Below are 57016 nucleotides of genomic sequence, written 5' to 3'. Positions count from 1 at the left end.
CCGCTCACCTTCTGGGCGATGATGATGGGTACGCTGGCGATCACCGGCGTCGGCATCCCGGCTCTGTTCGGCAATCCGATGGCGTTCGGCTTCGCGGGCTTCCACTCTAAGGACGCGATTATCGAAGTCGCCTATGCGGGTGGTTCGGGCTTCGCCTTCTGGGCGGGCGTGATCGCTGCGCTGCTGACCAGCTTCTATTCATGGCGTCTGATGTTCCTGACCTTCTGGGGCAAGCCGCGCTGGACCGGGTCGGAGCATATTCAGCACGCGCTGCATGACGCGCATGGCCATGGCCATGGCCATGGCCATGACGATCATGCTCATGCTCATGCTCATGACGCCCATCATCATGACGAGGCGCATCACAATGTCGCCCATGCCGAGGACGCCGGTGACGAACCGCATGTCCATGGCGCGGCTCATACCGATGTGCCGGAAGGCACCGGTGGCTATCATCCGCATGAGAGCCCCCTGGTCATGCTGGTCCCGCTGATCATCCTGTCGATCGGCGCGATCGCCGCAGGCTTCGTCTTCCATGGCTGGTTTATCGAGCCGGAATCGGGCGAGAGCTATTGGAAGGGCGCGATCGCTTTCAACGAGCACCTGATGCATTCGATGCACGGCGTGCCGGTGTGGGTGAAGCTCTCGGCGACGGTGGTGATGCTGCTCGGTCTGCTGACCGCGTATCTGACCTATATCCGTGCGCCGGAATTCCCGGCCAAGTTCGCGGACCAGTTCCGCATCCTGTACCGCTTCCTCCTCAACAAATGGTATTTCGACGAGATCTACCATTTCCTCTTCGTGCGCCCCGCCTTCGCGATCGGCCGGTTCCTGTGGCACCGTGGCGACGAGAAGACGATCGACCGCTTCGGCCCCAATGGTGTCGCCTGGCTCGTCCAGCTCGGCAGCAAGGGTGCGGCGCGCTTCCAGACGGGATACCTCTACAGCTATGCCTTCGTCATGTTGATCGGCCTGACCGCGGCCGTCACCTGGGCCATTTTGGGTTGATCGCGTGATGCAGGGCTTCCCGATCCTCTCCGTCATGCTGGCGGTCCCGGCCATTGCCGCGATCGCCTGCCTTTTCCTCAACGCGAACGGCGCGCGCATGTTGGCGCTCGCCGCCACGCTGGTCGATTTCGTGCTGGGCATCCTGCTCTGGACGAATTTCGACATTGGCGGCGCGCAGTGGCAGTTCGTCGAACATGCGCCGGGCGTCTTCGGCCCGTTCGGCTGGTCGCTCGGCATCGACGGCTTCGCGCTGCTGCTCATCATGCTCAGCGTGTTCCTGATGCCGATCTGCATCGGTGCGAGCTGGCGCGCGATCGACAAGCGGGTCCCGGAATATATGGGGCTGTTCCTGCTGACCGAAACGCTGATGATCGGCACCTTCGCGGCGCAGGACCTGTTCCTATTCTACGTCTTCTTCGAAGCCGGCCTGATCCCGATGTATCTGATCATCGGCATCTGGGGTGGGGCGAACCGCATCTATGCGTCGTACAAATTCTTCCTGTACACGCTGCTCGGCTCGCTCCTGATGTTCATCGCCATGTTGTACATGGCGCGCACGGCGGGCACGACCTCGATCCCGGCGCTGCTCGCCTATGACTTCCCGGCCTCGGTCCAGACCTGGTTGTGGATCGCGTTCTTCGCCTCGTTCGCGGTCAAGATGCCGATGTGGCCGGTCCACACCTGGCTCCCCGACGCCCACGTTCAGGCACCAACCGCGGGTTCGGTCATCCTGGCGGGCGTGCTGCTGAAGCTTGGTGGTTACGGCTTCCTGCGCTTCCTGCTGCCGATGTTCCCGGAGGCGAGCGGTCAGCTGACCTGGTTGATCTTCGCGCTGTCGGCGGTGGCCGTGATCTACGCCTCGCTGGTCGCGCTGGTGCAGTCCGACATGAAGAAGCTGATCGCTTATTCGTCGGTCGCGCACATGGCGATCGTGACCATCGGCCTCTATGCCTTCAACCAGCAGGGCATCGAAGGCGCGATGATCATGATGCTCAGCCACGGTCTGGTGTCGGGCGCGCTCTTCCTGTGCGTCGGCGTCATTTATGACCGGCTGCACACCCGCGAGATCGCGCGCTACGGCGGGCTGTCGATCAACATGCCGAAGTACGCGGTGCTGTTCCTGTTCTTCACCATGGCGTCGATCGGTCTGCCGGGCACCAGCGGTTTCGTCGCCGAGTTCCTGTCGCTGATGGGCACCTATCAGGTGTCGACCTGGACGGCTTTGCTCTGCACCACCGGCATCATCCTGGGTGCGGCGTACATGCTCTATCTCTACCGGCGGGTCGCCTATGGCGAGATCAAGTCGGATGAAGTGGCGGCGATGCCCGACCTGTCGAGCCGCGAGCTGTGGCTGCTGGCGCCGATCGCGGCGGTGACGCTGTGGATGGGCGTGTACCCGGAGAGCTTCCTCGCGCCGATGCGCAAGGACGTGACGATCCTGCTGCAGCGTGTCGACCGGGCGAACCCCGGTTCGGACAGCCGCCCGACAGCCGGGAATCCCGCGCTCGCCACCACCCATGCCCCTGAGCACCAAGCTGCGCACGGGGAGGCGCACTGATGAGCTATTCGTTTAACCTTTTGATGGTCCTGCCCGAGCTGGTGCTGACCCTCGGCGCGATCGCGCTGATGCTCGTCGCCGCCTGGGGCGGGACGGCATCGACCCGCGGTATTTCGATCGCGGCGGTGTTCGTGCTGGCGGGCGCGACGGTCGCGCTGGCCGGGCCGTCTACGACCGGCGGTGTCGCTTTTGGTGGCCTTTACCGGGCGGACGCCTTTTCGGGCTTCGCCAAGGTCGTGATCTATCTGGCGACCGCGGTGGCGATCATCATGGCGCCGCGCTTCTTCGATCGTTCGCCGGGTGAGGATCTGCGTCCGGAATATCCGATCCTCATGCTGCTGTCGTCGGTCGGCATGGGCATGATGGTGTCGGCGGGCGACCTGCTGACCCTCTATGTCGGTCTCGAGCTGCAAAGCCTCTCGGCCTATGTGCTGGCGAGCTTCATGCGGCGCGACAGCCGCTCGGCGGAAGCGGGGCTGAAGTATTTCGTCCTCGGCGCGTTGGCCTCGGGCATCCTGCTGTATGGCATCTCGCTGGTCTATGGCTTTTCGGGCTCCACCGATTTTGCGCAGATCGCGGGCGCTTACGGGCGAGACGCCGCGACGGGCACGCGGTCGCTGGGCCTGATGTTCGGTCTGGTCTTCGTCTTTGCAGGGCTCGCGTTCAAGATGTCGGCCGTGCCGTTCCACATGTGGACCCCGGACGTCTATGAAGGCGCACCGACCCCGGTGACCGCTTTCTTCGCTTCGGCCCCCAAGGTCGCGGCGATGGCGCTGGCGGCCCGCGTTGCGGTCGAGGCGATGGGCTCGGCGGTGCAGCAGTGGCAGCAGGTCGTGACCTTCGCCGCGCTGGCGTCGATCATCCTGGGCGCCGTGGCGGCCATCGGTCAGACCAACATCAAGCGACTGCTTGCCTATTCGTCGATCAACAATGTCGGTTTTGCGCTGATCGGTCTGGCGGCCGGTACGGCGGAGGGCGTGGCAGCCGTTCTGACATATCTCACCATCTACGTCGTCATGACGTTGGGCGCGTTCCTGATCGTCATCCGGATGCGCGATGAGCACGACAATCCGATGGAGTCCATCGCGAGCCTGTCGGGCCTGTCGCGCACCCGTCCCGGCTTGGCCGTGGCGATGGCGTTCTTCATGTTCTCGGTCGCGGGCATTCCGCCGCTGCTGGGCTTCTATGCCAAGTTTGCGGTGTTCAATGCGGCGGTCGCGGCGGGGCTGTTCCCGCTGGCGGTCATCGGCGTCGTCGCGTCGGTGATCGGTGCCTATTATTACCTGCGCATCATCAAGACGATGTTCTTCGATGAGCCGGCGGAGATATGGGCGAATGCCGAAGCGCAGCCGGTCGAGAATGGCCTGATCGCATTGTCGGCGCTGTTCGTCTCGCCGGTTGGCTATCTGGCGATCCCGCTGCTCGGCGCATGGTCGCTGGCCGCAGCACGGGCGCTGTTCTGAGCCGATTGCTGCACGTCCCGGAAACGGGATCGACCAACGCCGATCTTCGCCAGCTTGCCGACGCGGGCGGCGAAGACGGCCTTTGGCTCCGCGCCGACCGCCAGACGGCGGGGCGCGGACGCCAGGGGCGGGAATGGTCCTCGCCTTCGGGCAATTTCTACGGCTCGACGCTGGTCCGTTTGCGGCCGAACGACCCGATGGCCGCCACGCTGGCGCTGGTGGCGGCAGTGGCGATCGAAGAAGCGGTTTCCATTTGCCTTTCAACGTCCGCGATCCGGCCGATGCTCAAATGGCCCAATGATCTGCTGATCGACGGTGCCAAGCTGTCGGGTATCCTGATGGAGCGGAGCGGTGACGCAGTCATCATCGGCATGGGGATCAACCTGGCATCGTCCCCACAACTGCCCGACCGCGCCACGACATCGCTGCGCGATCATGGCATCGATGTCGGACCTGCGATGATGCAGGGATTGCTGGCGGATGCCATGACCCGTTGGGTTGCGGTCTGGCGGGAGCAAGGGCTGGGCGCCATCGTCGAACGCTGGGAGGCGCGCGCACATTCGCGTGGCACCCCGCTGACGGCACGCTTGCCCGATGGGCAGGTGCTGAACGGCACGTTTCAGGGGCTCGCGGGCGATGGGGCGCTGCGGCTCGGCTTGGCGGATGGCGCTACCCATGTCATCCATGCCGGCGATATCTTCCTGGTCTGAGGGACTGTCATGCTGCTTGCGATCGATGCCGGGAACACGAACGTGGTCTTCGCGCTGCTCGAAGGGCGGACGATCAAAGGCCGCTGGCGGATCGCCACCGATCCGCGCCGGACGGGCGATGAGTATGCGGTGTGGCTCAGCCAGCTTCTCGCGCTGGAAGGTTATGCGCGCGAGGACGTGACCGGCGTCATCATCGCCACGGTCGTTCCGCGCGCGCTCCACAATCTCCAAGTGCTCGCGCAGAAATATTTCAAGGTTGATCCGCTGATCGCCGGTCGTGCGCCGGTGGAGTGGGGGATCGCGATCGATGTCGACGAGCCCGCCTCGCTGGGCGCGGACCGGGCAGTCAACACCATCGCCGCGCATGCGTTGTTTCCCGGCGACCTGATCACCATCGATTTCGGCACGGCGACGACCTTCGACATCAGCGACTATCAGGGCGCCTATAAGGGCGGCATCATCGCTCCGGGCATCAACCTGTCGCTCGACGCGTTGGTGACGGCCGCCGCCAAGCTGCCCCGCATCGCCATCGAGGCGCCGGAAAGCCGCAGCGTCATCGGGCGCAATACGGTCGACCAGATGCATATCGGCATCTTCTGGGGCTATGTCGCGATGATCGAAGGACTGGTTGCGCGACTGAAGGCGCAGGTCGGTCGTCCGGTCAAGGTACTGGCGACCGGCGGCCTGGCGGCACTTTTGAGCCCCCACACCGATGTTTTCGATCATATCGAACCCGACCTGACCATTCAGGGGCTGGCGATCCTGTGGGAACGCGCCCATATTGGCGGCTGAAGTTTCGGATCGAACAGCCCGCGAAGACCCGCAGGGCGTCCGCATCCGCGAAGGAATGACCGCGCCCTGACCGGCGCAAACCCTAATGCCCCTTGGCCCCGCTTGCAGCGGGGAGGGGCTTCTATTGTCAGGAAGTGAATGACTCCCAAGAAAGAATTGCTGTTCTGCGCGCTCGGTGGATCGGGCGAAATCGGCATGAACGTGAACCTGTACGGCACCGAAGGTAAGTGGGTGATGGTCGATTGCGGCATCACCTTTGCCGATCCGGCCTATCCGGGCATCGATGTGATCCTGCCCGATCTGAGTTTCATCGAGGACCGGCTGGACGACCTGGTCGGCATCGTGCTGACCCATGGGCATGAGGACCATATCGGCGCGCTACCCTATCTGGCCGAAGACCTTGGCGTGCCCATTTATGCTACCGCCTTCACCGCCGGGCTGGTCCGCGGCAAGCTGGAGGAAGAGGGCAGCGCCAACCGCGTCAAGCTGCGGGTGATCGACCAGAACACGCCGTTCCAGGTCGGGCCGTTCGGCTTTACCTTCGTTCCTCTGTCGCATTCGATCCCCGAAGCCAATGCGCTGCTGATTGAAACCGCGCTCGGCCGCGTCTTCCACACCGGCGACTGGAAGCTCGACCCGACCCCCGTCATCGGCAAGCCCGCCAGTCCGGCGCAACTGTCGTCGATCGGCGACAAGGGCGTCGACATTCTGGTGTGCGATTCGACCAATGCCTTCAATACCGAGGCGTCGGGCTCGGAAGCCAGCGTCCGCCCCGGCATCGCCGAGACCGTCGCCAAGGCCAAGGGGCGGGTGGTCGTCACGACCTTCGCCTCCAACGCCGCGCGTCTGGTGACGCTGGGCGAGGTCGCTAGGGAGACAGGACGCAAGCTGTGCGTCACCGGCCGTTCGCTCGACCGGATTTTGAAGGTCGGTAAGGCCTGTGGCTACTTCAGGGGCTTTCCCGAGACGGTCGATCCCGAAACCGCGATGCGCTTGCCCAAGGACCGGGTGCTGATCGTCGCGACGGGCGGGCAGGGTGAACCGCGCGCCGCGCTGTCGCGCATCGCCGAGGGAAGCCATACGATCCGGCTCGACACCGGCGACACGGTGATCTTCTCGGCACGCCAGATCCCGGGCAACGAGACGGCGGTCGGCCGTATCCAGAACATCCTGGCAGGCAAGGGCGTCCGTATGGTTACCGAGCGTCAGGCGCATGTCCACGTCTCGGGCCACCCCGGCCAGCCCGAACTGGCGCAGATGTACAAGTGGCTGCGCCCGCGCACGCTGATGCCCGTACATGGCGAGATGCGCCACATGATGGAACATGCGCGCTTCGCCACGACGCAGGGCGTGCCGCAGACCATCGTTCAGTCGGACGGCGACGTCGTCAGACTGTTGCCGGGCCATGCGACCAAGATCGGCCAGGCGCCCGTCGGGCGGTTGGTGCTGGACGGCGACGTCATCCTGCCGTCGGACGGCTCGACGATGAACGAGCGGCGCAAGCTGGCGATCAACGGCCAGATTTCGGTCGGCGTCGCGGTCGCCAAGGGCCGTCTGGTCGGCAGCCCGCAAATCCGCGTGCAGGGCGTGCCGGTCGAAGACGAACGCGATGCCTTCATCGCCGAGGCCGTGGCGGCCGCCGCCAAGGCCGTCGACGGCCCGCGCCGCGCGACGGACAAGCTGCGCGAGGATATCCGCCTGTCGGTCCGCAAGGTCGCGACGCGCTGGACCGGCAAGAAGCCGATCGTCGATGTCCTGCTGATCGAGGGATAAGACCATGCACTGGACGTCGGCCCTCGCGATCTACGTCCTGTTCTGGTTTCTCGCCGTGTTCCTGGTCCTGCCCTTCGGGGTCAGGACCACGCACGAGGCGGGGGGAGAGCATATTCCCGGCACCGCCGAGAGCGCGCCGCATGTCTTTCTGATCGGGCGCTTCTTCATCCGCACGACGATCGTCGCCACGATGCTGTTCGGGCTGTTCTACCTGAACTATGTGTCGGGCTGGATCACCGCCGACATGCTTGATTGGAGCGGGGTGAGCCGCGGCGCCTGACAGGGCTCGCGCTGCCGCCTCCCGCCTCCGCCTATCTGATCTGCTCGGCCGTGACGGCGGTTTTACGGCTGCAAGGCATCTGGCCGAGCAGCTGGGCATATCGCTACGCACGCTATCGAGGGTGAAGCGGGGCAGGGCTATCGCTTAAGCTCCGGCCTTTTGTCATCGCCAAGTTCGGCCGCGCGAATGTCGTGCTCGGCTGGTGCGAGGTGCGCCGGGCTTACCGGACGTTCCGTATCGACCGGATCGTCGTGGCGCGGGCCGTGACCGGCATCGACGCACCAGCGAGATAGGCTTAGCGCAGCCGCTCAATGGCCTGGGCGAGTGCGACGTAGAGCTTGCCCATGTCCGACGACAGCAACGTCACGCCCAGCGGCGATCCGTCGCGCTGCGCCAGCACCCCGCGCAACATCGCCTCGAAATCATGAATATAGCGGTTCACATGATCGCGGAACTTGGGATCCTCGTCATAGAGATCGGCAATACCCCGTGCCTGATGCGAGTCGAGAATGCGGACCGCGCGCCGGGTGAAGACGCCGCGATCGCCCTTGAGATAGGCGGCCCAGGCGCTGTCGGTCACTTCGGGCGCATAGATTTTGGTGATGTCGATCGAGGCGGAATTGAGCGATTCGACGAGCAGCGACGCCCGGCGCGCAAAATTGTCGCGGTCGGCTTCCTCGCGTTCGCTTCTCGCTTCTTCGATACGGGATTCGACGATGGTCGTCTTTTCGATGATTAGGTCGGCCTGACGCGCCAGCCGCTCGGTCGCGCGGGTGGCGGCCTCGACCGCGTTCTGGGTGGCGTCGACGATCGCATGAACCTGCCGCTCGACGGTATCGCCGGTCGCCCGCCGCATCGCCTCGGCGCTCGCGAGTTCTAGGGCACTGGCCGCCTGGGGGATGACCTCGGCCAGCGTCTCGCGCGCCCGTTCGGCGGCGGTGGCGGCGGTTTCCCGGACGCGCAGCAACGCGTCGACCAGCTTCGGGGCGGCTTCGTCCGCGAATTGGTGGGATCGCTCGATCGTTTCCTCAACCATCATGCCCAGCGCATCGGCCTTGGCGCGCCCGGTCGACAGCGTTTCGATCAGCGAACCCGACAGCGTTTCCAGCGTGTGGCGCTGCTCGGCGATCACCTCGGCGATGGCCTCGATCGCCTCATGCGTGCTTTCGGCCGCGGCCACCAGCGCGAGCAGTTCGGGCTTGGTCTCGACCACCACCTCATGGCTGGCCTGCATCCGCTGGTCCAGGCGGCTCAGCGCTTCCGGCAGCGTCTCGTCGATCTCTCGCGCGGCGGCGTCCAGCGCGATCAGCAGTGTCTCGGTCGTGCCGATGACCCGGTTGGCCATCGTCTCGCCTGCTTCGAGCGCGCCGGTCATCGCGTCCGCCGAACCGCCCAGCGCGCTGATCGAGGCGGCGAGCATCTGCGACTTTTCGGTGCCCTGGCTATGGAGTACCGCGATCCGCGTCTCGACCCGTTCCAACTCGGTGTCGAGCGTGTCGATCATCGTCTCACCCGCGATCCGTTGCGCCTCCAGTTCGGCGGCCAGGCGAGCGACTGCGCCGTCAACCGTGGTCAGGCGTTCGGCCAGCGCCTCGGCACTGTCGCGCGCGGCGCTGTCGAGCGCAGCCTGATTCGCCGCGACCATCGCCAGCATCGCCTCACCCTGTGCGGCAAGGCCCTTGCGCGACTGGTCGATCGCCTCTGCGGTTCGGTCGAGCATCGCATCGATCGTGGTCGCGACATTGGCGGTCACGCTTTCGAGATGCTCGCTGGCGGTGCGGCTGGTCGCCTCCATCTGTTCGATATGGGTGGCGAGGCGAAGCGCCGCGCCGCTCGCGATGGTGTCGGCGTCCTGCCCGCGCCGCCCCAAGGCGACAAGCTGGGCGTCGAGGGAGGCCGCATGGCTCTCCGCCGATCGTGCCGCCTCCGCCATCCTGTCGCTCGCTTCGCCGACCTCCTCGGCCGCGAGAGGAAGGGCATGGAGCAACTTGGTCATGCTCGCCTGGCTGGTCCCCGCGATGTCGGCGAGTGTTCGACCATGCGCCTCGACCATCTGGATATCATCGGCAAGATCGCGGGCGATGGCGTTGAAGCGGGTCTCGGCGGCCTGCGCCATTTCGGACAGTGCGATCGCCTGCGCCGACAATTCGGAACGATTGGCGGCCAGCGCCTGTCCGATCGCGGCGACCGCGCGTTCCAGCGCCGCTGCCTCGTTGCGCATGTCGCGCGCGGTCAGGGCGAAGCGGCGCTGCTCCGCACGGCTGCTGCGCTGCCCGACCAGCCACAGGATCGCAACCAGCATCGGCCCGGCCAGCGCCAGCGTCACCAGCGGGGCCAGCGTCGCGGGCGAGTGTGGTGCGCTCGCCATGATGCCCCACGCCAGGACGACCCCGACCCACAGGACCGAAACCAGGATCGCAAGGATCAGCGGCCAGCGTGAAAGGGGGGCTTCCTCGATCGGCGCGCCATTCTCCTCCAGCCAGGGGCTGAGCGAAGGCGGAACGGCGGCCGGCGTCTCGTCCGCCGGGGTCACGGGCGCATAGTCCAGCATGTCCTCCTCTGCGTTCGGCATGTCCGACCTGTCCTGACGCTCCGCGCGCATATCGACGATCATCTGAGCCCCCGTGTCACAATGGGCCGGTTTATCACGTTTGCCGACGGCAGAAAGCGAATTGCGCTATTCCGTGTGGCCCTGCTTCGGGTTTAAGTAGCGACAATGACTTACGAGCACGGAACGATCGATTCTACCCTGGCGGCGATGGCCGGTGACGAACCGGCCGTGATCCAGGATCTCCGCCGTGCCTTTGTCGATGGGATGACCCGTGCGATGGAGGCCATGCATATGGCGGATGACGCACGCGAGTGGCGTGAGGCGGCGCTGCGGATGAAGGGGCTGGCGGCCAGTGTCAACGCGCTGCCGCTGATGACCCTTGCCGCCCAGGCGGCCGAGCGGGAAGGCTCGGACGCGCAATTGCTCGACCGGATCGGGGACCAGGTCGCTCGTCTTTGAGCACGGGCGGGGACGGGGCTGGCATGGCGCGCGCCAAGCGCCTAACAGCACGCGATGCTCTCCGGTCTTCTCTTTGCGATTGACGATGCCGACGACCGCCCCGGGCGGTTGACGGCCACCTTGCCGTTCGCGGGCGTCACCCTGATCGAATATCAGGCGCGCCTGCTGATCGCGGCGGGGGCCGCGCAAGTTATCATCGTGGTCGCGCGGCTGACCCCCGAATTGCTCGGCGCGATCGCCCGAATCGCGCAGCGGGGGGTGGTGGTCGACACGGTGCGCAGCGCCGTAGAGGCGTCGGAAAAGCTCCACCCCCTGTCGCGGCTGCTCGTTCTGGCCGATGGCCTCATTACCACGGAGGACACGATCGCCCTCGTCCTGCGTGATGCCGGGCATGACGCACTGGTCGTGTTGCCCGAGGCCGAAGCCGAAGCGGGGCTGGAACGCGTCGGGGGGCAGATGGCCTGGGCCGGCGTCGCGCGGCTCGATCCGCGCCGGGTCGCCGAGGTAGCGGCGCTGCCCCGTGATTATGACCTGCAATCGACGCTGCTCCGTCTCGCGGCGCAAGCGCGGGCGGCGCATATCCTGCTGCCCGCCGATGCGAAAAAGGCGGGCCATGGCATCGTGCACCGGGCCGAGGCGCTGGATGCGCGGGGGCGGGCAGTGGTCGCGCGGCTCGTATCGGGGCGGCGCAGCTGGTTCGATCGCTATATCCTCGCACCGCTGGCGCGCTTTGCCTTGCCGCGCCTGGTCGAGCGTTCGGTGTCCGCGCATGTCGCGGGCGGGGTCGGCGCCGGACTGGGGGTGCTGGGATTGGTGCTGATCGTGTCGGGTCTACCCAGCTTTGGCCTGTTGATCGCAATCGCGGGAACGCTGGGGCTTGGTCTGGGCGAGACGCTGGCCGGGCTGCGCGACGAGCAGGCGGTGGCGCGGGCGGGATCGGCGGCTATCGCTGCGTTGGCCGGGCTCGCCGTTGCGGCGCTGGGGTGGCAGGATTACCGGCTGTCGGGCGAGGATATCGCGCCGGTCCTGGCCTTGATGCTGATAATCCTGGGTATCCTGGCCGAGCGGGCCGGGCTTTATCGCTTTCGGCGGCGCTGGTGGGCCAGCCCGCCTGCCTATCTCTTGGTTCTGTTCCCGGCCACGCTGATCGGTATCGCGCCCTGGGGGCTGGCGCTCGCCAGCGTCTACGCCATCGTCACTTTGGCGTCCGCAATCGAGACATTGCGCGCTCAAGTTTAGTGTCGCTTTAACATCAAAGGGGTTAGCGGTGACGCATGGCGGTCGGACCGGACCCAATTCATGCCTCCGAGTGGCAAGTCGCGCGGCTGTACGACCGCGTGGCGGCGGCGCGCGCGCGCGCGGTGGCGCGGCGTCGGGGAGCAATGCTCGATCTGCGGTTGGACGCTGATTCGCGACTGACCGACCAGATTCGGTTCGAGGTAGCCGCGAGGCTCACTTTATTGGTGGAGACGATCGCCCGCGATGTGCTGCGACAGGCCGAGCGGGTGATGCCGGAGGGAGGGCCGCATTCCGAGTTCGATCCGGTCGTCCAGCGGCTGCACCGTACCGATGCACTGGTCGATCCGGCGCTGGCCGAGGAACTGGTCGCACAGGTCCGGCAGGGGCTGATCTCGCGAGCGTTGCCGATCGAAACCATGGCGGGCGATGCGCCAAGCCTGCTCGTTCGATTGAGCGAGGCTCCAGACCGGATCGTTGCCGCCGCCGCCCGCGCGGTGCTGGTGGCTGAAGGCCATGCGCGGGAAGCGGAAGAGCCGGTCCGCCTGTCGAGGCGGCAGTATGACCGGCTTGTCTGGATCGCGGCGGCGGCTTTGCGGGGCGGAGAGGATCCCGCATGGGACCGGGCGCTGGCCCAGGCAGCGGAGCGGGTGCTGGCTGCGCAGAGCGATGCGGATCGGCCGGGTGCGGCGGCGATGCGGCTGGCGGCGGCGATCGACGCGCGGCCGGGGGAACTGCCCGACCTGCTGCTTGAAAGCCTGTCCGATCGGCAATTGGGATTGTTCGTTGCATTGCTCTCCCATGCGCTGGGCGTCGAATATGACATGGTGCGCGAGATCGTGTTGGAGCCGGAGGGCGACCGGCTATGGCTGGCGCTCAGGGCGCTGGACCAGGAGCGGGCAACGATCGCGCGGATCGGCCTGTCGCTATGCGAGGCGGACGGGCGGCGTGATGTCGACAGCTTCGCCGAAGCACTGGATTCGATCATGGCCATTGCGCCCGAAGAAGCGCGGCGGGCGATGGCATCGCTGAGCCTGCCCGCGTCGTTTCGCGAGGCCATCGACCGGTTGGAAGGCGCGGAACGTCGATGACATCGATGGACAGCCCCGGCGAATCGATGGTCGCCCGCGCCATTCTGGACGCGGGCGATCACATCCTGTCGGCGGACCCGCCGATCGAGCTGCTTCACATGCGTGCGGGCGGTGGTGTCAGCGATCGTCTGGCGATTGCCCCCATCGCGCGGGTTGCGCGGCTCGCCCGGCGGCTGGGCATCGCGGTGTCGCGGCAGGTGGTGGTCGCCGATGACGAGGGGGATCTCGACCTCTGGATACAGGCGCGACCGGAAACCGGGCAGATCCGCCTGAGCGTCAGCGGCTGGCGTGACCGTGCTGCCTGGAAGCCCGCCGCGACCCCGCCCGATCATACGGGAATGGGGGCCGATTTTCGCTGGGAAGCCGATGCGGCGCTCCGCCTGACCTTCGTGTCGCCGGGCGCGGGGCTGCGCCATGGGTTCGATGCGCAGGCGATGCTGGGGCGCCCCCTGAATGCGCTGTTCGTCTTCGACTCCGGCACTGCGCCGCTGGGCGATGGCGCGCCTCTCGATGGACGGGGCGCGCGACTGCGACCGACCGACGCGCCGGTGCGGCTGTCGGCGGCGATCCGGCATGACGGGATGGGCGGTATCGCGGGGTTGGTTGGCGCAGCCTATCTGATCGACGAGCCCGTCGAGGACGACGAGGACCTGGCGCTGCATCCCGGAAGCGCGCCGCTGACCGAGAGTTTTACCGCCGGGCTCGACCGGGCCTTGCGCACGCCGCTCGCGCGGATCGTCGCCAATGCCGACAGCATCGCGGCGCGCAGCGACGGGCCGATCGCCGCGGAATATGCCGATTATGCCAATGATATCGCCGATGCCGGGCGACATCTGATCGGGCTGGTCGACAATCTGGTTGAGTTGCAGGCGATCGAGCAGCCCGATTTCCGCCTGGCCGCCACCCCGATCGATCTCGCCGATGTCGCGCGCCGCGCCGCAGGGCTGCTGGGCGTGCGTGCCGATGCCGCCGGCGTGACGATCTGCCGCCCCGGCATGGGCGAGGGAATGCCCGCCATCGGCGATTTCGGGCGCTGCCTTCAGATTCTCATCAACTTGATCGGCAATGCGATCCGCTATTCCCCGCGGGGTGAGGAAGTGGTCGTCACCGTCGAACGCGACGGGGAATGGGCGTTGGTCGGCGTCACCGATCGGGGAAAGGGCATCGCGCCGGAAGACCAGACGCGCATTTTCGAGAAATTCGAGCGGGTCGACCCCAGCGAGCCTGGCGGCAACGGCCTGGGCCTCTATATCGCCCGCCGTCTGGCGCGGGCGATGGGCGGCGACCTGGGTGTCGAAAGCGTGCCGGGTGAGGGCGCTACCTTCCTCTTCCGTTTGCGGTCTCGATCATAAAAAAGGGCTCCCGAAGGAGCCCTTTTCCATTTCTGTCCTGACGAGCCGCTCAGCGCCGCCGGGGCAGCCGCCGCGCGACCAGGATCAGCGCCAATCCCGCCACCGCGACGAACGCGCCGCGATCGGCCCATTCGCCCCGGCCGAGCATGAAGCTCTCCTGTGGCCAGCGAATATAGCCCAAGCCCTGACCGATCCATAATCCCCCCGTCAGCGCCAGCATGACGCCGATGGCGATCAGGATCGGCCGGACCCGGTTCATGACTTAGCGCTTTTCGACCGGAACATAGGCACGCTGCGTCGGGCCGGTATAGAGCTGACGCGGGCGGCCGATCTTCTGGTCGGGATCGGTGATCATCTCGTTCCACTGCGCAACCCAACCGACGGTGCGGGCGAGCGCGAAGAGCACGGTGAACATCTCGGTCGGGAAGCCGATCGCCGACAGGATCACGCCCGAATAGAAGTCGACGTTCGGGAACAGCTTCTTCTCGACGAAATACTCGTCGTTCAGCGCGATCTCTTCGAGGCGCAGCGCCGTCTCGAACAGCGGATCGTTTACCTTCAGCGCATCGAACACTTCGCGCACGGTCTTCTGCATCACGGTCGCGCGGGGGTCGTAGTTCTTGTAGACGCGGTGACCAAAGCCCATCAGGCGGAACGGATCGTTCTTGTCCTTGGCGCGCGCGATGAACTCGGGGATGCGATCGGGCGTGCCGATCTCGCGCAGCATGTTGAGTGCGGCCTCGTTCGCGCCGCCATGCGCCGGACCCCAGAGGCAGGCGATGCCCGCCGCGATGCAGGCGAACGGGTTGGCACCCGACGAACCCGCAAGGCGCACCGTCGAGGTCGAGGCGTTCTGCTCATGATCGGCGTGCAGGATGAAGATGCGGTCCATCGCCTTTTCGACCGCTGGGTTCACCTCATAGGCCTCGGCGGGGACGCCGAAGGTCATGCGCAGGAAGTTGCCGGTGTAGGACAGCGAGTTGTCCGGGTACAGGAAGGGCTGGCCGACCGAGTATTTATACGCCATCGCCGCGATCGTCGGGATCTTGGCGATCAGGCGGTGCGAGGCGATAGTGCGCTGCACCGGATCATGAATGTCGGTCGAATCGTGATAGAAGGCCGAAAGCGCGCCGACGACGCCGCACATGATCGCCATCGGATGCGCATCGCGACGGAAGCCACGGAAGAACGCCGCCAGCTGCTCATGCACCATGGTGTGGCGTGTGATCGTGTTGGTGAAGCCCGACAGCTCGTCCTGGTTCGGCAGCTCGCCGTTCAGCAGGAGATAGGCGACCTCCATGAAACTGCTATTCTCGGCCAGATCACCGATCGCATAGCCGCGGTGCAGCAGGACACCTTCGTCGCCGTCGATATAGGTCAGCTTCGACTGACACGATGCGGTCGAGGTGAAGCCGGGATCATAGGTGAAGGCACCCGTCTGCGCATACAGCTTGCGGATGTCGACCACGTCCGGGCCGATCGACCCCGACATGACGGGATAGTCAAAGCCCTTGCCGCCGATGTCGAATTTCGCGGTGTCGCTCATACTCAATGATCCTTCCTATCTGCGGTCAACTGGTCCGCGATCCGACCCAGGCTTTCCTCGCGGCCCAGCAAAGCGAGCACGTCGAAGATTCCCGGGGACGTCTTGCGTCCGGTCAAGACGGCGCGGAGCGGCTGGGCGACCTGACCGAGCTTCACGCCCTCGGCTTCGGCCACTTTGCGTACCGCGTCTTCCAAAAGCTCCGTATCCCAGTTGTGCACCGCGTCAAGCGCGGCGTGAACGGAAAGGAGAATGCCCCGTGCCTTTTCATCGAGCAGGCCGGTGGCGGCGTCGTCCAGGCTCAACGGACGGGTGGCGAAAAGGAACCGCGCGCCGTCGGCCAGTTCGTTCAGATTCGCCGCGCGCGGCTTCAGCGACGGCATGGCGGCGGTCAGCAGCGCGACGTTCTCGACTCCCATCCGCTGGGCCACCAGATCGGCGAGGCGTGCATCATCGGCCTCGCGGATATAATGGCCGTTGAGGTTTTCCAGCTTCTTGAGATCGAAGCGCGACGGCGCCTTGCCCACGGCGGCGAGGTCGAACCATTGGACCGCATCCTCGCGCGAAATGATCTCGGCATCGCCATGCCCCCAGCCGAGGCGGAGGAGATAATTGTCGAGCGCCTCCGGCAGGATGCCCATCTCGTCGCGATACGCCTCGATCCCGACCGCGCCGTGCCGCTTGGACAGCTTGGCGCCGTCCGATCCATGGATCAACGGGATGTGTGCGTAGATCGGCTCGGCCCAGCCCATCGCCTTGTAGATGGGCAACTGGCGGAAAGCGTTGTTGAGGTGATCGTCGCCGCGGATCACATGGGTCACACCCATGTCATGATCGTCGACGACCACCGCCAGCATATAGGTCGGCGTGCCATCCGAACGCAGCAGGACCAGATCGTCCAGCTCGGCATTCTGCACGGTCACGCTGCCCTGCACCCGGTCCTCGATCGTGACCGAACCCTCGCGCGGTGCGCGCAGACGGACGACGAAGGGCTGACCCTCCGGCGCGGTCGCGGGATCGGCGTCGCGCCAGGGCGACCGGATACGCAAGGGCTGCTTGGCGGCCTGGGCGGCTTCGCGCTGGGCGGCGATCTCGTCCTGCGTCATGTAGCAGCGATAGGCGTGGCCGCGCGTCATCATCTCCTGCGCGACCGCGGCATGGCGGTCGGCCCGCGCGAACTGGAACACGGCGTCACCGTCCCAGTCCAGGCCCAGCCAGCGCATCCCGTCCAGGATCGCGTCGATCGCGGGCTGGGTCGAGCGGGCGCGGTCGGTATCCTCGATGCGCAGCAGGAACTTGCCGCCATTCGCGCGCGCGAACAGCCAGTTGAACAGCGCCGTGCGTGCGCCGCCGATGTGAAGGAATCCGGTCGGCGAGGGCGCGAAACGGGTCACGACTCCGCTCATGGTCGATCCGGTGGCGATATCATCTGTTGCGCTCAACCGCGCATACTCCCAGCATAAGATTCGATGGCCCAGTCAGCCGCCGCAGCCCCTAGCATCAAGCGCCCGCGCCGCCAAATGCCGCGCCTAGGTCCGCTGGAGCAATGGGCGGAGGCTGAGCGGAACCAGGTCGCGCTTTGGACGCCGGTCATGCTGGGCTCGGGCATCGCGGCCTGGTTCATGCTGCCCGATCCGCGAGCCTGGGGTGCGGTGATGCTGGCGGCCGGGGCGGTCGGTCTGGCGGCGGCCACCCTGGCCGATGGCGGACGGGTGATGCGGTCGATCGGCGTGGCGGCGCTACTGGTGGTCGCGGGAATGCTGCTGGCTTGGGCGCGAGCCGAGTCGATGCGCGCGCGCATCCTGTCACGGCCGGTGATGGCGGACATGGTAGCCACGGTCGATGCGGAGGAACAACTGGCGGCACGGCAGATCGTCCGGTTGACGCTGCGGCCGGTCGTGGCGCGAGACGGGCGTGGGCGGAGCCTGAGCCTGCCGCCACGTATCCGGGTATCGCTGGCGCAGGAGGACGCCCCTGCCGGTCTAGGACGGCGCGCGCGGATCCGGCTGCGGGCGCGGATGATGCCGCCCGCCGGGCCGGTAGCCCCTGGAGGCTATGATTTCGCGCGAGCGGCGTGGTTTCAGGGGATCGGCGCCACGGGACGCGGTTTCTCTCCCGTGCAGGTGCTGCATCCGGCCGACCAAGGCCCGGGACTGCGCGAGAGCCTGTCCCGGCGGATCATGAGCCATGTTCCGGGCAGCGCGGGGGGGATCGCGGCGGCATTGGCGACCGGTGATGTCGGCGGGATCGGTCAATCCGATGCGGAGGCGATGCGCCGTGCCGGGCTGGCGCATCTGCTATCGGTGAGCGGTCTTCATATCTCCGCGGTCGTCGGCATCGTCATGGTGTTGACGATCCGGCTGTTGGCGCTCTGGCCCTGGCTGGCGCTGCGTGTTCGGCTTCCGCTGCTGGGGGCGGCGACGGGGGCGGTCGCGGCGATCGGATATACATGGCTGACCGGCGCGGAGGTTCCGACGATACGCTCCTGCGTCGCGGCGATGCTGGTCCTGACGGCGCTGGCGATGGGGCGGGAGGCGATGACCTTGCGGCTGGTGTCGGCGGGGGCTCTGATCGTTCTGATCCTTCGTCCCGAGGCGTTGATGGGGGCCAGCTTTCAACTCTCCTTTGCCGCGATCACCGCCATCGTGGCGTTGCACGAACATCACGCGATTCGCCGGTGGCTGGGGCCGCATCCCGACTGGCGCCGGGCAGGGTTGCGACAGCTCGCGGCGCTGTTGCTGACCGGATTGGTGGTGGAAGCGGCGCTGATGCCGATCGCGGTCTATCATTTCCACAAGGCGGGGCTCTATGGGGCGCTCGCCAATATCCTCGCCATTCCCTGGACGACCTTTGTCGCCATGCCTCTGGAAATGATCGCGCTGCTGCTCGATCCCTTGGGGCTGGGCGAGCCCTTCTGGTGGTTGTTGGGCCACGCCCTGCAGCTGCTGCTGAGGCTCGCCCATGCGGTATCGGCCATACCCGGGTCGGTGATCGCGCTATCCGTCGCGCCGGGATGGGCATTCGGCCTGGCGGTCGTCGGCGGACTTTGGATCGCGCTGTTGCGGACGCGGTGGCGGTGGCTCGGCATACCACCCCTCGCGGTGGGCGTCCTCGTCATGGTGGCGGCTCCGGCGCCCGATCTGATCGTTACCGGCGATGGCCGCCATGCGGCTATCGCGACGGGGCAGGGGGTGGCGTTACTTCGCGACCGGGCGGGAGATTATATGCGGACCACTTTGTCCGAACTGAGCGGCGCCGATGCCGAGCCCGTTGCACTGGCCGAGCAACCGGCAGCGCATTGCGGACAGGATATGTGCGTCACCGCGCTGCGGCGGGGTGGACGTCGATGGCGAATTGCCGCGACGCGCAGTGGCTATCCGGTTCCCTGGACGGACCTGATCGCGCTTTGCCGGCAGGTCGATATCGTGATCGCCGATCGCCGCCTGCCCGATGCCTGCCAGCCGCACTGGCTGAAGCTGGATAGTCCGGCCCTGAGGCGCACGGGCGGCGTTTCGATCCGTCTCGATCCGCCGACGGTGCGAACGGTACGACAGCCAGGGGACCGCCACCCCTGGTCGTCAGCGTCGTAGGGCAGCGAGCGCCAACGCCAGGCCCGCCTCATTCGTAGCGGCGCAAAATCCCCGAAAGCTTGCCCTGCACCCGCACCTGCGCAGGCGCGTAACGCTGCGGGTCGTAAGCCCGGTTCGCGGGGTCGAGGCGGACCATCGAACCCTCGCGCCGGAAATATTTCAGCGTCGCCTCGCTATCGTCGATCAGCGCGACCACGATCTGCCCGTCGCGTGCCACATCGGTGCGGCGGATCAGCGCATAGTCGCCGTCGAGGATACCCGCCTCGACCATCGAATCGCCCGACACTTCCAGCGCATAATGCTCGCCCGAACCCAGCAGCGCGGCGGGGACGGCCAGCATCGAACTGCCCTCGAACGCTTCGATGGGCACGCCGGCGGCGATCCGGCCATGCAGCGGAATTTCGACCACGTCATTGGCCGGTTCGACCAGCGGACGCGCGGCGGGAGGACGCACATTGCCGGGCGCCGGTTCGGTTGCGGCAGGCTTTTCCGGGCGATCCGGCATACGCAGCACCTCCAGCGCGCGGGCGCGGTTGGGCAGGCGGCGGATGAAGTGGCGTTCTTCCAACGCGGAGATCAGGCGGTGGACACCCGATTTGGACTTGAGGTCCAGCGCCTCCTTCATCTCCTCGAAGGACGGCGAGACGCCCGTTTCCTTCAAACGGTCATTGATGAAGCAGACAAGCTCATGCTGCTTTGCGGTGAGCATCGCGATCCTCCGTCCAGAACAGACGTGGAACTTATATGGAACGTTTCGGCTTGCGTCAAGCGAGCATCAGGATTTCCGCCGAGTCGCCGATCGCCGCGGCGGGGGCGTGCGGCGGGCGTATGATAAGGCAGGTCGAACGCGCCAGGGTCAGCAGCATCGAGCTGTCCTGAATGGCCGCGGCATGGACCCGCCCGTCGAGCATGGCCGCACGCAGATAATCGATGCGCGGGCCGTTGGCGGGCAGATCCTCGCCCAATATCGCGGGGATAGGGGTCGGCAGCGGCTCGGCCGCGCCCGCCAGATGGGCGATCAGTGGACGGACGAACAGCGTGGCGGTGACGAAAGCCGAGACGGGGTTGCCGGGCAGGCTCAGCACCACCGTCTCGCCCAGCCGCCCCGCCATCATCGGTTTGCCGGGGCGAAGCGCGATCCGCCAGAAATCCACGCTGCCCCCGGCTGCCTTGAGCGCGGGCTGGACCAGGTCATGATCCCCGACCGAGGCACCGCCGGTCGTGACCAACAGGTCCGCCTCGACCGCGGCAAAGGCATTGCGCAGATGGTGTAGGTTGTCGGGCAGGATGCCCAGGTCGATGATCTCTACCGGCAGATCGGCGAGCATCGCGGCCAGCATGACGCCGTTCGACTCGGGTAGCGCAGCGGGATCACTGCTGCCCGGTGGAACCAGTTCATCGCCCGTCGCCGCGATGGCAACGCGGACGGGCGGGCGGGCGGGCAGGGTGGCATGTCCGCCGGTCGCAGCGACGGCGATCCGCGCCGGCGTCAGCCGCTGCCCGGCGGCGATGAGCGTCGTCCCTTCCAGGAAATCCAGTCCGCGCCGCCGCACATTACGGCCCTTATGCGCGGGACCTTCGCCCGCCAGCATCAGGATCGCACCGTCACGCGCCGCTTCCTCCTGAACCAGGACCGTATCGGCGCCGTCCGGAAGCGCTGCGCCCGTGAAGATGCGAGCCGCCTGCCCGCCATCGACTCGGCCGTCAAAAGGCCGCCCCGCCGCGCTCTCGCCGATGACGGTCCACGGCCCGGGCATGTCGTCGAAGCGGATGGCATAGCCGTCCATCGCGGACAGATGCTGCGCAGGCTGCGTTCGGCGCGCGGCGACGTCGCGTCCGGCCCAGCGTCCGGCGGCCTCACGCAGGGGTACGTCCACGACGGGGCGTTCGCTGGCCAGCGCCAGCAGGCGTGCTTGCGCTTCGGGGACGGGTAAGAGAATGACGTTCACTCCTATTGGCCCAAAGACGCACGGCGCCCGCTCGCGCGCTGCCGGGATTGTGCGTCAGGCCCGCCAGTCGCCTAATTTTCCACCGGTCTTGGAAAGCAGGCGAATATCACTAACGTCCATGCGCTTATCGAGCGCCTTGGCCATGTCATACACGGTCAGCAGGGTTACGGATACGGCGGTCAGCGCCTCCATCTCCACTCCCGTCTGACCCGCCGTCGCGACGGTGGCGGTAGCGGTCACGCCCTCTTCGTCCAGCGCCAGGTCGATTTCGACCTTGCTGAGCGGCAGGGGGTGGCACAGCGGAATGAGGTCGCTTGTCTTCTTGGCGGCCATGATCCCCGCTACCCGCGCCACCGCCAGCACATCGCCCTTCTGGACGCTGCCCGCGCGGATCGCCGCGGCGGCTTCGCGCGCCATGGTGATGCGACCTTGCGCCACGGCCTGCCGTGTGGTGGTCGGCTTGGTCCCGACATCGACCATGCGGGCCGATCCCTCCTCATCGAGATGGGTAAGGCCGCTCATCCGATCAGCGCGCGGGTCGCGGCTTCGACATCCTGCTGGCGCATCAACGCTTCGCCGACCAGGAAACAGTGGATGCCGTGCTCGGCCATCGCGTCCAGATCCTCCCGGCTCGTCAGACCGCTTTCGGCGACGAACGTACATCCTGCGGGAGCATGCGCGACGAGCTCATAGGTTCGCTGAAAATCGACGGTGAAGTCCCTGAGATCGCGGTTATTCACGCCGATCAGCCGCGACTTCAACCGGGCGGCGCGTTCCATCTCGGCGGCGTCGTGCACCTCGATAAGGGCATCCATGCCACATTCGACCGCGGCCGCTTCGATCTCCTGCATCTGCGTATCGTCGAGCGCGGCGACGATGATCAGGATCGCATCGGCCCCAAGCGCGCGCGATTCATGCACCTGCCAGGGATCGACCATGAAATCCTTGCGCAGCACCGGGATCGACACCGCCTCGCGTGCCTGTTCCAGGAAGATATCGGCGCCCTGGAACCAGCGCTCGTCGGTCAGCACCGACAGGCACGCCGCGCCCCCGTTCTCGTAAGCGTGGGCGTGGGCGGGGGGATCGAAATCCGCGCGGATCAGTCCTTTGGACGGACTCGCCTTCTTGACCTCGGCAATCAGCGCGTGGCCGGTCTTGGCGTCGAGCGCGGCGCGAAAGCCGCGTGGGGCGGACTTGGTCGCGATCCTGGCATCCAGATCGGCGTGGGACATGGTCGCCTTGCGCGCGGCAACATCGGCGCGCTTGGTTTCCAGGATGCGGTCCAGCATCGTCATCGGTAAGCAATCCATCGATCGAGAAGCGCCGCGGCTTCGCCGGTGTCGATCGCACGGGCGGCGGCGACCGCCCCCTGCGCCAGATCGGCGCTATGCCCGGCGACCAGAAGTGCGGCGGCGGCATTGAGAAGAACCGCGTCGCGATAGGCGCCCGGTTCCCCGGCGAGAAGACGGCGAAGCGCCTCGGCATTGTGGCGCGCGTCGCCGCCACGAATGGCGGAAATGGGATGGCGGGGCAGTCCCGCATCCTCGGGGGTGATGGTGGCAGGCGCGACTATGTCGCCCACCGATACCGCGATGCTGGCACCGGCGCCGGACAGCTCGTCCAGCCCTTCCTCGCCCGACACGACCAGCGCGGCCTCGGCCCCCAACTGCTCCAAAGCCTCGGCATAGACCGTCGCGTAATCGGGGCGCGCGATGCCGATCAACTGGCGTCCGACATGCGCCGGATTGGCGAGCGGACCCATCAGATTGAAGATCGTGCGCCGCCCGATCCGTCGCCGGATCGGTGTGATCCGCGCCATCGCCGGATGGTGGTTGGCAGCAAACAGAAAGGCTATGCCGATATCGGCAAGGCTCGCCTGCGCGACCGATCCTGCGCGCTCCATATCGAGGCCGAGCACTTCGAGCGTGTCTGCGGCGCCCGCCTTGGAGGACGCGGCGCGGTTACCATGTTTGGCGACCGGAACGCCGAGCGCCGCCACGACCAGCGATACGGCGGTGGAGACGTTGAGCGTATGATGCCCGTCGCCGCCTGTGCCACAGACGTCGATGGTGCCCTTCGGCGCCTCGATCGGGATGAGGCGCTGGCGCATGGCGCGCGCGGCCTCGGCGATCTCGATCGAGGTTTCGCCGCGTTCGGTCAGGCCGATCAGGAAGATGGCGATCGCCTCGTCGTCGGCGCGACCGTCCAATATGTCGGCAAAGGCCGCCGCCGCCGTCTCGCGTGACAGGGGGCTGACCGGATCGGGCAGCAACGCGATCGTGGTCACGCGACGGTCTCAACCGGTGGGCGCAGCCGCTCCGGCAGCTCATGCGCCACGCCCGCCTCGCGCAGGAAATTGGCGAGCATCGCATGACCATATTCGGTGGCGATGCTTTCCGGATGGAACTGCACACCGTGGATGGGGAGGGTTTTATGACGGAAGCCCATCACCGTGCCATCCTCGGCGCGCGCATTGACGACCAGGCTGTCCGGCACGTCGTTGACGATCAGCGAGTGATAGCGCGTCGCGATGAACGGCGACGGCAGGCCGCGGAACAGCCCGGTCCCGTCATGCAGCACGGGCGAGGTCTTGCCGTGCATCAGCCCGCCACGCTCGACCAGCCCGCCAAAATGCTGACCAATCGCCTGATGGCCCAGGCAGACGCCCAGCAACGGTCGACCCGCATCGGCGGCGGCGGCGACCAGCTCCAGACTGACGCCCGCCTCGGTCGGCGTACAGGGGCCTGGGGAGATGAGAAAGGCTTGCGCCCCCGACGACAGCGCTTGGCCCGCCGAGATCGCGTCGTTGCGCACCACCTCGACCTCGCCGCCCAATTCCTGAAGATAATGGACGAGGTTCCAGGTGAAGCTGTCGTAATTGTCGACGACCAGGATCATGGCACCGCCATAGCCGATCGCGCGGCCGGTGCAACGCCCCGTTCGCGCGGGCTGCGTCGAACGGGCATTCGTGACGGTGGCGGCGGAAGCCCCAGCCATGCGACAGGGCGTCGCAATTTCGCCCAAAATCGGCCTTGACCAGGCGCCGTTCAGCGTGGAGCCATGCGGAGCGTCCGACGTTGTCAGACCAGAAGGAGTTTTCGTGATCATGGTTCGAGCCGCTCTGATTGCCGCCCTGTTGTTGACTCCGGTCACGGCTTTTGCCCAGCAATCGGCGCAGTCGGATCAGGAGGCGCAGGCCAGCACTGGCCAGCCGCCCAAGCGCGTGCGCAACGTGACGTTGACGGGCAATCAGAAATGTCCCGAAAGCACGGCGGACGAGATCGTCGTCTGCGGCCGTGATGACGAGCCTTATCGCATTCCCAAGGCACTACGTGATGACAAGCCTATTCCGGCGCAGAACCAGAGCTGGGTCAATCGCGCCGCGACGATGGATCAGGTCGGTCGCGTAGCGGGTGGCATTCCCGACACCTGCTCGCCGGTCGGCACCGGCGGCCAGAGCGGATGCAGCATGATGTGGAACCAGCAATACCAGGCCGAGCGCCGTGCCCGCCGTGCGGAGGCAACCCCGCCTGCGGCTGACGGGGACTGATGTCGGCGCCGGAGACGCTCATCGTTCGGCTCCGGCGTTCGATGGCGCACCGCAGGCGTTAGCCTGGGGGAGGCCTGATGGAACAGGTCGCAGGGGAGCGTCCGCGTCACGGACGCGGTGCGTCGCGCGATACGGCATCCCCAAGACCAACGGTCGGGTCGAGCCCATGACCCGGACTACCAAGGATGGGAGAAGCCAAGCAGTCACGGGCCGCTTCGCCAGTTCCTCGGCGACTTTGCCGCCGCCCATAGGTCAACCGCGGGCTCCATAGGCTTACGCCTCATGAAGCCCTGGTCTCCTCGTGATGACGCTTATCCGTGGGCGCCGACGGGAACGCCGTACAGGTCATGCTCGTCGGCATCCTCGATCTCGACCTGCACGATATCGCCGATCGTCAGATGCCCGGCATCGCGCAGGAAGACCTCGCCGTCGATCTCGGGCGCGTCGGCCTGGGACCGGCCGGTCGCGCCGCCTTCCTCGTCCACCGCGTCGATGATGACGGGCAGGGTACGGCCCACCTTGGCGGCGAGCTTGGCGGCCGAGATCGCGGCGGTCTTTTCCATGATCCGCGCGTAACGCTCTTCCTTCACTTCCTCGGGGACGTGATCGGGCAGTGCGTTGGCGGCGGCCCCCTCGACGGGCTCAAAGCGGAAGGCGCCGACCCGGTCGAGCTGGGCTTCTTCCAGCCAGTCGAGCAGATATTCGAAATCCTCCTCGGTTTCTCCGGGGAAACCGACGACGAAGGTGGAACGGATCGCGATGTCGGGGCAGATTTCGCGCCACTGGTGGATGCGCTGGAGCACCTTGGCGTCGTTGCCGGGACGCTTCATGCGGCGAAGCACGGACGGCGCGGCGTGCTGGAACGGAATGTCCAGATAGGGCAGCACCAGCCCTTCGGCCATCAGCGGGATCACCTGATCCACATGCGGATAGGGATAGACATAGTGCAGCCGCACCCAGGGCGCGATCTTGCCCAGTTCGCGGGCGAGGTCGGTCATATGCGGCACGACCTCCTGCCCCTTCCACATCCGTGGTTCGCGGCGGATGTCGATGCCGTAAGCCGAGGTGTCCTGGCTGATGACCAGCAGCTCGCGCGTGCCCGCAGCAACCAGCTTCTCCGCCTCCCGCAGGATCGCGTCGGGGCGGCGGCTGACCAGATCGCCGCGAAGTGACGGGATGATGCAGAAGCTGCACCGGTGATTGCAGCCCTCGGAAATCTTCAGATAGCTGTAATGGCGCGGCGTCAGTTTAAGGCCAGCATCGGGGATCAGGTCGATATAGGGCGACAAATTGGCGGGGGCGGCGGCATGAACTGCCTCCACCACCTGCTCATATTCATGCGCGCCGGTGATCGCGAGCACGTCGGGGAAGCGGGTGCGGATCGCCTCGGCTTCCTTGCCCATGCACCCCGTCACGATGACGCGGCCATTTTCCTTGATCGCCTCGCCGATCGCCTCCAGGCTTTCCTCCTTGGCGGAGTCGAGAAAGCCACAGGTGTTGACCAGCACGACATCGGCCCCGGCATAGTCGGGGGACATCTGATAGCCATCGGCGCGGAGCTGCGTCAGGATGCGTTCGCTGTCGACCAGATTCTTGGGACAGCCGAGCGAGACCATGCCGACACGCGGCGGAGTAGGGAGTTTGGTTGCCATGGGATACGCGCGCACATAGTCCAGATCGGGGCACTTTTCCAGATGCGCTTGCGCCAGGTGGTCGACACGCCGCCACGATCCCGGCATGAGGCGGGTAAATGAGAGAGGGTTGGGCGCAATGCTGGCGATCGGATTGATGTCGGGAACGTCGCTCGACGGGGTCGATGCCGCGCTGATCGAAACCGATGGCGAGGCGCAGGTCCGCGCCCTGGCCTTTCGCACCGAACCCTATTCCGACAGCGCCCGCGCCGAACTGGCCGAGGCGACCACGCTCGCCCTGACCTTTGACCGGCCTCGTGCCAGTCCGCCGATCGTCGCGGCGGGCGAGCTGATCGTGCGGACCCATGCGATGGTCGTGCAGAAGCTCCTGCGTGACGCGGGCGTCGAGGCGGCGGCGGTCGACGTCATCGGCTTTCATGGCCAGACGGTCGCGCACCGTCCCGATCGCGGCTGGACCTGGCAGATTGGCGACGGACAGGCGCTGGCGGATGCCACCGGCATCGTCACCATCTCCGACTTTCGCTCCGCCGATGTCGCGGCGGGCGGGCAGGGCGCGCCGTTGATCCCTATCTATCACGCGGCGTTGGCGGCCGACCTGGAAAAGCCGGTCGCGATCCTGAATCTGGGCGGCGTTGCCAATATCACCTGGATCGGCCGCGACGGCGCGCTGGTCGCCTTTGATACCGGACCTGCCAACGGCCTGATCGACCACTGGATGGAGGCCCAAACCGGCCAGCGTTACGATGCGGACGGTGCGCTGGCGGCGGCGGGTCGCGTCGACCCGACCGTGCTGGATATGATGATGGACAACGCCTGGTTCGACCTGGCGCCGCCCAAGTCCCTCGACCGCAACGACTTTACCCTTCAGTCCGCACGCGGATTGTCGGCGGCGGACGGAGCGGCGACGCTGACCGCCTTTACCGCGCGGACCGTAGCGCGCGCGCTCGATCATCTGCCCGAGCGGCCCCGGCGGCTGCTGGTCGCGGGCGGCGGGCGGCACAATGCGACGATGTTGGCGATGATCGCGGCGGAGGCGGGGCTGACGCCCGAGCCGACCGATGCGCTGGGCTGGGACGGCGATGCGCTCGAGGCGCAGGGGTTTGCCTATATGGCGGTACGGCGGCTGGAGGAACGGCCGATCAGCTTTCCGGGAACGACGGGGGTGCCGCAGGCAATGACCGGCGGTGTGATTCACCACCCGGCCGGGGCTTAGCCTATCGCAGCTTGCGCGCTTCTGCGCCGACCTTGGCGGGGATCGTGCAGCCGTCAACCTCGCGCAACACCGCGAATTGCGGTTCGGCGTCCGGCATCTCGTTCAGCTTGCGGAGTTCGGTCTTCGGTTTCGTGCCTTTGACCCGCCGTTCCTTCGGGACGCAGCGATCGGGCACTTGGCCCAAGGTCGGCATGGTGGACGGGGGTACCCCCGGGTCAGCCATCAGGGCCAGCGCGACGAACAGGATCATCGATATCCTCCCAATTGCGGGAGGGATGATACACTGTCACGGCATTATCGGCAATCAGCGCGCGACATAGGCGTCGATCAGCGCCGCGACATAATCGGGCTTGTCGCTGGTCAGTTCGGGCGCGGCCCGACCCTTACCGTAGATGAAGCCGTAAATGGGGTAGACCGAACTTCCCAGACCATCCGAATCGCGGAACCAGACCTTGACCTGGCTCCAGTCGTTGCCCGGCGATACGTCGAACAGGGTGACGTCCTGCTCGGCATGGCCGCGCTGCCCGTTCTGGATCGACCAGTTGGCATGGGTCAGCATCAGCACCCTGTCCTCAACGACCCGGCTGACCACCGCGACATGGCCCAGTGGCAGGCGGCTGGTCTTTTCGAAGACGACGACCGCGCCGACGCGGGGCGTGCGGCCGCGCGGATATTTGCCCTCCGCCTTGGACCACCAGGTCCAGGCGTCGCCATAGATGGCGATGCCCGAAGCCTGACGCGCGAAGGGAACGCATTGCCCGACATAGTCGAGCAGCGAATGCGCCCCCGCGGCCGGGATGGCCGTCAGTGCGCCGAGCAATACCGCTGCTTTGGACACCATGGCTTTCATGGCGTTCACGCTATCGGGATTGGATGAAGGCCAAACTGTTTATGATGGTTAACAAGGCGGTAAGAAGACCGAACGAGTTGGAAGCGCGATCAGTCGAGTTTTGCCATCTGGCCTAGCCCCGCCGCGCGCTGGCCCGCGCCTCCAGCAGGTCCCACAAGCCGCGATGCTGGATCAGCAACTGGGTCGCGCCGAATCCCCGCGCGCGCGCCAGGCCGATACTCGATTCGTCATCCTCTTCGTCGCAAAGCGCCTCGGGCATGTGGCCGGGCGCGGGTGACAGGCCGAAGCGAAGCGCCGCCTGATCGAGTATCTGCCGGATCGCGCGCCAGTCGAGGATCAGTGCCGACACCGCCCCTGTCGCGCATCCCCGCCGGTCGGAATTGGCGAGCATTCCCAGGGTATGGCGAAGCTGGGTCAGCGCGGCATCGGTCTGTGCCTGGCCGGGGGTGGAGGGTAGAGGCCCCGCGGCCGAAGTCAGGCTGGCGAGAAAGGCGCGTTCGAAGGAAAAGGCGGTGGACGACTGGATCAGCCATGGCAGCGTTTCGATCTGGATGCCGCGCGCCATGGCATAATCGATCATGCAGGGGTGGTTGCCGTGAACCGTGCATACCGCATGGACGGCATCGGTCAGGTCGTGCAGCAGCACTTGCGGCATCAGCAGCGCCTGGAAATGCGGATGCCCCGCGCTGCCCCATCGCGCCAGGATCGCACGGATGTCGCCACGCCGATCGTCCAGCATATCTGAAGCGGTAATCGTCGCCATGTCCGTTCCGATGATGAGGCCCGTTGCGATAAGGGACCGGGCGCGGGCGACAGAACCGTCGTCCGGCCGTCGCACCCGAACAAACGGCTTAATCTGATTTTGTTAACGCGAAGTTTACGACACTCATAACGGATGCGTCATAATCGGGTGCTGGGACCCGGAAGGACATAGCCGATCGCGCTTGCGGGATTGCGGTGCCGTCGCGATAACGCCCGCCATGGGACTGGGAAGAGGCCCGGCAACGACAAGGTCTGGAGTGGTATGAATGCGCAAATGGGTGCTGGGTCTGGCGCTGGCTTCGGTCGGGGCATCGATCACGAGCGGGATGGGGGCGTCGGCCATGGCCGCTGAGACCCAGGCGAATGAGGCGGGGGCCAAAGCCGCTGAACTGACGCTGGCTCGCGTCTTTGGCAGCCCGGATCTGTCCGGCTCGCAGCCGCGCGGCCTTCGCCTGTCGCCCGACGGCACGCTGCTGACCGAGTTGCGCCCCCGTGCCGACGAACGCGAGCGGCTGGACCTCTGGGCGCGCGACACCCGTACCGGCGCCGAGCGGATGCTGGTCGATTCGAAGAAGGTCGGCTCGGGCGCGGAACTGTCCGAAGCCGAGAAGATGCAGCGCGAGCGCGCGCGTATCAGCGGATCCAAGGGTATCGTGGCCTATGACTGGGCACCGGACGGCCAGTCGATTCTGGTGCCGCTGGACGGCGACCTCTATCTCGCGAGCCTGGACGGGCAAGTCCGTCGCCTGACCAACACGCCAGGCGGCGAGCTGAACCCGATCGTCAGCCCCAAGGGCGGTTATGTCAGTTTCGTGCGCGATCAGAATTTGTGGACCATGCCCCTCGGCGGCGGCGAGGCGCGCCCGCTAACCAAGGAAGGCGGCGGCACCGTCCATTTTGGCGAGGCCGAGTTCGTCGCGCAGGAGGAAATGCACCGCTTCACCGGCTATTGGTGGAGCCCCGACGAGCGCTACATCGCGGTCGAGCGTTTCGACGACGCGCCCGTCAAGGTCGCGGTTCGCGCGGCGATCGGCGCGGCGGGCACCAAGGTCTATGAACAGCGCTATCCGGCGGCGGGCACGCCCAATGCGCTGGTCGACCTGTACGTCATGAAGGCCGACGGGTCGGGCCGGGTGAAGGTCGACCTGGGCACCAATCCCGACATCTATCTGGCGCGTGTCGACTGGACGCCCGACGGCAAGACCCTGCTCGTCCAGCGCGAAAGCCGCGACCAGAAGACGCTCGACATGCTGAAGGTCGATCCGACAACGGGCAAGTCGACCGTGCTGTTCACCGAACGCTCGGGCGAGCGCAGCTGGCTGAACCTGTCGGACGCCTATCGCCCGATGAAGGACGGCAGCCTGATCTGGCGGTCGGAGCGCGACGGCTATGGCCATCTCTATCGCTTCGCGGACGGCCAGTGGACGCAGCTGACCAAGGGGCCGTGGGTCGTCACCAATCTGGTCGGTGTCGATGAAGCCAAGGGGCGGCTCTATTTTTCCGGCCTGAAAGACGATGTGCTCGAACAGCATCTCTATTCGGTCGACATCGCCCAGCCGAACGTCATCACCCGCCTGACCGAGCGCGGCTATACCAACAGCGCCACGATGGATAAGTCGGCCAGCCGCTTCATCGTCTCTCGCTCCAGCCCGAGCCAGCCGACCCAGATTTATCTCGCCGATACCAGCGGCCAGCGGCTGAACTGGCTCAACGAGAATGCGATCAAACCGGGCCACCCCTATGCCCCCTATCTTGCCAGCCACCGCGAGACGAAATTCGGCACGATCAAGGCCGAAGACGGGACGACGCTTTATTGGGAGATGATTACCCCCAAGCTGGAACCGGGCAAGCGCTACCCCGTCTTCTTCCAGCATTATGGCGGTCCCGGCACGGGCCAGCAGGTCACGCGCGGCTGGCAGGGGGCACTGCCGCAATATCTGGTCGATCAGGGCTGGATCTTCTTCCAGATCGACAATCGCGGCTCGTATAATCGCGGCAAGGCGTTCGAGGATGCCATTTATCACGCGATGGGCACGGTCGAGGTCGCCGACCAGCTGGCGGGCGCGAACTATCTGAAGAGCCTGCCCTTCGTCGATGCGGGCCGGATCGCGACCTATGGCTGGTCCTATGGCGGCTATATGTCGATCAAGATGCTGGAAAAGACGCCGGGCGTCTATGCCGCCGCCGTGTCTGGCGCGCCTGTCACCGACTGGCAGCTCTATGACACCCATTATACCGAGCGCTATCTGGGTGATCCGCGTACCGATCCGCAAAGCTATGCGACCTCGCAAGCCATCACCGATGCGGCCAAGATCCGCGACCCGCTGATGTTGATCCATGGCATGGCCGACGACAATGTCTTCCTCGACAATGCGACCGCCTTTGCCGCCGAGATGCAGAAGACCGACACGCCGTTCGAGATGATGCTCTATCCCGGCCAGACCCACCGCGTCGGCGGGCCGGGCGTGTCCCAGCATCTGTGGCACACGATCCTAAACTTCCTCGACCGGACGGTGAAGGATAAGCCTGCGACGAAATAAGACTGTCATTCCTCCCCTTGCAGGGGAGGAATTAGGTAAGCAGCCATGGCATTCCTGAAGACCTTACACCTCTGGCCCTTTCTCGACACGCTGGTCAGCTATCTGACGGCCTTCGTGCTCGGCACCCTGATCGGGGCCGAACGGCAATATCGTCAGAGGACCGCGGGTCTGCGCACCAATGCGTTGGTCGCGATCGGCGCGGCGGCGTTCGTCGATCTGGGCCAGCGGCTGGGCGGCGACGTCGAGTCGATCCGCATCATCGCCTATGTCGTCTCCGGCATCGGCTTTCTGGGCGCGGGCGTCATCATGAAGGAGGGCATGAACGTCCGCGGGCTGAACACCGCCGCGACCCTGTGGTGCTCGGCGGCGGTCGGAGCGATCGCGGGCAGCGACATGGTGGCGGAGGCGGTGCTGCTGACCGGCGTGGTCCTGCTCGCCAACACCGCGCTGCGCCCGCTGGTCGACGCGATCAACCGCATCCCGGTGGAGGGGCGGCATGTCGAGGCGACCTATTCCGTCAGCCTGACCACCGTGGCGGCGCAGGCCGGGCCGGTCGGCGACATGCTGGTCGACCATCTGGAACGCGCCGGGCTCCCCGTCGCCGAGTTGGAGACGGAAGAACTGGGCGAGGATCAGGTGACGGTCACTGCCACCCTGACCAGCACCATCGTGGAGGCGGGCGAACTCGACCGGATCACGGACCATTTCCAGACGGTGCACAGCATATCCCACGCGACATGGGCTGCGAGTACGCACGATTAGCCTCTTACTTTCCTCCGCCTGCGGCAATGGAAAGAGCGGCTTTAAACTCTCGCTTGGCTCGCCCCAATGCGCACTTTTCGCAAAGCCGGTGGACGTGTCCGCGCAATGACGCTACCGGCTCACGCTTCCGAGTGGAGGGTTTAATGGGTTATCGCGTGGTGGTCGCCGGGGCGACGGGCAATGTCGGCCGGGAAATGCTCAACATCCTGGCGGAACGGGAATTCCCGATCGACGAGCTGGCGGTGCTTGCCTCGTCGCGCAGCCAGGGCGACCAGATCGAATATGGTGAGACGGGCAAGATGCTCACCATCAAGAATATCGAGCATTTTGATCCTGCCGGCTGGGACATCGCGTTGTTCGCGATCGGATCGGACGCGACCAAGATCTATGCGCCCAAATTCGCGGCTGCGGGCTGCATCGTGATCGACAATTCGTCGCTCTATCGGATGGACCCGGACGTGCCGCTGATCGTGCCCGAGGTGAACCCCGACGCGATTGATGGCTATAAGGCGAAGAACATCATCGCCAACCCGAATTGCTCGACCGCGCAGATGGTCGTCGCGCTCAAGCCCCTGCACGACAAGGCGAAAATCAAGCGCGTCGTCGTGGCGACCTATCAGTCCGTGTCTGGCGCGGGCAAGGCGGGCATGGACGAACTGTTCGAGCAGAGCCGCAACATCTTCGTCGGCGACCCCGCCGAGCCCAAAAAGTTCACCAAGCAGATCGCCTTCAACGTGATCCCGCACATCGACAGCTTCCTCGACGACGGCTCGACGAAGGAAGAGTGGAAGATGGTCGCCGAGACCAAGAAGATCCTCGACCCCAAGGTCAAGGTGACGGCGACCTGCGTCCGTGTGCCGGTGTTCGTCGGCCATTCGGAAGCGCTGAATATCGAGTTCGAGAACGAGATTTCCGCGCAGGAAGCCCAGGACATCCTGCGCGAAGCGCCGGGCGCCATGCTGGTCGACAAGCGCGAAGACGGCGGATACGTCACGCCGGTTGAATGCGTCGGCGATTTCGCGACCTTCATCAGCCGCGTGCGTGAGGACTCGACGGTCGATAACGGCCTGTCGCTGTGGTGCGTGTCGGACAACCTCCGCAAGGGCGCTGCGCTGAACGCCGTACAGATCGCCGAACTGCTCGGTCGCCGCCACCTGAAGAAGGGCGACTGACGCTTAACGCCTCCCCGGCAACGGGGAGGGGGACCAGCGAAGCTGGTGGAGGGGGGCGCGCCGCGGGGGGCAAGCTGTGTGGAAGCTCCCCTCCGTCAGCGCTTACGCACGGCCACCCCCCATACCGGGGAGGATCGGGTCACCGCCCCATATACAAGCCCGGCCGGTGCCAGGCGAACAGGATCAGGCTGATCGCCGCCGCGCTGATCGCCGACCAGGCCAGTTGCACACCGCTGACCACCGGGATCGCCATCGCCAGGATGAAGACGTCGAGCGCCACCTGGGTCATGCCCATATTCCAGCCGCGCTTGCGATAGAGCCAGATGGTGATGACTCCGGTCCCGCCGACCCCGGCCTGATGCCGGGCGAGTGACAAGATGCCCATGCCGATCACCGTGCCGCCGACCAGCGCGGCAAAGGCAGGGTGGACCGCATCGACATGCACCGACACGCGCGTGATCGCCGACGCCGCACCGATGCCGATGTTCACGAGCACGGTCTTCACCGCGAACCGTGCCCCCATGACCTTGTGTGCGAACAGGAAGAACGGGATGTTGACCAGCGTGAACAGCACACCCGCCGGCAGCGGGATCAGGTAGGACAGCAGCAGGGCGACGCCCGCGATCCCGCCGGTCACCAGCCCTGCCGCTTTCAGGAAGACGAGCCCGACGATCAAGAGCGTGCAGCCGATGAAGATCGCATAGGCATCTTCGAGCAGGCTGTGCGGACGTCCGATCGGGCTGGGCAGGCCTTCGGTGGCGAGCGTCGTGTCGGGGGCGGTGGCAGCTGCGGTCATCGAAGGTCCGGTCAAAGGGCCGGCATCCGCTCCCGATTGGCCTGCTTCTGGCGGCAGGGGCATCGCCTTATCGCAAATGGCGCGAAAGGCCAATCTTACTCAGCGCAGGAACAGCCAGCCCAGTCCCGCGATCGCCGCCAGTGCATATAGCCCGCCCTGCGCCCGCAACAGATAGCCCGCGCCCAGCACGGCCGTCACCCCCAGCGCGCAGGCCGCGACGCGGTCGGCGGCGATCCGTTCCAGCACGATCAGCGCGCCGACCAGATTGGCGGCCGCATGAACGGCGATCCACAGATAGGAGGCAAAGACGCCGATCGACCCGAGCAGCGGCATCTTGATGGTCGCAAAGCCGCGCATCGTGGTGGGGAACAGGTCGGCCGCCAGATGAAAGCCAATGCCGAACCCCAACCCCGCTGCGACCGGCCAGGTCCGCAAGTCGAGCATCGCGACGTAAAAGGGCAGGACGCTGTGGATCAGCGCGCTACGGTGCTGAAGGTGCAGAGGGGTGTCGAGATCGGGAAGCCGCGTCCCCGCCGCCGTCGCGGCGGCGACGGTCGCGATCATGATCCACGGCCCGCTTCCGCCCGCGAATGCCAGGATCACCGCGAGAAGAAGAAAGAGCGACGCTGCCATGGATGGCGGCTAGCCATTTGTACTTGTTTTGTCCATGATGGCGAGTCGGCGAGTCGATAAAAAAAGGCGCGGAATCCGGCGGGTTTGCGCGACCAAGCTGGGACGCCGTGTCACGGCTGTCATGCTTTGGCCGCGATCACCGCTTTCCCCGACCGGTACAATTTTTTGAGGGTGGTCGGTTCAGCCCCTGCGGCATATTTCCGGCCCATGACCATGCCGACCAAGACCGGTGTCGCCGCGCTTACCGAAAAGGAGAAGCAAACCCTGCGCCTGATCGTACGCGGGCATGACGCCAAGTCGGTGGCACGGGAGTTCGGCCTGTCGGTTCACACGATCAACGAACGCCTGCGCGATGCCCGCCGCAAACTGGCCGTGTCGAGCAGTCGCGAGGCCGCGCGCCTGTTGCTGGACGAGGAAGGGGGCAGGACGTCGCCGTCACGGACCCCCGAAAAGCTGGGGGACATGCCGATGGGGGAGGACCAGCCCCACCGGACGGCGGATGAAAGCCCGGCGCCGGTCATCGGCGCGAGGCGCGGCACCGCCGCCCTCGGATCATCATCGGAGCGACACTCATGACCCTCGCCCTCGGCCTTATTGCCCTCAGCGGCCTGACCCATATCGCCTCCGCACCGCCGCAAGCGGCGTCTGCGTCAACAACTGCCACCGATCCGGCGGTGGTGGAGACCGCGCAACGCTTCGTCGAGCTGATCGATCAAGGCCGCTGGGCAGACAGCTACCGGCTGACCACGACCAGCTTTCGCAAGCTGAATAGCGAACAGGTCTGGGCCACCACATCGCAAAATGTGCGGACGCCGCTGGGCAAGCTGGTATCGCGCACCTTCCTCAGTCAGGACGATATCCCCGCACCGCCTGCCGGGTACCAGATGGTGCGGTTCAACACCCGTTTCGGCACCTCGGCGCCCGTGGTCGAAACCGTGACCCTGGAACGCGAAAACGGCGAGTGGCGAGTCGCGGGTATCTACGTCGGATAGAGGCAGAGGCGGGGCGTGTACTTCGGCTTCACTCAGCGCAAACGAAGGTTGGGATCAATGCGTGCACATCTCTCCCGATCACATTAGGAGCCTGGGTACCGCCCAACCCCGGAGACCGAACCCTTGGCCGACACCGCCCCCGAAACCCGCTTCTTCGACAGCTTCGATGGAACCTCGATCGCCTGGCGCGAGATGGGGGAGGGGCGCGCGGTGGTGCTGATCCATGGCTATTTCTCCGACGCCCAGACCAACTGGATCCGGTACGGCCATGCCGCCGCGATCGCGGCCAAGGGCTACCGGGTCATCATGCCCGATCTGCGCGCACATGGCGAAAGCGGCAAGCCGCATGACCCCGTCGCCTACCCCATGGACGCGCTGACCCGCGACGGCCATGCGCTGGTCGAGCATCTGGGGCTGACCGATTACGACCTGGGCGGCTATTCGCTGGGCGCGCGGACGGTCAGCCGGATGCTGGCGACGGGCGCAGAGCCCGGCAAGGCGATCTTTGCGGGCATGGGGCTGGAAGGGCTGCTCCACACCGATCGCCGGGTCGAGCATTTCACCAATATTCTCACGCGGCTGGGCGAACATAAGCGCGGCAGCCCCGAATGGATGGCCGAGGCGTTTCTCAAGACCACCGGCGGCGATCCGGTAGCGTTGCTGCACATCCTGAATACCTTTGCCGATACGCCGTTGTCGGCGATCGAGGGTTTCGATCTACCGGCGCTGGTCGTGGCGGGAACCGAGGATTTCGACAATGGCGCGGCAGTCGATCTGGCCGACGCCCTACCGCGCGGTCGTTACGTCGAGATCCCCGGCAACCATATGAGTTCGGTCACCAAAGCCGAGCTGGGCGCGGCGATCGCGCAGTTCCTGACGGCTTGACGACGACGGGCAAAGCCGCGCAACTGCACGTCATTCGCCCGTTTGGAGGGCAAATCGGGATTCCAGGGGGATAGCATGATCCGTTCCGCCGTTTCCGGCACCGTACTGGCCTTTGTGCTTGCCGGTGTCGCTCACGCCCAAAGCGCGGCGCCTGCCGCTCCGGCAACGCAGCCGCCTGCGACCGCTGCCGGGGCCGATGCCTTCGTCGCCGAGGCGGAGAAGACATTGGCTGAAAAGTCGGTCGGCGCGCAGCAGATCGCCTGGGTCAATGCGACCTATATCACCGACGATACCGACGCGCTGGCCGCCGCCTCGGGGGCGGAGATGACCGATCTGGCGGTCCGCTACGGCCTGGGCGCGGCGCGCTATCAGGCGCTGCCCGGTCTGTCCTTTGACACCAAGCGCAAGCTCGACCTTCTGCGCGGCGGCATCACGCTGCCCGCTCCGACCACGCCGGGGGCGGCGGCGCAGCTGTCGATGCTGACGACGCGCATGTCGTCGTCCTATGGCAAGGGCAAGGGCGCGCTGAACGGCCAGCCGATCAACGGATCGGACATCGAGGCCGCGATGGGCAGCGAGCGCGATCCCGCCAAGCTGAAGGAGATGTGGGTCAGCTGGCACGACAATGTCGGCGCGCCGATGCGCGGCGACTATGCCCAGATGACCGCACTGGCGAACCAGGGCGCCAAGGAACTGGGCTATGCCGATGCGGGCGCGCTGTGGCGTTCGGGCTATGACATGCCGCCCGAGCAGTTTGCTCAGGTCACCGACAAGATCTGGGGCGAGCTGGAGCCGCTATACAAGGCGTTGCACACCTATGTCCGCTGGAAGCTGAACGAGAAGTACGGCGACGCGGTGCAGGCCAAGACCGGCCCGATCCGTGCCGACCTTCTCGGCAATATGTGGGCGCAGGAATGGGGCAATATCTATGACCTCGTCGCGCCCAAGGGCGCGGGCGATGTCGGATATGACACCGGCGAGCTGCTGAAGGCCAAGGGCTATGACCCGATCAAGATGGTGAAGGCGGGCGAGGGCTTCTATTCTTCGCTGGGCTTCGCGCCGCTGCCTCAGACCTTCTGGCAGCGCTCCCAGATCACGAAGCCCGCCGACCGCGAGGTGATCTGCCACGCCTCGGCCTGGGACATCGACAATCTGGACGATATCCGGATCAAGATGTGCACGAAGGTCAACGCCGACGACTTCGTGACGATTCATCATGAGCTCGGTCACAATTACTATCAACGTGCCTATAAGGATCAGCCGTTTCTGTACAAGAACGGCGCCAATGACGGTTTCCACGAAGCGATCGGTGATACCGTCGCGCTGTCGATCACGCCCGATTATCTGGTGAAGATCGGCCTGCTCGACCCGGCACGCGTGCCGAGCGCCGACAAGGATATCGGCCTGCTGCTGCGACAGGCGATGGACAAGGTGGCGTTCCTGCCCTTTGGTCTGTTGATCGACAAGTGGCGCTGGGGCGTATTCTCGGGCCAGATCCCTGCCAGCCAGTATCAGGCCGGCTGGGACGCGCTGCGCCTGAAGTATCAGGGCGTGGTGCCGCCCGTGGCGCGCGACGAGACCAAGTTCGATCCGGGCGCGAAATACCACATCCCCGCAGGCGTGCCCTATGCCCGCTATTTCCTCGCGCGGGTGCTCCAATTCCAGTTCTACAAGGCAGCATGTCAGCAGGCCGGGTGGAAAGGGCCGCTTCACCGCTGTTCCTTCTATGGCAATAAGGAGGTCGGCAAGAAGCTGAATGCTATGCTGGCGATGGGGCAGTCCAAGCCCTGGCCGGATGCGCTGCAGGTCTTCACCGGCAGCCGCGAGATGTCGGGCAAGGCGCTGGTCGAATATTTCGCGCCGTTGAAGACGTGGCTCGACCAGCAGAACAAGGGCAAGCCGCAGGGTTGGTGATCGATCGGCGCTCCCCGGGTTTGGCGCGGGGAGCGTCTTGACGGGTTGAGGGAGCCACTGGCGGTGACACCCCACCGTCAGCTTCGTCCTGTCGCTTCCCTTGCAGGGGGGAGCTTTCGACCTTTCCTACCGCCGTTCAGGCTGAACGGCGGGGGAGGGCAATCATTCCTTCTTGCTGTCCTCGTCCCCATCCCGCTTCGCACTGCTCCCCTTGAGCGACAGCAATGCCGCCGTCAGCCCGGCCGCGGCGGCCAGGCTGCCGAGGATCGAGGCGACACCCCATTTGCCGCCGACCCGGTCCAATCCATGCCTGCCCAGAACCGGAGCGGGCGCGGGCTTGATGGCGGCGGGTTTGCGGGGGGCGGTCTTGCGCGGCGTGGCGCGCTTGGTCGAGCGCGGTTTGGGTGGGACCTTGGGCTTGGCCGGGACCTTCGCTACCTCGGCTTCCACCCCATCACTCGGCGCGTCGGTCTGGAGGGCGGCAGGATCGGCTTCCTGCGCCTTGGGAGCGGGACGCTTGCGCGGGGCGGGGGTGCCCGCCGCCTTGGGCGCGGCACGGCGGCGGGGCGGGCGTGGTTTTTTCGGCTCGGTGGTGTCGACCATGGCGAAATCCCCCATTCAAACAAGGCAGCTTCGGTTCGTCACCGTAACGCTTACGCCCGCCCCCGGTTGCCGATCAGCGGAAGGGCGGCTCGTTGAACGCGCGCAGCTTGCGGCTGTGCAGCTTATTACCCTCGCGCCGAAGCTGTTCACACGTCTCGATGCCGATCCGCATATGCTCGCTGATCGCGCGCTCATAGAAGCGGTTGGCCTGGCCGGGTAGCTTCAACTCGCCATGCAATGGCTTGTCCGATACGCAGAGTAGGGTGCCATAGGGCACACGAAAGCGATAGCCCTGCGCCGCGATCGTGGCGGACTCCATGTCGATTCCGACCGCGCGGCTGAGCGAGAAGCGCAGCGCCGACTTGGAATAGCGCAGCTCCCAGTTGCGATCGTCGGTCGTGACGATGGTGCCCGTGCGGAGCCGGCGCTTCAGTTCATCGCCCGACTGGCCCGAGACGATTTCGGCCGCCTTGGCGAGCGCGACCTGGACCTCCGCGATGGCGGGCACCGGAATTTCGGGTGGCAGGACATCGTCGAGCACATGGTCGTCGCGAAGATAGGCATGGGCCAGCACATAGTCGCCGATCCGCTGGCTCGGACGCAGCCCGCCGCAATGCCCGATCATCAGCCACGCCTCGGGCCGCATCACCGCCAGATGGTCGCAGATCGTCTTCGCGTTGGACGGGCCGACGCCGATATTAACCAGTGTGATGCCCGTGCCGTCCTTGGCGACCAGGTGATAGGCGGGCATCTGATGCCGCCGCCATGCGCTGTCGGTGACGATCTTGTCGACATCCTCCGGCCGCTCGATGACGATCCCGCCCGCGCCCGACAGAGCAGTGAAGCGCGAGCCCTCGCCCAGCTGCGAGGCGCCCCAACGGACGAACTCGTCGACATAGCGGTGGTAATTGGTGAACAGCACATAGCGCTGGCAATGTTCGGGCGGCGTGCCGGTGTAGTGGCGCAGCCGCGCGAGCGAGAAGTCGGTGCGCAAGCCGTCGAATAGCGCCAGCGGCCGGTTGCCGTCGGCGGTCATCCACAGCCCGTCGGCGATCTCGTCACCGATATGCGCCAGTTCCGTGGCGGGGAAGAATCGCGCCAGCTCGCTCGCGGATACCGTGTCGAGGCTCAGCGCGTGGCCGGGATCGAGGACATAAGGGAAGGGAATTTCCTGCCGACCCGGCACGGCCTCGACCGAGACGTCGTAATCCTCGATCAGCAGCGTCAGTTGCTCGACAAGATAATCCTTGAACAGCGTCGGCTTGGTGACGCTGATCCGATAGTCACCCGGCGATACCAGGCGGCCGAAGGACCGCATCGGGGTCGGGCGGCCGCCTTCGCCGCGAAAGATCAGCCGGATTTCAGGATAGGCGAAACAGCCTTGCGCACGATCCTCCAGCGTGGGCGCGGTGCCGTCGCGGAGATAGAGGGTCAGCGCCTCTTTCAGGCGCGTCACAGAGGCGGTGTAAAGGCGGTCGAGTTCTTCGACGATCTGGACAGCTTGAGTCATCGGACAGAGCTAAGCCCAGATACGCAGGCTGGCAAGCGGGCGCGGACGATGCCGGATCGTCCGCGCGCCAAAAAGGTGTCAGGCCCCCTGCGCCGAATTCTCGTCATCGCCGGGGGTGCGCAGCTTCGACGCGCCGAAGGCCGCGCCTGCGACGGCAGCCGCAACGCCCGCCGCGATTCCCGCAGCGGCGTAAGGGTGTTCCTTCATCTTGCCACCGGCCGCCTTGGCGGCGCCCTGCGCCTTTTCGGTGAAGCTCTTGGGCTCCGCCTGCTTCTCGGGGGGGACATAGGTGGTCATGGCCAAAGCTCCTGTCATTATGCCGGTCCGTGATGGCCAAAAAACGCCCGACGATCCCGCACTGTTCCACCCGCGATCCGACCGCTGGTGCGCTTGGCCCGATCAGAGGACGGAGAGGAGATGCTCGGCAGAGCTGACCTTGAACTCGCCCGGCGCCTCGACGAAAAGCTGTTCCACGACGCCGTCATGGACCAGCATGGTATAGCGCTGGCTGCGCGTGCCCATGCCGAATTTGGACCCGTCCAGCGTCAGGCCGATCGCCTTGGCGAAGTCGGCATTGCCGTCGGCCAACATGGTGATGGCGGTCGCGTCGTTGACCTGGCGCCAGGCCTTCATGACGAACGCGTCGTTGACGGCGGTGCAGGCGATCTCATCGACCCCCTTGGCCCTTATTGCATCCGCCTGGGCAAGGAAGCCGGGCAAATGCTGCGCGGAGCAGGTGGGGGTGAAGGCACCCGGTACCGCGAACAGCGCGACGCGCCGCCCCGCGAAATAGTCGGCCGTTTCGACCTGTTCGGGGCCTTCGTGCGTCACCTTGACCAGCGTGGCATCGGGCAGGCGGTCTCCGACCTTGATCGTCATCGTGCACATCCTTCGGGGCTTTGCCGCAGCACCGTGCCGGGGCGAGCGCGTTCATGGCGCACACCGCGTATAGATTTCAAGCATGGCGGGGCGGTGCGGCGATGCCTATAGTCCAAGGCGTGCATCAACTGACCTATCTCTCCGGCCAATTCCTCCTGGCCCTGCCTGGTATGGCCGACCCCCGTTTCGAACATGCCATCATTGCGATCTGCGCCCATGACGAGGGCGGGGCGCTCGGCATCGGGCTGGGCGCGACGATCGACGGCATCGGTTTCCACACCTTGCTCGACCAGTTCGAGATCGAACATGGCGATATCCCCGACGCGCCGGTCCATTATGGCGGCCCGGTCGAGCCCCGGCGCGGCTTCGTGCTGCACAGCCATGACTGGCAGGGGCAGGACAGCGTCGATGTCGGCGGCCGCTGGGTCCTGTCGAGCACGGTCGACGTGCTGCGCGCCATCGCCGAGGGGAACGGACCGTCGCAATGGATCGTCGCACTGGGCTATGCCGGGTGGGACGCCGGTCAGCTGGAGAAAGAGCTGGGCGAACCCGGTTGCTGGTTCAATGTCGGGGGCGAGCCGAAAATCCTGTTCGACGTGTCTGCCGAGGATCGCTGGCAGGCGGCTTTCGGTGCGGCCGGGGTTGATCCGCGCCAGCTGGTGACGGGCGGCGGGACGGCCTGACGGCGAAGTCGACAAAACGATATAAAGATATCTTTATATTTGATCCCTAAGGCGATCGCCGCTAAGGCGGGCGCCGTGCCGATCGGCGTGCGCGCGCGTCTTGGTCGGCCCCATTTTGCACGGAGTTTCGTCGTGTCCACGACTGCTGCCACCAAGAACGATTACGTCATCAAGGACATCAGCCTCGCTGATTTCGGCCGCGCCGAGATCAAGATCGCCGAGACCGAGATGCCCGGCCTGATGGCCCTGCGCGAGGAATTCGGCGCTGCTCAGCCGCTCAAGGGCGCGCGCATCACCGGCTCGCTGCACATGACGATCCAGACCGCCGTGCTGATCGAGACGCTGACCGCGCTCGGCGCCGATGTGCGCTGGGCGACCTGCAACATCTTCTCGACCCAGGACCATGCCGCCGCCGCGATCGCCGCTGCCGGCATCCCCGTCTTCGCCGTGAAGGGCGAGACGCTGGCCGAATATTGGGATTATGTCGGCGACATTTTCGACTGGGACAAGAATGGTGACGGCACCACCGCCAACATCATCCTGGACGATGGCGGCGACGCGACCATGTTCGCGCTGTGGGGCGCCAAGCTGGAAGCCGGTCAGACCTTCGGCGAGCCGGAGAATGAGGAAGAGGTCGAATTCCAGCGTTCGGTCAAGGCGTTCATCGCCAAGAAGCCGGGCTATCTGACCCAGACCGTCAAGAACCTGAAGGGCGTTTCGGAAGAGACGACGACCGGCGTTCACCGCCTGTACGAGATCGCGAAGAAGGGCGAACTGCCGTTCCCCGCCATCAACGTCAACGACTCGGTGACGAAGTCGAAGTTCGACAACCTGTACGGCTGCAAGGAATCGCTGGTCGACGCCATCCGTCGCGCCACCGACGTCATGCTGGCGGGCAAGGTCGCCGCGGTTGCCGGTTTCGGCGACGTGGGCAAGGGCTCGGCCCAGTCGCTCCGCAATGGCGGCGCGCGCGTGCTCGTGACCGAGATCGACCCGATCTGCGCACTGCAGGCGGCGATGGAAGGCTTCGAGGTCGTGACCATGGATGAGGCCGTGAAGCGCGCCGACATCTTCGTCACCGCGACCGGCAATGCCGACGTCATCACCGCCGATCACATGAAGGCGATGAAGCCCATGTCGATCGTCTGCAACATCGGCCACTTCGACTCCGAGATCCAGATCGCGGCGCTGTCGAACTACAAGTGGACCGAAGTGAAGCCCGGCACCGACCTGGTCGAATTCCCGGACGGCAAGCAGATCATCGTGCTGGCCAAGGGCCGCCTGGTGAACCTGGGCTGCGCGACCGGCCACCCGTCCTTCGTCATGTCGGCCTCGTTCACCAACCAGACGCTCGCCCAGATCGAGCTTTGGACCAAGGGCGAGAACTACAAGAACGAAGTCTATGTGCTCCCGAAGCACCTCGACGAGAAGGTCGCCGCGCTCCACCTCGAAAAGCTGGGCGTCCAGCTGTCGAAGCTGAGCGAGAAGCAGGCCGCTTATATCGGCGTGCCGGTCGAAGGCCCGTTCAAGCCGGATCATTATCGCTACTGATCCCGCATCGAGGTTTTTGCTCGAATGAGAGGGCCGTCCGAAAGGGCGGCCCTTTTTTCTTTGGCGGAACGCCGCGTCCTGGCGTCTTGGTTATGGCGTATCGCGAGCCGATCGGGCTAGAGATGCGTGGATGCAATGTTTCGGCACGGCCCCTCTCGGATGATTGCGATCGGTGATACCGAGGCGGTCCTGTTGGGCGCAGTGGCCTGCGCGCTGATCCTGATCGGCATGGTCCTGCTCTATCTGGGCGCGCGCGCGCGCGCCGAGGCGGCGACGGTGCGGCTGGAACGCGACCGGCTCGACGCCATGCTGCGTGCAGGCCCCGCCCAGGCGATGGTGATGCGCAGCGACGGGCGGATCGAAATGCCACGGCGGCTGGCGGACTGGCTCGGCCTCGCCGACGTCGCGCGCTTTCTGGAAGAACTGACCTATGACGATGCCGGGCTGAGCGCCGAAGATCAGTCGCTGCTGGCCGCCGACCTGACCGCCGCGCAGAAGACCGGGCGCCGCTTTCGCCGGATCGTCCGGCCGCAAGGTTCGTCCCGCACCCTGTTGTTCGATGGCGCGCGCGCGCCCGCCCATCAGGGCGCGGCCGGAGAGGTCGTCATCTGGGTCTTCGACATGACCGAGGCGCAGGACGAGATCGCCCGGCTCGACGGCGAGGCGCGGCGACTGGGCGACGCATTTCAGGCGCTGACCGGACTGATCGAGGCGGCACCGCTGCCTATGTGGTATCGCGGACCCGATCTGCGGCTGGCGATGGTCAACACCGCTTATGTCGAAGCGGTCGAGGGCCGGGACGCCGCCGATGTCGTCGGGCGCGGACTGGAACTGGTGGAAGGATCGGGGCGGGGCGGACCGCTGGCGGGCGCAGCGGCGGCGCGCGACCGGGGGCGACCCCATGAGCAGGTATTGCCAGCGACGATCGACGGTGCGCGGCGGGCGCTGCGTATTTATGATGTTCCGTTGCCGACCGGCGGGATCGCCGGGTTCGCGGTCGATATCGAGGATCTGGAACAGTCGCGCGCGGGCGCCAAGCGCTTTGCCGAGGCACAGCGCGCGATGCTCGACCGGCTGTCGGCGGCGGTCGCGCATTTCGGACCCGATCGCGGCCTCGTCTTCTGCAACCAGCCTTTCCGCCGCATGTTCGCGATGCGTGCCGAGTGGCTGGCCGATCATCCCGAATTCGACCGCGTCCTGGAACGGATGCGCGAGGCCAATCGCAGCCCCGAGGTCCGCGACTTCCCGGGCTGGAAGGCCGAGCGCGTGGGCTGGTTCCGCCAGGCGAGCGGCGGGATCGAGGAGCAATGGCATCTGCCCGGTGGCACGCATCTGCGCGTTGTGGCGCAGCCGCTTCCCGATGGCGGTCTGCTGATGATCTTCGAGGATCGGACCGAGGAAGTGCAACTTGCTTCCGCCCGCGACACGCTGCTGCGCGTGCGGACCGCGACCTTCGACAATCTGTTCGAGGCATTGGGCGTGTTCGCCGCCGATGGCCGGTTGCAACTGTGGAACAACCGTTTTCGAGCGCTTTGGGGCCTGGAAGAGGAATTCCTGACCGGCCATCCGCGGGTCGATCATTTTGCCGATCGGGTGGCTGAACGGCTGGCGACGCCGGGCCGCTCTGCGCTGATCGTCGATCTGGTCCGCTCGGCGACCATCGAGCGGCAGCAACGCGGTGGCCGTGTCACCTTTGCCGATGGACGACATTTCGAATTTGCGGGCGTGCCCCTGCCCGACGGCAATGCGTTGTTCACCCTGCTCGACATCACCGATAGCAGGCGTGCGGAGCAAGCCTTGCGCGATCGCGCCGACGCGCTGGAGGCGGCGGACAAGGTCAAGACGGCCTTCGTCGCCAATATGAGCTATGAGCTGCGCACGCCGCTGACCTCGATCAGCGGGTTTGCCGAGATGCTGCATGGTGGCTTTGCCGGGGCTTTGCCAGAGACGGCGACGACCTATGTCGAGGCGATCCTCGAATCCACCGAGCGGCTGGGCCTGCTGGTCGACGATGTACTCGATCTGACCCGCAGCCAGGCCGATGCGGATATCGCGCGGGACGATGTCGAACTTGCGCGCGTCGCGCGTGCGGCGGCCGATACGATCCGGCCGATCGCGGGACGGCGCAAGCTGGACTTCGCGGTCGAAATCCAGCGGTCGCTCGGTCGCGTCACCGGCGATCGCCGCCGGCTGCAGGAGGTGATCGAGCATCTTCTTCGCCACGCGGTCGAACAGACGCCGGAAGGGGGACGTATCCTGCTCCATGCCGATGGCGATTCGGGTCGCGCCCGTATCGTCGTGTCGGACGATGGGCAGGGAATGGACGAACAGGCGGTCACCCGCGCCTTTGACCGTTTCGCCGAACCCGGGATCAAGGCGACCGGGGAGCGTGCGCTGGGTCTGGGCCTGCCGCTCGCCAAGCAGTTCGTCGAGGCGCATGGCGGGACCATCACCCTGCTGTCCGCCCCGGGCGAGGGGACACTGATCACCGTCGAACTGCCCCGGCGCGTGATGGAAAAGGACAAGGGATGACGATCCGGCTGGCCGATGCCGCCGCCACCGAGGACTTCGGTCGGCGCCTCGCCGCGCATATTCGACCGGGGGACGTGGTCACACTGACCGGTATGCTGGGCGCTGGGAAAACCAGCCTCGCGCGCGGACTGCTTGCCGCGCTGGGGCTGCCGGGCGAGGCGCCCAGTCCCAGCTTCGCCATCGTCCAGCCCTATGCTCCGCCCGAGACGGCGATCCCGGTCCTGCACGTCGATCTCTACCGGCTCGACGGACCCGAGCAGATGGAGGAACTTGGGCTGGACGAGGCGCTGTGGGACTCCGCCCTGATCGTCGAATGGCCCGACCGGGCGGGCGAGGGCGCCTGGCCGCAAGCGCTGGCGCTGACCCTCGACATGGATGCGCGCGGCGGACGTATCTTGACAGCGCAGGTCCCCTCGGGCTGGGAAACGCGATGGCCGATATGACCCCTCCGGCGGATGCCGCCACCTTTCTGACGATGCTGGGATGGGAAGGGGCGGCGATCGTCCCGCTCGCCGGTGACGCCTCTTTCCGCCGTTATTTCCGGGTGACGCTGGGCGCGCGCCGCGCGGTGCTGATGGACGCACCGCCGCCGCATGAGGACCCGCGCCCGTTCATCGCCATCGCTCGCTGGCTGGTCGGTCGGGGTTTCGCGGCGCCCGCGATCCTGGGCGCCGACGAGGATCGCGGCCTGGTCCTGATCGAGGATTTCGGCGACGATCGGATGCGCGAGGCGATCGAGGCCGATCCCGATGCGACGGTCCGGCTCTATAGCGATGCGGTCGATCTTCTGGCCGCGCTGCGCCGCCACGCGCCCGAGGGGCTGGCCCCCTATGACGCCACCGTCCTCCATCGCGAGGTCGGGCTGTTTCCCGAATGGTACACGCCCGCTGTCGGCCTCGACGTCGATGTCGAGGGCTATCGCGCCGCGTGGGATCAGGTTTTCGCGCACGCCATCACCGACCATCCCGTGACCGTTTTGCGCGACTATCATGTAGAGAATTTGATGCTGGTCGGGCCGGAGCGCACGCTCGGCCTGCTGGACTTCCAGGATGCGCTGGCGGGGCATCCCGCCTATGATCTCGTCTCGCTGCTCCAGGATGCGCGCCGCGATGTCGAGCCGTCGATCGAACAGGCGATGCTGCAACGCTATCTGGCCACGACCGGCGAGGGCGATGCGTTCCTGAACGCCTATCACGTACTGGGTGCACAGCGGAACGCCAAGATTATCGGCATCTTCACCCGGCTTTGGAAGCGCGACGGCAAGCCGCGTTACCCGACGCTGTGCCCGCGTGTCTGGGCCTATCTGGAGCGCGATCTGTCGCAGCCGGTGCTGGCGCCGGTCGCGGCCTGGTTTGACGACAATGTGCCGCCCGAACTGCGCGGCGATCCCAAGGTGCTGTCCCGATGACCCGGCAACTCTCGCTCCGCCCGACACCTTCGGGTCAGGTGCCGCGCACCGCGATGGTGATGGCGGCGGGCCTGGGCAAGCGGATGCGCCCGCTGACCGCGACGCGGCCGAAGCCGCTGGTATCGGTGGCGGGCAAGCCGCTGATCGATCATGTGTTCGACCGGCTGGTTGCCGCTGGGGTCGAACGCGCGGTGGTCAATGTCCACTATCTCGCCGACCAGCTGGAAGCGCATCTGAAGGATCGCTTTCCGGGAATAGAGGTCATCATTTCGGACGAGCGCGAACAGCTGCTCGAAACCGGTGGCGGGCTGGTCAAGGCCAAGCCTCTGCTGGGCGACGATCCCATTCTGGTCATCAACAGTGACAATCTCTGGATCGACGGGCCGGTCGATGCGATCCGCCTGCTCGCTTCGCGCTGGGACGAGGAGACGATGGACGCGCTGCTGCTCATGGTCCCGCTGGCGCGCGCGCATAACCATGAAGGGCAGGGCGATTTCCATCTGGGTGCCGATGGCCGCATCACCGCGCGGCGTCAGCGCAGTCGCGTCGCGCCCTTTTCCTATACCGGGCTCCAGATCCTGCACCCGCGCCTGATCGCCGACGCGCCCGCGGGGCCGTTTTCGACCAACCTCTTCTGGGACCGTGCGATCGCAGCGGGTCGGGCTTACGGTCAGGTCCATCAGGGCCTGTGGTTCGATGTCGGCACGCCCCGCGCCATTCCCCAGACGGAGCTGATCCTCGCGGATGGCTGAGCCGCGGCGCCCGAGATTGCACACCATCCCGGCGCACCGCGGCTTTGCCGATGCGCTGGTTGCCGGGTTGATGCGGCGCAGCGGGGGTGATCCGCTGACGCTGGCGCAGGGCATGATCCTGCTGCCGACCAACCGCGGCGTCCGCGCGGTGACCGAGGCATTCGTGCGCGCGAGCGGCGGCGGCCTGATCCTGCCGCGCATGGTGGCGCTGGGCGACCCCGAACTGGGCGAGGCGGCGGGTTCCGCGCTCGACCCGGCGGATGCCGACGCGCCGCCGCCTCCGGCCATTTCGCCCTCAGCCCGGCGGATGATCCTGGCGCGTCTGGTCGAGCAGGAGCGGCAGCGCGCGGGTCATCCCGTGACGGCGGCCGAGGCCGTCCGGCTGGCGGGCGATCTGGCGCGGACGCTGGACCAGATGCTGGTCGAGGAGGTCGATCCGGCCGAACTTGCCGCGCTCGACCTCGGTCCCGAACTGACCGAACATTGGCAATCGGCGCTGGCGACCTTCTCGGTGGTGCTCGACCGTTGGCCCGCAGTGCTGGAGCGGATGGGACGGATCGATGCCGCCCGCCGTCGGACGCTGCTGCTCGACCGGATCAGCGCGCGGTGGCGGGACGAGCAGCCCGCCGGGTTCGTCTGTGCAGCGGGCGTCACCGATACGGCGCCTGCGGTCGCGCGGCTGCTGCGCTGCGTGTCGGAAATGCCGGGCGGCTCGGTGGTGTTCGCCGGGCTCGACCTGACCATGCCGGACGAAGAATGGAGTGCGCTCGGCCCGCACAAGCCCGATCCTGACACCGGCCGCACCCGCCGTTCGATCGAGACGCATCCGCAATATGCGCTCAAACTCCTGCTCGACCGGATGGGCGTCGGGCGGGGCGAGGTGACGGTCTGGCGTGGCGGCGGCGATTATGACGCCGGTGCAGCGCGCGGGCGGGCCATCGCCAACGCCATGGCCCCGGCGGATTTCACCGGCAAATGGACCGATCTGCCCGCCGAGGACCGGCGATTGTCGGGCGTCTCTACGATCGAACTGGCTACCCCGGCCGAGGAAGCGCAGGCGATCGCGCTGGCGCTGCGCGAGGCGATCGAGGAGCCGGGGCGTACCGCTGCGCTCGTGACGCCCGACCGCGCCCTGGCGCGGCGGGTTGCGGCACATTGTCGGCGCTGGGGGATACTGATCGACGATACGGCGGGCCGGCCCTTGTCGATCCTGTTGCCGGGCACATTCCTGCTGCAACTGGCCGAAGCGGCGGCGCAGCATTTCGCACCTCTGCCGCTGCTCGCGCTTCTCAAACATCCGCTGATCCACGGCAATATGGAGCGGGTCGAGTGGCTGGATGGCGTGCGCGCGCTCGATAAGGCCCTGCGCGGCCCGCGCCCCGCGCCGGGGCTGGAGGGGATCGCCGCGCATGTCGCCGACAAGCCGACCGCCTCGGCCTTCTGGACCAAGGCCGCGCCGATGCTGGAGGCGGTCGGACGGACCTTCGGCGACGGGCCGCAGGGGCTGCGCAGCCTGCTCGCCTGTCTGCGCGAATGCGGCCAGACGCTGTGCGGTGACGCGCTATGGACCGGGCCGCAGGGGCGCGCGGCGGCCGAGTTCCTGGCGGGTTACGAGGAGGAGGCCGATCACGGCCCCGCGCGTGTCGACCCGGCCGAGCTTCCCGGCCTTCTCCGCAGCCTTTTCGACGAGATCGCGGTGCGCGCCATCCCGCGCGAGGGGCAGCATCCGCGCCTCGCCATCTACGGCCCGATCGAGGCGCGGCTCCAGACCGCCGATCTGATGATCGCGGGCGGCTTGAACGAGGGCGTATGGCCGGGGCGGCCCGCGCCCGATCCGTGGCTGGCCCCGCGTATCCGCTCGCTATTGGGGCTGGTCGGGCTGGAACAGCGGATCGGTATCGCCGCGCATGATCTGGCGCAGGCGATGGGCGCGCCGCGTGCGATCCTGACCCGCGCACGCCGCGATGCGAGCGGGCCGACGCTCGCCTCGCGCTTCTGGCTACGCTTGCAGGCCATGGCGGGCGAGCGGTTCGAAGCGCATCCGAACCTGGCGCGCTGGGCGGTCGAGCTGGACCGGCCGGAGGATTACGCCCCCGTCGACCGCCCCGCGCCCAAGCCGCCCGCTGCACTTCGGCCGACTGCCATCTCCGTTACGGAGGTCGATCGGCTGAAGGCGGATCCTTACGCCTTCTACGCGCGTCGGGTGTTGCGTCTGTCGCCGCTCGACCCGGTGGATGCTGATCCCAGTGCGGCGTGGCGTGGTACCGCCGTCCACGACATTCTGGAGACGTGGTGGAAGGAGGACCGCTGCGACGTCGAGGCGCTGCGCCCGCGCGCGCTGGCGATGCTACGCGACCAGAACACCCATCCGATGATGAGGGCGCTGTGGCAGCCGCGCTTGATCGAGGCGATCGACTGGATTGCCAAGGAAGTCGCCATCAAGGCCGCGGAAGGCCGCCACGTCCTGAGCGCGGAAGGCAAGGGCGAGGCCAAGCTGGCGGGTGTCACGTTGACCGGCCGGTTCGACCGGATCGACAAGGCGGCGGACGGATCGTTGGTGGTGATCGATTACAAGACCGGCAAACCGCCCTCTACGACGGCGGTGCGCGAGGGGTTCAGCTTGCAGCTGGGCCTGCTCGGCCTGATCGCCGAGCGTGGCGGATTCGAGGGCGTGTCCGGCAAGGCGGGCGGGTTCGAATACTGGTCGCTCGGGCGTGGGCGCGAAGGGCTGGGCTATATCGCCACGCCGGTCGATCCCGATGGCAAGCGTGAACGTATCCGCACCGACGAGTTCGTCGGCATCGCGGCCGCGAACTTCGCCGAGGCGGCGGGCCAGTGGCTGACCGGCGATGCGCCGTTCACCGCCAAGCTGGTGCCGGAATATGCGCCCTATGCGGAATATGACCAGCTGATGCGGCGGGATGAATGGTATGGCCGTGATCGGTAAATCCCCACCTTTGTTCGCGCTGGGCGAAGTTGAAGCGCACGGGATGACTATCTTTCTGGGCGATGGCGGGGCGTGGCCTTCGACTTCGCTCAGGCTGAGCGGGGTAAGGGGCGTTTTCCGAACGGCCGGTCGCCAGGAGCAAGTCGCATGAGCGCCCGCCCCATGGCCAACCTCCCCCCGCTTAAGGGCGATCAGGCCGCCGCGAGCGATCCCGCCGCGCATGTCTGGCTGTCCGCCTCGGCGGGCACCGGCAAGACGCAGGTGCTCGCCGCGCGCGTGTTTCGCCTGCTGCTGCGCGGCGTGGCGCCCGAAGCGATCCTTTGCCTGACCTTCACCAAGGCCGGCGCGGCGGAAATGGCACAGCGGATCAACGGTCGCCTCGCCGCCTGGGTGCGGATGCCCGAAACCGAGCTGTTCGCCGATCTCAAGGCGCTGGGCGAGACTGCGACCCCGGAGTTGCGCGAACGGGCGCGGACATTGTTCGCGCGCGTGCTCGACGCGCCGGGCGGGGGGCTTCGCATCCAGACCATTCACGGCTTTTGTCAGGGCCTGCTTGCCGCCTTCCCGGTCGAGGCGGGTCTGGCCCCCGGTTTCCGACCGCTGGAGGCGCGCGAGGAGGCGGTACTGGCGCGCGAGGCGCTGGCCCGGATGCTGGAAACCGCCGAGCGCGAAGGCCGCGTTGGTCCGATCGAGACGGTCGGTGCGCTGTCGCTGCGGCTGGGCGAGGGTGGGGCGGAGGCCTTCCTGGCCGCCTGCGCTCGCGCGCCCGGATCACTGGAAGCATTGCCGACCGGCATCCAGCCGTGGCTCCGCCGCGCGCTCGACCTGCCCGCCGGCAATATCGACGAGGCGATTGCCGAAGGTGTCGAGGAGATCGACGAGGATGCGGTCGTCCGGCTGGCGGGCGCGAACCGCGCCTGGGGCACCGCTACCGGCGACAAGGCAGCGGCGACCTTGGAGCGCTGGATCGGCAGCGATCGCGCAGGCCGGGTGGCCTTGCTCGATGAGCTGATGGGCACGGTCTTCACCGCCAAGGGTGAGCCCCGCAAGGCGTCCAAGAAGCTGACCGATGCCGACCCCGATTATGAGGAGATGGCCCGCGAACTGGGCGAGGCGTGCCGTCATCTGCTGGGCCTCGCGGCGCGGGCACGTCATGCCGATCTGCTCGCCGACGCGCTGACCGTGGGGCGTGACTACGCGCGCGCCTATACCCTGTCCAAGCGCGCCATCGGTGCGGTCGATTTCGACGATCTGATCCGCACCACGGTCGAGCTGCTCGAACGGCCGGGGATCGGCGAATGGGTCCGCTATAAGCTGGACCAGGTGACCGAGCATGTCCTGATCGACGAGGCGCAGGATACCAACGCGCATCAATGGCGGATCGTGCGAGCCCTGGCCGACGAATTCTTCGTCGGACGCGGGCTCTATGCGCCCTCGACGCGGACGCTGTTCACTGTCGGCGACCACAAACAGGCGATCTTCGGATTCCAGGGCACCGACCCGATCAACTTCCGGGCGGCCGAGCTGCATTTTTCGCGCCGCGCCGGGGAGGTGGCGGGGGATGACGAGTGGCCACCCGAGGAGCGCGGCCTCCCCTTCAATCAATTGTCGCTGACCCACAGCTTCCGCTCGACCACCCCGATCCTGGAGTTTGTCGACGCCGCGATCGCGGCGCTGGGCGAGCCCGGAATGGGCATGGGCCACGAGGTCGAACGTCACGCCAGCGAGGTGAAAGGCCCCGGCCGCGTCACGCTCTGGCCGCCGGTCGTGGCGGGCGGCAGCGACGAGGACGAGGAAGGCTGGATCGATGATGCGGTGCGCAAGGTGGCCACCGACATCGCGCGCGCCGTCCGCCGCTGGCTGGATGACGGCGTCATGCTGGAAAGCAAGGGCCGCCGCCTTGAACCGCAGGATATCATGATCCTGGTCAAGCGACGCGGCGATCTCGCCTCGCTGATCGTCGCGCGACTCTATGCCGAAGGGGTGCCGGTCGCGGGTGTCGACCGGCTGCGGCTGAACGCGCCGCTGGCGGTACAGGATTTGCTGGCGACGGTGCGGTTCGCGCTCCAGCCCGAGGATGACCTGTCGCTGGCCTCGTTGCTGGTATCGCCGTTGATCGGCTGGTCGCAGGATCGGTTGATGGCGGCGGGCCACCGCGAGCGCGGATCGCTCTGGGCGCATCTGACGCGCACCTTGCCCGCCGAGGATCTGGCGCCGCTTCGCCAGATGCTGTCTCGGGCCGACGTGTCTACGCCGTACCAGTTTCTGGAGGAATTGCTGTCGGGGCCGCTCGATGGGCGGCGCAAGCTGATCCGTCGGCTTGGAACCGAGGCGCGCGATCCGATCGAGGAGTTGCTCAACGCCGCGCTGACCTTCGAAAGCACGACGACGCCCTCGCTCCAGCGCTTCCTCGACTGGTTCGATCGCGGCGATGTCGAGATCGTGCGCGACCCCTCCGCGCCGCTCGACGCGGTACGGGTGATGACCGCGCACGGGTCCAAGGGGTTGCAGGCCCCGCTGGTCATCCTTGCCGACGCCACCGCCGATCCGACCGCTTCGCCCCGCTCGATCCTGCGCTGGATGCCCGAGCCCGGCGCGCTGCCGATCCCGGTCTTCCCCCCGCGCGCCGAGGAGCGGGGCGGGCCGCTCGATGCGGTAGCGGCCGAGATCGCCGCGCGCGAACTCGCCGAGCATTGGCGGCTCTTCTACGTCGCGGCGACTCGGGCCGAGGAGCAGTTGGTGGTGGCGGGGGCGCTCGGCAAGCGGGCGGCCGGGGTGCCGCCGCTGCACAGCTGGTACGCCACCTGCGCCCGCGCGATGACTGCGCTGGGTGTGCCGGAGGTAGAGCCGGGCGACGGCCAATCCCGCCTGTTCCTGGGCAAGAAGCCACTGCCGCCGATCGCCCCGCGCGCGGATGTCGTCTTGGTGTCAGAGGTGCGCAAGGAGACGAAGCTACCCGAATGGATCCATGCGCCCGCGCCGCAGGAGTCGCGACCACCGCGTCCGCTCGCCCCCTCGCAACTGGGCGAAGACATGGTCGCCGATCCGCCACCGACGCCTGCAATGCGCGCCGCCGCCGAGCGCGGGCGGCTGATCCATTGCCTGCTCGAACGTGTGCCGCCGGTCGCCCCCGAACAGCGACGGGGGGCCGCGGAGCGCTGGCTGACCCAGGCGGCGGGGGTCGAGGACGCGGCCTTGCGTGCGGACGTGACCGATGCCGTTTTCGCGATCCTCGATGATCCGGCCTATGCCCCGCTATTCGGTCCCGGATCGCTGGCAGAGGCGCCGATCGCAGCAACGCTGGCCAATGGGCTCGTCGTATCCGGGCGGGTCGATCGACTGCTGATCGGTGCCGAGGGGATACGGCTGATCGACTATAAGACCGGGCGGCGCGCGCCAGGCGGGATCGGGGATGTGCCCGTGTTCCATCTGGCGCAGATGGCCGGCTATGCCGCCGCACTGGAGGTGATCTTTCCGGGACGCCCCGTATCGGTCGCGTTGCTCTACACGGCCGGCCCGCGCCTCATCACCGTGCCCGAGGCGGTGCTGGCCGTCCACAAGCCCGGCTATCGGGGCGGGGAGCAAAGCTTGGCCCTCGGTGGTTGAGCGGCGGTGCTCGGCGTCTTAAATCAACGGCAATTCAAGGAGTGAATGGAACATGGCAACCAAGCAGATCACCGACGCCAGCTTTGAAGCGGACGTCCTGAACTCCGACAAGCCGGTGCTGGTCGATTTCTGGGCCGAATGGTGCGGACCGTGCAAGATGATCGGCCCGTCGCTGGAGGAACTGTCCGAGGAACTGGGCGAGCAGGTGACGATCGCTAAGCTGAACATCGACGACAATCCCGATGCGCCCGGCCGTTACGGCGTGCGTGGCATTCCGACGATGATCCTGTTCAAGGGCGGCGCTGCCGCCGCGACCAAGGTCGGCGCAGAGCCCAAGGGCCGGATCAAGGCCTGGCTCGAAGGCGCACTGTAAGACAGGGGCAGGAAGGTCTCTGCGAGGCCCCGTGCCCTCCCCAAACCCCTCCCGCCTGCGGGAGGGGCTTTTTTATGTCCTGCGCTTTCCCAACGGCACGCCCCTCCCGCAAGCGGGAGGGGCTTTTGTTTGGGCTCAGCTCAGCGGGATCATTACCACGTCGCGAAACGGCGCACGCTCCTGCAACGCCGCATACCAGCGCTCCAAATTCGGCCGCGACGGCCGCTCGACCGGCAGTTGGAACCAGCTATTCGCATAGGCCGCGACCGGAATATCGCCGACCCCGAACGCCTCGCCCGACAGCCATTCCTGCTGCCTCAGCACATCGTCCAGAATCGCCGATAGTCCCGCCGCCCGCGCAACGCTCCGTTCGATCAACGCCAAATCGCGCTTATCGGCTTCGGTGCGCACCATCTGGAAGAAGATCGGCCGGATCGCATCGGCCCAGGTAAAGCCCCAGTCCATCCACCGTTCCGCCGACGCCCGCGCTTTTGGATCGGTCGGATAGAATGCCTCGCCACCATGGTTGGCCGCCAGATAGCGCAAAATGCTGTTCGACTCCCACAGCACGAAGCCGTCATCCTCGATCGTCGGGATCAGCGCATTGGGGTTGAGCGCGCGGTACGCCTCGTCCATCCCGAATGCGCCGCCGACATCGCGGCGGTCATAGGTCAGCCCCATTTCCTCTGCCAGCCAGACGACCTTCTTGACGTTGTGCGAGTTGATCCGGCCCCAGATGGTCAGCATCCGCCTCAGCTCCGATAATCGGCGTTGATCGAGATATAGCCGTGCGTCAGGTCGCAGGTCCAAACCGTCGCGACGCCTTCGCCCAGGCCCAGATCAACGCCGACCGCGATCTCCTGCCCCTTCAGATGCGCGGCGACGGGGGCTTCGTCATAGCCCTCGACCGCCAGACCGTCCTTGGCCACCAGCGTCTCGCCGAAGCGGATCGACAGCTTGTCGCGCTCGGCCGGTTCACCCGCCTTGCCGACCGCCATGACGACGCGGCCCCAATTGGCGTCCTCGCCCGCGATCGCGGTCTTCACCAGCGGCGAGTTGGCGATCGACATGGCGATGCGGTGCGCCGAGCGGTCGC

The 57016-nt window shown here is 66.5% G+C and carries 53 protein-coding genes (2 of these 53 cut by a window edge); 31 read left to right on the top strand and 22 right to left on the bottom strand.

Translation table 11 applies throughout. From position 1 onward, the window contains the following. The 8 genes from nuoL to GGR45_RS20080 form a co-directional block, all read left to right on the top strand. Positions 1 to 1008 carry the final stretch of an NADH-quinone oxidoreductase subunit L gene (nuoL, locus tag GGR45_RS09465; protein ID WP_175311496.1) on the top strand. The gene continues 1137 nt to the left of window position 1, outside the view, so 1008 of the gene's 2145 nt are visible here — the last part of the coding sequence; its start codon lies beyond the left edge, outside the window; its stop codon occupies positions 1006 to 1008. A 7-nt stretch (positions 1009 to 1015) separates the two neighbouring features. After that, positions 1016 to 2566, top strand: coding sequence for an NADH-quinone oxidoreductase subunit M (locus GGR45_RS09460; RefSeq protein ID WP_175311495.1), 1551 nt, complete (start codon positions 1016 to 1018; stop codon positions 2564 to 2566). Beyond that, positions 2566 to 4029: an NADH-quinone oxidoreductase subunit NuoN gene (nuoN, locus tag GGR45_RS09455; protein WP_175311403.1), complete on the top strand. Its 1464-nt coding sequence runs from the start codon at positions 2566 to 2568 to the stop codon at positions 4027 to 4029. Before GGR45_RS09460 ends, nuoN begins: the two co-directional genes overlap by 1 nt. Beyond that, positions 3996 to 4739 carry a biotin--[acetyl-CoA-carboxylase] ligase gene (locus tag GGR45_RS09450; RefSeq protein ID WP_175311402.1) on the top strand — a complete coding sequence of 248 codons (744 nt, stop codon included), beginning with the start codon at positions 3996 to 3998 and terminating at the stop codon, positions 4737 to 4739. Before nuoN ends, GGR45_RS09450 begins: the two co-directional genes overlap by 34 nt. Positions 4740 to 4748: 9 nt before the next feature. Continuing rightward, positions 4749 to 5531, top strand: coding sequence for a type III pantothenate kinase (locus GGR45_RS09445; protein ID WP_175311401.1), 783 nt, complete (start codon positions 4749 to 4751; stop codon positions 5529 to 5531). A 138-nt stretch (positions 5532 to 5669) separates the two neighbouring features. Further along, entirely contained in the window at positions 5670 to 7304 is a 1635-nt protein-coding gene (locus tag GGR45_RS09440; RefSeq protein WP_175311400.1) for a ribonuclease J, read from the top strand. Between the two features lie 4 nt (positions 7305 to 7308). Then, positions 7309 to 7584, top strand: a complete 276-nt coding sequence (locus GGR45_RS09435) for a DUF1467 family protein (protein WP_175311399.1) — start codon at positions 7309 to 7311, stop codon at positions 7582 to 7584. A gap of 191 nt (positions 7585 to 7775) precedes the next feature. Continuing rightward, positions 7776 to 7877 carry a WYL domain-containing protein gene (locus tag GGR45_RS20080; RefSeq protein ID WP_443029768.1) on the top strand — a complete coding sequence of 34 codons (102 nt, stop codon included), beginning with the start codon at positions 7776 to 7778 and terminating at the stop codon, positions 7875 to 7877. 2 nt (positions 7878 to 7879) lie between these two features. Here GGR45_RS20080 and GGR45_RS09430 read toward each other — a convergent pair whose 3' ends face one another. Continuing rightward, positions 7880 to 10198 (bottom strand): coiled-coil domain-containing protein, encoded by a 2319-nt coding sequence (locus GGR45_RS09430; protein WP_246358133.1) that lies wholly within the window; start codon positions 10196 to 10198, stop codon positions 7880 to 7882. Positions 10199 to 10300: 102 nt separating this feature from the next. Here GGR45_RS09430 and GGR45_RS09425 point away from each other — a divergent pair, with 102 nt between their 5' ends. From GGR45_RS09425 to GGR45_RS09410, 4 genes are read left to right on the top strand one after another with little or no spacing between them, the layout of a single operon-like run. After that, positions 10301 to 10594: an Hpt domain-containing protein gene (locus GGR45_RS09425; RefSeq protein WP_175311398.1), complete on the top strand. Its 294-nt coding sequence runs from the start codon at positions 10301 to 10303 to the stop codon at positions 10592 to 10594. A gap of 54 nt (positions 10595 to 10648) precedes the next feature. Further along, positions 10649 to 11833: a hypothetical protein gene (locus GGR45_RS09420; RefSeq protein ID WP_175311397.1), complete on the top strand. Its 1185-nt coding sequence runs from the start codon at positions 10649 to 10651 to the stop codon at positions 11831 to 11833. A gap of 35 nt (positions 11834 to 11868) precedes the next feature. Further along, complete coding sequence (locus GGR45_RS09415; protein WP_175311396.1) at positions 11869 to 12921, top strand: hypothetical protein; 1053 nt, start codon at positions 11869 to 11871, stop codon at positions 12919 to 12921. Next, complete coding sequence (locus GGR45_RS09410; RefSeq protein WP_415640684.1) at positions 12918 to 14273, top strand: sensor histidine kinase; 1356 nt, start codon at positions 12918 to 12920, stop codon at positions 14271 to 14273. Before GGR45_RS09415 ends, GGR45_RS09410 begins: the two co-directional genes overlap by 4 nt. A 49-nt stretch (positions 14274 to 14322) precedes the next feature. Here the strand turns inward: GGR45_RS09410 and GGR45_RS09405 are convergent, their stop codons facing one another. The 3 genes from GGR45_RS09405 to gltX are packed head-to-tail and all read right to left on the bottom strand — an operon-like array spanning position 14323 to position 17222. Next, complete coding sequence (locus GGR45_RS09405) at positions 14323 to 14532, bottom strand: hypothetical protein (RefSeq protein ID WP_175311395.1); 210 nt, start codon at positions 14530 to 14532, stop codon at positions 14323 to 14325. Between the two features lie 3 nt (positions 14533 to 14535). Further along, a complete protein-coding gene (locus GGR45_RS09400; RefSeq protein WP_175311394.1) occupies positions 14536 to 15819 on the bottom strand; it encodes a citrate synthase in 1284 nt (427 codons plus the stop codon). 2 nt (positions 15820 to 15821) lie between these two features. Then, positions 15822 to 17222: a glutamate--tRNA ligase gene (gene gltX, locus GGR45_RS09395; RefSeq protein ID WP_175311492.1), complete on the bottom strand. Its 1401-nt coding sequence runs from the start codon at positions 17220 to 17222 to the stop codon at positions 15822 to 15824. A gap of 63 nt (positions 17223 to 17285) precedes the next feature. Here gltX and GGR45_RS09390 point away from each other — a divergent pair, with 63 nt between their 5' ends. Continuing rightward, complete coding sequence (locus GGR45_RS09390) at positions 17286 to 19406, top strand: ComEC/Rec2 family competence protein (RefSeq protein ID WP_246358132.1); 2121 nt, start codon at positions 17286 to 17288, stop codon at positions 19404 to 19406. 28 nt (positions 19407 to 19434) lie between these two features. Here GGR45_RS09390 and lexA read toward each other — a convergent pair whose 3' ends face one another. From lexA to GGR45_RS09360, 6 genes are read right to left on the bottom strand one after another with little or no spacing between them, the layout of a single operon-like run. Next, complete coding sequence (gene lexA / locus GGR45_RS09385) at positions 19435 to 20115, bottom strand: transcriptional repressor LexA (protein ID WP_175311393.1); 681 nt, start codon at positions 20113 to 20115, stop codon at positions 19435 to 19437. A gap of 55 nt (positions 20116 to 20170) precedes the next feature. Next, positions 20171 to 21361 (bottom strand): molybdopterin molybdotransferase MoeA, encoded by a 1191-nt coding sequence (locus GGR45_RS09380; RefSeq protein ID WP_419789995.1) that lies wholly within the window; start codon positions 21359 to 21361, stop codon positions 20171 to 20173. Between the two features lie 48 nt (positions 21362 to 21409). Next, positions 21410 to 21877 carry a cyclic pyranopterin monophosphate synthase MoaC gene (gene moaC / locus GGR45_RS09375; RefSeq protein ID WP_175311391.1) on the bottom strand — a complete coding sequence of 156 codons (468 nt, stop codon included), beginning with the start codon at positions 21875 to 21877 and terminating at the stop codon, positions 21410 to 21412. Further along, the gene (gene trpC / locus GGR45_RS09370) at positions 21874 to 22650 is read right to left on the bottom strand and encodes an indole-3-glycerol phosphate synthase TrpC (RefSeq protein WP_175311390.1); all 777 of its coding nucleotides are present in this window, start codon (positions 22648 to 22650) and stop codon (positions 21874 to 21876) included. The genes moaC and trpC overlap by 4 nt, the downstream gene beginning before the upstream one ends. Beyond that, positions 22647 to 23642 (bottom strand): anthranilate phosphoribosyltransferase, encoded by a 996-nt coding sequence (trpD, locus tag GGR45_RS09365; protein WP_175311389.1) that lies wholly within the window; start codon positions 23640 to 23642, stop codon positions 22647 to 22649. The genes trpC and trpD overlap by 4 nt, the downstream gene beginning before the upstream one ends. Beyond that, the gene (locus GGR45_RS09360; RefSeq protein WP_175311490.1) at positions 23639 to 24253 is read right to left on the bottom strand and encodes an anthranilate synthase component II; all 615 of its coding nucleotides are present in this window, start codon (positions 24251 to 24253) and stop codon (positions 23639 to 23641) included. Before GGR45_RS09360 ends, trpD begins: the two co-directional genes overlap by 4 nt. A 208-nt stretch (positions 24254 to 24461) precedes the next feature. On the opposite strand from GGR45_RS09360, the gene GGR45_RS09355 reads away from it, so the two are divergent. Then, positions 24462 to 24905 carry a hypothetical protein gene (locus GGR45_RS09355; RefSeq protein WP_175311489.1) on the top strand — a complete coding sequence of 148 codons (444 nt, stop codon included), beginning with the start codon at positions 24462 to 24464 and terminating at the stop codon, positions 24903 to 24905. Positions 24906 to 25216: 311 nt separating this feature from the next. On the opposite strand, the gene rimO is transcribed toward GGR45_RS09355, so the two are convergent. Next, a complete protein-coding gene (gene rimO, locus GGR45_RS09350) occupies positions 25217 to 26557 on the bottom strand; it encodes a 30S ribosomal protein S12 methylthiotransferase RimO (RefSeq protein WP_175311388.1) in 1341 nt (446 codons plus the stop codon). A 118-nt stretch (positions 26558 to 26675) separates the two neighbouring features. Between rimO and GGR45_RS09345 the strand changes: the two genes are divergently transcribed. Then, positions 26676 to 27770, top strand: coding sequence for an anhydro-N-acetylmuramic acid kinase (locus GGR45_RS09345; RefSeq protein ID WP_175311387.1), 1095 nt, complete (start codon positions 26676 to 26678; stop codon positions 27768 to 27770). Between the two features lies 1 nt (position 27771). On the opposite strand, the gene GGR45_RS09340 is transcribed toward GGR45_RS09345, so the two are convergent. From GGR45_RS09340 to GGR45_RS09330, 3 genes are all read right to left on the bottom strand, one after another. Continuing rightward, entirely contained in the window at positions 27772 to 28020 is a 249-nt protein-coding gene (locus GGR45_RS09340; RefSeq protein ID WP_175311386.1) for a hypothetical protein, read from the bottom strand. Positions 28021 to 28074: 54 nt separating this feature from the next. Then, positions 28075 to 28611, bottom strand: coding sequence for a CHAP domain-containing protein (locus GGR45_RS09335; protein WP_425505862.1), 537 nt, complete (start codon positions 28609 to 28611; stop codon positions 28075 to 28077). Positions 28612 to 28732: 121 nt separating this feature from the next. Further along, positions 28733 to 29383, bottom strand: coding sequence for a DUF6975 family protein (locus GGR45_RS09330; RefSeq protein ID WP_175311384.1), 651 nt, complete (start codon positions 29381 to 29383; stop codon positions 28733 to 28735). A gap of 265 nt (positions 29384 to 29648) precedes the next feature. Here GGR45_RS09330 and GGR45_RS09325 point away from each other — a divergent pair, with 265 nt between their 5' ends. The 3 genes from GGR45_RS09325 (at position 29649) to GGR45_RS09315 (ending at position 33856) form a co-directional block, all read left to right on the top strand. After that, entirely contained in the window at positions 29649 to 31922 is a 2274-nt protein-coding gene (locus GGR45_RS09325) for a S9 family peptidase (protein ID WP_175311383.1), read from the top strand. A 45-nt stretch (positions 31923 to 31967) separates the two neighbouring features. Next, positions 31968 to 32684, top strand: coding sequence for an MgtC/SapB family protein (locus GGR45_RS09320; RefSeq protein WP_175311382.1), 717 nt, complete (start codon positions 31968 to 31970; stop codon positions 32682 to 32684). A 143-nt stretch (positions 32685 to 32827) separates the two neighbouring features. Next, positions 32828 to 33856, top strand: a complete 1029-nt coding sequence (locus GGR45_RS09315) for an aspartate-semialdehyde dehydrogenase (RefSeq protein WP_175311381.1) — start codon at positions 32828 to 32830, stop codon at positions 33854 to 33856. Positions 33857 to 33995: 139 nt separating this feature from the next. Here the strand turns inward: GGR45_RS09315 and GGR45_RS09310 are convergent, their stop codons facing one another. Next, positions 33996 to 34652, bottom strand: a complete 657-nt coding sequence (locus tag GGR45_RS09310) for a YitT family protein (RefSeq protein WP_175311380.1) — start codon at positions 34650 to 34652, stop codon at positions 33996 to 33998. A gap of 99 nt (positions 34653 to 34751) precedes the next feature. After that, positions 34752 to 35285 carry a hypothetical protein gene (locus GGR45_RS09305; RefSeq protein WP_175311379.1) on the bottom strand — a complete coding sequence of 178 codons (534 nt, stop codon included), beginning with the start codon at positions 35283 to 35285 and terminating at the stop codon, positions 34752 to 34754. Positions 35286 to 35492: 207 nt separating this feature from the next. On the opposite strand from GGR45_RS09305, the gene GGR45_RS19910 reads away from it, so the two are divergent. From GGR45_RS19910 to GGR45_RS09290, 4 genes are all read left to right on the top strand, one after another. Then, positions 35493 to 35861, top strand: coding sequence for a response regulator transcription factor (locus GGR45_RS19910; RefSeq protein WP_336621462.1), 369 nt, complete (start codon positions 35493 to 35495; stop codon positions 35859 to 35861). Beyond that, positions 35858 to 36277, top strand: a complete 420-nt coding sequence (locus GGR45_RS19905) for a DUF4019 domain-containing protein (RefSeq protein ID WP_336621461.1) — start codon at positions 35858 to 35860, stop codon at positions 36275 to 36277. The genes GGR45_RS19910 and GGR45_RS19905 overlap by 4 nt, the downstream gene beginning before the upstream one ends. Before the next feature lie 123 nt (positions 36278 to 36400). Further along, the gene (locus GGR45_RS09295) at positions 36401 to 37162 is read left to right on the top strand and encodes an alpha/beta fold hydrolase (protein WP_175311378.1); all 762 of its coding nucleotides are present in this window, start codon (positions 36401 to 36403) and stop codon (positions 37160 to 37162) included. A gap of 75 nt (positions 37163 to 37237) precedes the next feature. Next, positions 37238 to 39076, top strand: a complete 1839-nt coding sequence (locus GGR45_RS09290; RefSeq protein WP_175311377.1) for a M2 family metallopeptidase — start codon at positions 37238 to 37240, stop codon at positions 39074 to 39076. Positions 39077 to 39238: 162 nt separating this feature from the next. On the opposite strand, the gene GGR45_RS09285 is transcribed toward GGR45_RS09290, so the two are convergent. The 4 genes from GGR45_RS09285 to GGR45_RS09270 all read right to left on the bottom strand — a co-directional run bounded on the left by GGR45_RS09285 (position 39239) and on the right by GGR45_RS09270 (position 42068). Beyond that, positions 39239 to 39679 (bottom strand): hypothetical protein, encoded by a 441-nt coding sequence (locus tag GGR45_RS09285; RefSeq protein ID WP_175311376.1) that lies wholly within the window; start codon positions 39677 to 39679, stop codon positions 39239 to 39241. Positions 39680 to 39752: 73 nt separating this feature from the next. Then, the gene (locus GGR45_RS09280) at positions 39753 to 41189 is read right to left on the bottom strand and encodes an AMP nucleosidase (protein ID WP_175311375.1); all 1437 of its coding nucleotides are present in this window, start codon (positions 41187 to 41189) and stop codon (positions 39753 to 39755) included. 78 nt (positions 41190 to 41267) lie between these two features. After that, positions 41268 to 41486 (bottom strand): hypothetical protein, encoded by a 219-nt coding sequence (locus GGR45_RS09275; RefSeq protein WP_175311277.1) that lies wholly within the window; start codon positions 41484 to 41486, stop codon positions 41268 to 41270. Positions 41487 to 41588: 102 nt separating this feature from the next. Continuing rightward, entirely contained in the window at positions 41589 to 42068 is a 480-nt protein-coding gene (locus GGR45_RS09270) for a peroxiredoxin (RefSeq protein ID WP_175311374.1), read from the bottom strand. Between the two features lie 119 nt (positions 42069 to 42187). Here GGR45_RS09270 and GGR45_RS09265 point away from each other — a divergent pair, with 119 nt between their 5' ends. The 9 genes from GGR45_RS09265 to trxA all read left to right on the top strand — a co-directional run bounded on the left by GGR45_RS09265 (position 42188) and on the right by trxA (position 55920). Then, positions 42188 to 42751 (top strand): YqgE/AlgH family protein, encoded by a 564-nt coding sequence (locus tag GGR45_RS09265; RefSeq protein ID WP_285138863.1) that lies wholly within the window; start codon positions 42188 to 42190, stop codon positions 42749 to 42751. 132 nt (positions 42752 to 42883) lie between these two features. Beyond that, on the top strand, positions 42884 to 44302 hold the full coding sequence (gene ahcY, locus GGR45_RS09260) for an adenosylhomocysteinase (RefSeq protein WP_175311372.1): 1419 nt from the start codon (positions 42884 to 42886) through the stop codon (positions 44300 to 44302). A gap of 159 nt (positions 44303 to 44461) precedes the next feature. Continuing rightward, positions 44462 to 46834 carry a sensor histidine kinase gene (locus tag GGR45_RS09255; RefSeq protein ID WP_175311371.1) on the top strand — a complete coding sequence of 791 codons (2373 nt, stop codon included), beginning with the start codon at positions 44462 to 44464 and terminating at the stop codon, positions 46832 to 46834. Beyond that, the gene (gene tsaE / locus GGR45_RS09250; protein ID WP_175311370.1) at positions 46831 to 47277 is read left to right on the top strand and encodes a tRNA (adenosine(37)-N6)-threonylcarbamoyltransferase complex ATPase subunit type 1 TsaE; all 447 of its coding nucleotides are present in this window, start codon (positions 46831 to 46833) and stop codon (positions 47275 to 47277) included. Before GGR45_RS09255 ends, tsaE begins: the two co-directional genes overlap by 4 nt. Then, positions 47274 to 48242: an aminoglycoside phosphotransferase family protein gene (locus GGR45_RS09245; RefSeq protein WP_175311488.1), complete on the top strand. Its 969-nt coding sequence runs from the start codon at positions 47274 to 47276 to the stop codon at positions 48240 to 48242. The genes tsaE and GGR45_RS09245 overlap by 4 nt, the downstream gene beginning before the upstream one ends. Next, a complete protein-coding gene (locus GGR45_RS09240) occupies positions 48239 to 48994 on the top strand; it encodes a nucleotidyltransferase family protein (RefSeq protein WP_175311369.1) in 756 nt (251 codons plus the stop codon). Before GGR45_RS09245 ends, GGR45_RS09240 begins: the two co-directional genes overlap by 4 nt. Continuing rightward, a complete protein-coding gene (locus tag GGR45_RS09235) occupies positions 48987 to 51941 on the top strand; it encodes a PD-(D/E)XK nuclease family protein (protein WP_175311368.1) in 2955 nt (984 codons plus the stop codon). The genes GGR45_RS09240 and GGR45_RS09235 overlap by 8 nt, the downstream gene beginning before the upstream one ends. 147 nt (positions 51942 to 52088) lie before the next feature. Continuing rightward, entirely contained in the window at positions 52089 to 55547 is a 3459-nt protein-coding gene (gene addA / locus GGR45_RS09230) for a double-strand break repair helicase AddA (RefSeq protein WP_175311367.1), read from the top strand. Between the two features lie 52 nt (positions 55548 to 55599). Continuing rightward, complete coding sequence (gene trxA / locus GGR45_RS09225; RefSeq protein ID WP_007404159.1) at positions 55600 to 55920, top strand: thioredoxin; 321 nt, start codon at positions 55600 to 55602, stop codon at positions 55918 to 55920. Positions 55921 to 56055: 135 nt separating this feature from the next. On the opposite strand, the gene GGR45_RS09220 is transcribed toward trxA, so the two are convergent. Next, positions 56056 to 56667: a glutathione S-transferase family protein gene (locus GGR45_RS09220; RefSeq protein WP_175311366.1), complete on the bottom strand. Its 612-nt coding sequence runs from the start codon at positions 56665 to 56667 to the stop codon at positions 56056 to 56058. A gap of 5 nt (positions 56668 to 56672) precedes the next feature. Then, a protein-coding gene (argJ, locus tag GGR45_RS09215; protein ID WP_175311365.1) for a bifunctional glutamate N-acetyltransferase/amino-acid acetyltransferase ArgJ crosses the window boundary here: on the bottom strand, positions 56673 to 57016 show its final stretch. The gene runs 883 nt beyond the window's last position; only the last 344 of its 1227 coding nucleotides appear in the window; the start codon falls outside the window, past its right edge; the stop codon is at positions 56673 to 56675.

The organism is Sphingomonas zeae (assembly GCF_014197135.1).
Classification (GTDB): domain Bacteria; phylum Pseudomonadota; class Alphaproteobacteria; order Sphingomonadales; family Sphingomonadaceae; genus Sphingomonas; species Sphingomonas zeae.
This window is presented reverse-complemented; position numbering and strand designations above follow the sequence as displayed.

Bases quoted from the DNA above. Each gene is read 5' to 3' on its own strand.
- gltX (WP_175311492.1), bottom strand. From the start codon at position 17,222: ATGAGCGGAGTCGTGACCCGTTTCGCGCCCTCGCCGACCGGATTCCTT.
- GGR45_RS19905 (WP_336621461.1), top strand. From the start codon at position 35,858: ATGACCCTCGCCCTCGGCCTTATTGCCCTCAGCGGCCTGACCCATATC.
- GGR45_RS09430 (WP_246358133.1), bottom strand. From the start codon at position 10,198: ATGATCGTCGATATGCGCGCGGAGCGTCAGGACAGGTCGGACATGCCG.
- moaC (WP_175311391.1), bottom strand. From the start codon at position 21,877: ATGAGCGGCCTTACCCATCTCGATGAGGAGGGATCGGCCCGCATGGTC.
- GGR45_RS09330 (WP_175311384.1), bottom strand. From the start codon at position 29,383: ATGGCGACGATTACCGCTTCAGATATGCTGGACGATCGGCGTGGCGAC.
- GGR45_RS09315 (WP_175311381.1), top strand. From the start codon at position 32,828: ATGGGTTATCGCGTGGTGGTCGCCGGGGCGACGGGCAATGTCGGCCGG.
- GGR45_RS09305 (WP_175311379.1), bottom strand. From the start codon at position 35,285: ATGGCAGCGTCGCTCTTTCTTCTTCTCGCGGTGATCCTGGCATTCGCG.
- GGR45_RS09390 (WP_246358132.1), top strand. From the start codon at position 17,286: ATGGCCCAGTCAGCCGCCGCAGCCCCTAGCATCAAGCGCCCGCGCCGC.
- GGR45_RS09220 (WP_175311366.1), bottom strand. From the start codon at position 56,667: ATGCTGACCATCTGGGGCCGGATCAACTCGCACAACGTCAAGAAGGTC.
- GGR45_RS09460 (WP_175311495.1), top strand. From the start codon at position 1,016: ATGCAGGGCTTCCCGATCCTCTCCGTCATGCTGGCGGTCCCGGCCATT.
- GGR45_RS09280 (WP_175311375.1), bottom strand. From the start codon at position 41,189: ATGACTCAAGCTGTCCAGATCGTCGAAGAACTCGACCGCCTTTACACC.
- rimO (WP_175311388.1), bottom strand. From the start codon at position 26,557: ATGGCAACCAAACTCCCTACTCCGCCGCGTGTCGGCATGGTCTCGCTC.
- GGR45_RS09405 (WP_175311395.1), bottom strand. From the start codon at position 14,532: ATGAACCGGGTCCGGCCGATCCTGATCGCCATCGGCGTCATGCTGGCG.
- GGR45_RS09325 (WP_175311383.1), top strand. From the start codon at position 29,649: ATGCGCAAATGGGTGCTGGGTCTGGCGCTGGCTTCGGTCGGGGCATCG.
- GGR45_RS09400 (WP_175311394.1), bottom strand. From the start codon at position 15,819: ATGAGCGACACCGCGAAATTCGACATCGGCGGCAAGGGCTTTGACTAT.
- GGR45_RS09235 (WP_175311368.1), top strand. From the start codon at position 48,987: ATGGCTGAGCCGCGGCGCCCGAGATTGCACACCATCCCGGCGCACCGC.
- addA (WP_175311367.1), top strand. From the start codon at position 52,089: ATGAGCGCCCGCCCCATGGCCAACCTCCCCCCGCTTAAGGGCGATCAG.
- GGR45_RS09290 (WP_175311377.1), top strand. From the start codon at position 37,238: ATGATCCGTTCCGCCGTTTCCGGCACCGTACTGGCCTTTGTGCTTGCC.
- GGR45_RS09270 (WP_175311374.1), bottom strand. From the start codon at position 42,068: ATGACGATCAAGGTCGGAGACCGCCTGCCCGATGCCACGCTGGTCAAG.
- GGR45_RS09420 (WP_175311397.1), top strand. From the start codon at position 10,649: ATGCTCTCCGGTCTTCTCTTTGCGATTGACGATGCCGACGACCGCCCC.
- GGR45_RS09245 (WP_175311488.1), top strand. From the start codon at position 47,274: ATGACCCCTCCGGCGGATGCCGCCACCTTTCTGACGATGCTGGGATGG.
- GGR45_RS09275 (WP_175311277.1), bottom strand. From the start codon at position 41,486: ATGACCACCTATGTCCCCCCCGAGAAGCAGGCGGAGCCCAAGAGCTTC.
- tsaE (WP_175311370.1), top strand. From the start codon at position 46,831: ATGACGATCCGGCTGGCCGATGCCGCCGCCACCGAGGACTTCGGTCGG.
- GGR45_RS09425 (WP_175311398.1), top strand. From the start codon at position 10,301: ATGACTTACGAGCACGGAACGATCGATTCTACCCTGGCGGCGATGGCC.
- nuoN (WP_175311403.1), top strand. From the start codon at position 2,566: ATGAGCTATTCGTTTAACCTTTTGATGGTCCTGCCCGAGCTGGTGCTG.
- GGR45_RS09450 (WP_175311402.1), top strand. From the start codon at position 3,996: ATGGTCGCTGGCCGCAGCACGGGCGCTGTTCTGAGCCGATTGCTGCAC.
- GGR45_RS09335 (WP_425505862.1), bottom strand. From the start codon at position 28,611: ATGGTGTCCAAAGCAGCGGTATTGCTCGGCGCACTGACGGCCATCCCG.
- GGR45_RS09435 (WP_175311399.1), top strand. From the start codon at position 7,309: ATGCACTGGACGTCGGCCCTCGCGATCTACGTCCTGTTCTGGTTTCTC.
- GGR45_RS09445 (WP_175311401.1), top strand. From the start codon at position 4,749: ATGCTGCTTGCGATCGATGCCGGGAACACGAACGTGGTCTTCGCGCTG.
- trpC (WP_175311390.1), bottom strand. From the start codon at position 22,650: ATGACGATGCTGGACCGCATCCTGGAAACCAAGCGCGCCGATGTTGCC.
- GGR45_RS09440 (WP_175311400.1), top strand. From the start codon at position 5,670: ATGACTCCCAAGAAAGAATTGCTGTTCTGCGCGCTCGGTGGATCGGGC.
- GGR45_RS09310 (WP_175311380.1), bottom strand. From the start codon at position 34,652: ATGACCGCAGCTGCCACCGCCCCCGACACGACGCTCGCCACCGAAGGC.
- GGR45_RS09355 (WP_175311489.1), top strand. From the start codon at position 24,462: ATGGTTCGAGCCGCTCTGATTGCCGCCCTGTTGTTGACTCCGGTCACG.
- GGR45_RS09345 (WP_175311387.1), top strand. From the start codon at position 26,676: ATGCTGGCGATCGGATTGATGTCGGGAACGTCGCTCGACGGGGTCGAT.
- GGR45_RS09360 (WP_175311490.1), bottom strand. From the start codon at position 24,253: ATGATCCTGGTCGTCGACAATTACGACAGCTTCACCTGGAACCTCGTC.
- trxA (WP_007404159.1), top strand. From the start codon at position 55,600: ATGGCAACCAAGCAGATCACCGACGCCAGCTTTGAAGCGGACGTCCTG.
- GGR45_RS09340 (WP_175311386.1), bottom strand. From the start codon at position 28,020: ATGATCCTGTTCGTCGCGCTGGCCCTGATGGCTGACCCGGGGGTACCC.
- GGR45_RS09410 (WP_415640684.1), top strand. From the start codon at position 12,918: ATGACATCGATGGACAGCCCCGGCGAATCGATGGTCGCCCGCGCCATT.
- GGR45_RS09285 (WP_175311376.1), bottom strand. From the start codon at position 39,679: ATGGTCGACACCACCGAGCCGAAAAAACCACGCCCGCCCCGCCGCCGT.
- GGR45_RS09240 (WP_175311369.1), top strand. From the start codon at position 48,239: ATGACCCGGCAACTCTCGCTCCGCCCGACACCTTCGGGTCAGGTGCCG.
- GGR45_RS09255 (WP_175311371.1), top strand. From the start codon at position 44,462: ATGATTGCGATCGGTGATACCGAGGCGGTCCTGTTGGGCGCAGTGGCC.
- GGR45_RS19910 (WP_336621462.1), top strand. From the start codon at position 35,493: ATGACCATGCCGACCAAGACCGGTGTCGCCGCGCTTACCGAAAAGGAG.
- lexA (WP_175311393.1), bottom strand. From the start codon at position 20,115: ATGCTCACCGCAAAGCAGCATGAGCTTGTCTGCTTCATCAATGACCGT.
- GGR45_RS09320 (WP_175311382.1), top strand. From the start codon at position 31,968: ATGGCATTCCTGAAGACCTTACACCTCTGGCCCTTTCTCGACACGCTG.
- GGR45_RS09415 (WP_175311396.1), top strand. From the start codon at position 11,869: ATGGCGGTCGGACCGGACCCAATTCATGCCTCCGAGTGGCAAGTCGCG.